This is a genomic window from Pseudomonas sp. NBRC 111133 (genome assembly GCF_001320605.1).
Lineage (GTDB): Bacteria > Pseudomonadota > Gammaproteobacteria > Pseudomonadales > Pseudomonadaceae > Aquipseudomonas > Aquipseudomonas monteilii.
The window spans coordinates 1-56,609 of sequence record NZ_BCBJ01000002.1; the positions used below are offsets into that span (position 1 = coordinate 1).

Annotated in this window: 53 protein-coding genes and 2 pseudogenes (1 of these 55 running past the window's edge); 18 read left to right on the forward strand and 37 right to left on the reverse strand. The window is 63.2% G+C overall.

Going from position 1 to position 56,609, the window contains the following annotated elements; translation table 11 throughout:
- Positions 1-56: 56 nt before the first annotated feature.
- The 5 genes from APH36_RS01230 to APH36_RS01250 form a co-directional block, all read right to left on the reverse strand.
- The gene (locus APH36_RS01230; RefSeq protein ID WP_060497140.1) at positions 57-1,463 is read right to left on the reverse strand and encodes an amino acid permease; all 1,407 of its coding nucleotides are present in this window, start codon (positions 1,461-1,463) and stop codon (positions 57-59) included.
- 196 nt (positions 1,464-1,659) lie between these two features.
- On the reverse strand, positions 1,660-3,912 hold the full coding sequence (locus APH36_RS01235; protein WP_060497141.1) for a hybrid sensor histidine kinase/response regulator: 2,253 nt from the start codon (positions 3,910-3,912) through the stop codon (positions 1,660-1,662).
- Positions 3,909-4,685 carry an ABC transporter substrate-binding protein gene (locus APH36_RS01240; RefSeq protein WP_060497142.1) on the reverse strand — a complete coding sequence of 259 codons (777 nt, stop codon included), beginning with the start codon at positions 4,683-4,685 and terminating at the stop codon, positions 3,909-3,911. The genes APH36_RS01235 and APH36_RS01240 overlap by 4 nt, the downstream gene beginning before the upstream one ends.
- Entirely contained in the window at positions 4,682-5,398 is a 717-nt protein-coding gene (locus tag APH36_RS01245) for a response regulator (RefSeq protein ID WP_016715658.1), read from the reverse strand. Before APH36_RS01245 ends, APH36_RS01240 begins: the two co-directional genes overlap by 4 nt.
- Before the next feature lie 73 nt (positions 5,399-5,471).
- Positions 5,472-6,116, reverse strand: coding sequence for a TetR family transcriptional regulator C-terminal domain-containing protein (locus tag APH36_RS01250; RefSeq protein ID WP_060497143.1), 645 nt, complete (start codon positions 6,114-6,116; stop codon positions 5,472-5,474).
- Positions 6,117-6,218: 102 nt separating this feature from the next.
- On the opposite strand from APH36_RS01250, the gene APH36_RS01255 reads away from it, so the two are divergent.
- Positions 6,219-6,965: an enoyl-CoA hydratase-related protein gene (locus APH36_RS01255; protein WP_060497144.1), complete on the forward strand. Its 747-nt coding sequence runs from the start codon at positions 6,219-6,221 to the stop codon at positions 6,963-6,965.
- An 11-nt stretch (positions 6,966-6,976) separates the two neighbouring features.
- Here APH36_RS01255 and APH36_RS01260 read toward each other — a convergent pair whose 3' ends face one another.
- Positions 6,977-7,990, reverse strand: a complete 1,014-nt coding sequence (locus tag APH36_RS01260; protein WP_306303025.1) for a lipocalin-like domain-containing protein — start codon at positions 7,988-7,990, stop codon at positions 6,977-6,979.
- Positions 7,991-8,142: 152 nt separating this feature from the next.
- Between APH36_RS01260 and APH36_RS01265 the strand changes: the two genes are divergently transcribed.
- Together APH36_RS01265 and APH36_RS01270 are read left to right on the forward strand one after the other, a co-directional pair.
- Positions 8,143-9,210, forward strand: coding sequence for an aromatic ring-hydroxylating dioxygenase subunit alpha (locus tag APH36_RS01265; protein ID WP_060497145.1), 1,068 nt, complete (start codon positions 8,143-8,145; stop codon positions 9,208-9,210).
- 12 nt (positions 9,211-9,222) lie between these two features.
- Positions 9,223-10,173, forward strand: a complete 951-nt coding sequence (locus tag APH36_RS01270; protein ID WP_060497146.1) for a PDR/VanB family oxidoreductase — start codon at positions 9,223-9,225, stop codon at positions 10,171-10,173.
- Positions 10,174-10,179: 6 nt separating this feature from the next.
- Here APH36_RS01270 and APH36_RS01275 read toward each other — a convergent pair whose 3' ends face one another.
- From APH36_RS01275 to APH36_RS01285, 3 genes are all read right to left on the reverse strand, one after another.
- Complete coding sequence (locus APH36_RS01275; RefSeq protein WP_060497147.1) at positions 10,180-10,893, reverse strand: GntR family transcriptional regulator; 714 nt, start codon at positions 10,891-10,893, stop codon at positions 10,180-10,182.
- A gap of 147 nt (positions 10,894-11,040) precedes the next feature.
- A complete protein-coding gene (locus tag APH36_RS01280) occupies positions 11,041-12,294 on the reverse strand; it encodes an OprD family porin (protein WP_177337065.1) in 1,254 nt (417 codons plus the stop codon).
- Positions 12,295-12,397: 103 nt separating this feature from the next.
- Positions 12,398-13,738 carry an MFS transporter gene (locus tag APH36_RS01285; protein WP_060497148.1) on the reverse strand — a complete coding sequence of 447 codons (1,341 nt, stop codon included), beginning with the start codon at positions 13,736-13,738 and terminating at the stop codon, positions 12,398-12,400.
- A gap of 562 nt (positions 13,739-14,300) precedes the next feature.
- Here APH36_RS01285 and mrdA point away from each other — a divergent pair.
- Positions 14,301-16,196 (forward strand): penicillin-binding protein 2, encoded by a 1,896-nt coding sequence (mrdA, locus tag APH36_RS01290; protein WP_060497149.1) that lies wholly within the window; start codon positions 14,301-14,303, stop codon positions 16,194-16,196.
- A gap of 131 nt (positions 16,197-16,327) precedes the next feature.
- Here mrdA and APH36_RS01295 read toward each other — a convergent pair whose 3' ends face one another.
- The 5 genes from APH36_RS01295 to APH36_RS01315 form a co-directional block, all read right to left on the reverse strand.
- The gene (locus APH36_RS01295; protein ID WP_060497150.1) at positions 16,328-17,044 is read right to left on the reverse strand and encodes an ABC transporter ATP-binding protein; all 717 of its coding nucleotides are present in this window, start codon (positions 17,042-17,044) and stop codon (positions 16,328-16,330) included.
- Positions 17,041-17,814: an ABC transporter ATP-binding protein gene (locus tag APH36_RS01300; RefSeq protein WP_060497151.1), complete on the reverse strand. Its 774-nt coding sequence runs from the start codon at positions 17,812-17,814 to the stop codon at positions 17,041-17,043. The genes APH36_RS01295 and APH36_RS01300 overlap by 4 nt, the downstream gene beginning before the upstream one ends.
- Entirely contained in the window at positions 17,811-19,040 is a 1,230-nt protein-coding gene (locus tag APH36_RS01305) for an ABC transporter ATP-binding protein (protein WP_060497152.1), read from the reverse strand. Before APH36_RS01305 ends, APH36_RS01300 begins: the two co-directional genes overlap by 4 nt.
- 10 nt (positions 19,041-19,050) lie before the next feature.
- Positions 19,051-19,989 (reverse strand): branched-chain amino acid ABC transporter permease, encoded by a 939-nt coding sequence (locus APH36_RS01310; RefSeq protein WP_060497153.1) that lies wholly within the window; start codon positions 19,987-19,989, stop codon positions 19,051-19,053.
- Between the two features lie 130 nt (positions 19,990-20,119).
- On the reverse strand, positions 20,120-21,268 hold the full coding sequence (locus APH36_RS01315; RefSeq protein WP_225521840.1) for a branched-chain amino acid ABC transporter substrate-binding protein: 1,149 nt from the start codon (positions 21,266-21,268) through the stop codon (positions 20,120-20,122).
- A 331-nt stretch (positions 21,269-21,599) separates the two neighbouring features.
- Between APH36_RS01315 and APH36_RS01320 the strand changes: the two genes are divergently transcribed.
- The gene (locus APH36_RS01320; protein ID WP_060497155.1) at positions 21,600-22,325 is read left to right on the forward strand and encodes a FadR/GntR family transcriptional regulator; all 726 of its coding nucleotides are present in this window, start codon (positions 21,600-21,602) and stop codon (positions 22,323-22,325) included.
- Positions 22,326-22,394: 69 nt separating this feature from the next.
- Here the strand turns inward: APH36_RS01320 and APH36_RS01325 are convergent, their stop codons facing one another.
- From APH36_RS01325 to APH36_RS01335, 3 genes are all read right to left on the reverse strand, one after another.
- Positions 22,395-23,888, reverse strand: coding sequence for an aldehyde dehydrogenase (locus tag APH36_RS01325; protein ID WP_060497156.1), 1,494 nt, complete (start codon positions 23,886-23,888; stop codon positions 22,395-22,397).
- 165 nt (positions 23,889-24,053) lie between these two features.
- On the reverse strand, positions 24,054-25,436 hold the full coding sequence (locus APH36_RS01330) for an aspartate aminotransferase family protein (RefSeq protein ID WP_060497157.1): 1,383 nt from the start codon (positions 25,434-25,436) through the stop codon (positions 24,054-24,056).
- A 42-nt stretch (positions 25,437-25,478) separates the two neighbouring features.
- Positions 25,479-26,321: a helix-turn-helix transcriptional regulator gene (locus APH36_RS01335; RefSeq protein WP_060497158.1), complete on the reverse strand. Its 843-nt coding sequence runs from the start codon at positions 26,319-26,321 to the stop codon at positions 25,479-25,481.
- Positions 26,322-26,601: 280 nt separating this feature from the next.
- Between APH36_RS01335 and APH36_RS01340 the strand changes: the two genes are divergently transcribed.
- The 3 genes from APH36_RS01340 to APH36_RS01350 all read left to right on the forward strand — a co-directional run bounded on the left by APH36_RS01340 (position 26,602) and on the right by APH36_RS01350 (position 30,769).
- Entirely contained in the window at positions 26,602-27,984 is a 1,383-nt protein-coding gene (locus APH36_RS01340) for an APC family permease (protein WP_060497159.1), read from the forward strand.
- 118 nt (positions 27,985-28,102) lie between these two features.
- Positions 28,103-29,683: an aldehyde dehydrogenase (NADP(+)) gene (locus APH36_RS01345; RefSeq protein WP_060497160.1), complete on the forward strand. Its 1,581-nt coding sequence runs from the start codon at positions 28,103-28,105 to the stop codon at positions 29,681-29,683.
- Between the two features lie 150 nt (positions 29,684-29,833).
- Positions 29,834-30,769 carry a LysR family transcriptional regulator gene (locus tag APH36_RS01350; protein ID WP_060497161.1) on the forward strand — a complete coding sequence of 312 codons (936 nt, stop codon included), beginning with the start codon at positions 29,834-29,836 and terminating at the stop codon, positions 30,767-30,769.
- Here APH36_RS01350 and APH36_RS01355 read toward each other — a convergent pair.
- Complete coding sequence (locus APH36_RS01355) at positions 30,739-31,950, reverse strand: MFS transporter (protein ID WP_060497162.1); 1,212 nt, start codon at positions 31,948-31,950, stop codon at positions 30,739-30,741. The two genes, APH36_RS01350 and APH36_RS01355, sit on opposite strands and share 31 nt — an antisense overlap.
- Positions 31,951-32,144: 194 nt before the next feature.
- On the opposite strand from APH36_RS01355, the gene APH36_RS01360 reads away from it, so the two are divergent.
- The gene (locus APH36_RS01360; RefSeq protein WP_060497163.1) at positions 32,145-33,518 is read left to right on the forward strand and encodes an 8-oxoguanine deaminase; all 1,374 of its coding nucleotides are present in this window, start codon (positions 32,145-32,147) and stop codon (positions 33,516-33,518) included.
- 18 nt (positions 33,519-33,536) lie between these two features.
- On the opposite strand, the gene APH36_RS01365 is transcribed toward APH36_RS01360, so the two are convergent.
- Positions 33,537-34,268, reverse strand: a complete 732-nt coding sequence (locus tag APH36_RS01365; protein ID WP_060497164.1) for an SDR family oxidoreductase — start codon at positions 34,266-34,268, stop codon at positions 33,537-33,539.
- A 122-nt stretch (positions 34,269-34,390) separates the two neighbouring features.
- Between APH36_RS01365 and APH36_RS01370 the strand changes: the two genes are divergently transcribed.
- Positions 34,391-35,158, forward strand: coding sequence for a LysR family transcriptional regulator (locus tag APH36_RS01370; protein WP_060497165.1), 768 nt, complete (start codon positions 34,391-34,393; stop codon positions 35,156-35,158).
- A 16-nt stretch (positions 35,159-35,174) separates the two neighbouring features.
- On the opposite strand, the gene APH36_RS01375 is transcribed toward APH36_RS01370, so the two are convergent.
- The 7 genes from APH36_RS01375 to APH36_RS01405 form a co-directional block, all read right to left on the reverse strand.
- Positions 35,175-36,587 carry an MFS transporter gene (locus APH36_RS01375; RefSeq protein WP_060497166.1) on the reverse strand — a complete coding sequence of 471 codons (1,413 nt, stop codon included), beginning with the start codon at positions 36,585-36,587 and terminating at the stop codon, positions 35,175-35,177.
- Positions 36,588-36,653: 66 nt separating this feature from the next.
- On the reverse strand, positions 36,654-37,091 hold the full coding sequence (gene aroQ / locus APH36_RS01380; protein ID WP_060497167.1) for a type II 3-dehydroquinate dehydratase: 438 nt from the start codon (positions 37,089-37,091) through the stop codon (positions 36,654-36,656).
- Positions 37,092-37,094: 3 nt separating this feature from the next.
- On the reverse strand, positions 37,095-37,913 hold the full coding sequence (gene aroE, locus APH36_RS01385; RefSeq protein ID WP_060497168.1) for a shikimate dehydrogenase: 819 nt from the start codon (positions 37,911-37,913) through the stop codon (positions 37,095-37,097).
- On the reverse strand, positions 37,910-39,142 hold the full coding sequence (locus APH36_RS01390) for a CaiB/BaiF CoA-transferase family protein (RefSeq protein WP_060497169.1): 1,233 nt from the start codon (positions 39,140-39,142) through the stop codon (positions 37,910-37,912). Before APH36_RS01390 ends, aroE begins: the two co-directional genes overlap by 4 nt.
- Positions 39,139-39,594, reverse strand: coding sequence for a MaoC family dehydratase (locus APH36_RS01395; RefSeq protein ID WP_060497170.1), 456 nt, complete (start codon positions 39,592-39,594; stop codon positions 39,139-39,141). Before APH36_RS01395 ends, APH36_RS01390 begins: the two co-directional genes overlap by 4 nt.
- Positions 39,591-39,989 (reverse strand): VOC family protein, encoded by a 399-nt coding sequence (locus tag APH36_RS01400; RefSeq protein ID WP_016714609.1) that lies wholly within the window; start codon positions 39,987-39,989, stop codon positions 39,591-39,593. The genes APH36_RS01395 and APH36_RS01400 overlap by 4 nt, the downstream gene beginning before the upstream one ends.
- Positions 39,986-40,933 (reverse strand): ketopantoate reductase family protein, encoded by a 948-nt coding sequence (locus APH36_RS01405; RefSeq protein WP_060497171.1) that lies wholly within the window; start codon positions 40,931-40,933, stop codon positions 39,986-39,988. Before APH36_RS01405 ends, APH36_RS01400 begins: the two co-directional genes overlap by 4 nt.
- 93 nt (positions 40,934-41,026) lie before the next feature.
- Here APH36_RS01405 and APH36_RS01410 point away from each other — a divergent pair, with 93 nt between their 5' ends.
- Positions 41,027-41,935 (forward strand): LysR family transcriptional regulator, encoded by a 909-nt coding sequence (locus tag APH36_RS01410; RefSeq protein WP_060497172.1) that lies wholly within the window; start codon positions 41,027-41,029, stop codon positions 41,933-41,935.
- 13 nt (positions 41,936-41,948) lie between these two features.
- Here APH36_RS01410 and APH36_RS01415 read toward each other — a convergent pair whose 3' ends face one another.
- Complete coding sequence (locus APH36_RS01415) at positions 41,949-42,440, reverse strand: GNAT family N-acetyltransferase (protein ID WP_060497173.1); 492 nt, start codon at positions 42,438-42,440, stop codon at positions 41,949-41,951.
- A 163-nt stretch (positions 42,441-42,603) separates the two neighbouring features.
- On the opposite strand from APH36_RS01415, the gene APH36_RS01420 reads away from it, so the two are divergent.
- Together APH36_RS01420 and APH36_RS01425 are read left to right on the forward strand one after the other, a co-directional pair.
- Complete coding sequence (locus APH36_RS01420) at positions 42,604-43,194, forward strand: biliverdin-producing heme oxygenase (protein WP_060497174.1); 591 nt, start codon at positions 42,604-42,606, stop codon at positions 43,192-43,194.
- Between the two features lie 211 nt (positions 43,195-43,405).
- A complete protein-coding gene (locus APH36_RS01425) occupies positions 43,406-43,756 on the forward strand; it encodes a hypothetical protein (RefSeq protein ID WP_060497175.1) in 351 nt (116 codons plus the stop codon).
- A gap of 171 nt (positions 43,757-43,927) precedes the next feature.
- Here APH36_RS01425 and APH36_RS30460 read toward each other — a convergent pair whose 3' ends face one another.
- Positions 43,928-44,086: a DUF2986 domain-containing protein gene (locus tag APH36_RS30460; protein WP_082426317.1), complete on the reverse strand. Its 159-nt coding sequence runs from the start codon at positions 44,084-44,086 to the stop codon at positions 43,928-43,930.
- Positions 44,087-44,244: 158 nt separating this feature from the next.
- On the opposite strand from APH36_RS30460, the gene APH36_RS01430 reads away from it, so the two are divergent.
- Complete coding sequence (locus tag APH36_RS01430; RefSeq protein ID WP_082426318.1) at positions 44,245-45,999, forward strand: phosphoethanolamine transferase CptA; 1,755 nt, start codon at positions 44,245-44,247, stop codon at positions 45,997-45,999.
- Between the two features lie 245 nt (positions 46,000-46,244).
- Here the strand turns inward: APH36_RS01430 and APH36_RS01435 are convergent, their stop codons facing one another.
- The 5 genes and pseudogenes from APH36_RS01435 to APH36_RS01455 form a co-directional block, all read right to left on the reverse strand.
- On the reverse strand, positions 46,245-46,781 hold the full coding sequence (locus tag APH36_RS01435; protein ID WP_060497177.1) for a membrane integrity-associated transporter subunit PqiC: 537 nt from the start codon (positions 46,779-46,781) through the stop codon (positions 46,245-46,247).
- 11 nt (positions 46,782-46,792) lie between these two features.
- Positions 46,793-48,433, reverse strand: a complete 1,641-nt coding sequence (locus APH36_RS01440) for an intermembrane transport protein PqiB (RefSeq protein ID WP_060497178.1) — start codon at positions 48,431-48,433, stop codon at positions 46,793-46,795.
- Positions 48,433-49,062 carry a paraquat-inducible protein A gene (locus tag APH36_RS01445; protein ID WP_060497179.1) on the reverse strand — a complete coding sequence of 210 codons (630 nt, stop codon included), beginning with the start codon at positions 49,060-49,062 and terminating at the stop codon, positions 48,433-48,435. The genes APH36_RS01440 and APH36_RS01445 overlap by 1 nt, the downstream gene beginning before the upstream one ends.
- Positions 49,059-49,655 carry a paraquat-inducible protein A gene (locus APH36_RS01450; RefSeq protein WP_060497180.1) on the reverse strand — a complete coding sequence of 199 codons (597 nt, stop codon included), beginning with the start codon at positions 49,653-49,655 and terminating at the stop codon, positions 49,059-49,061. The genes APH36_RS01445 and APH36_RS01450 overlap by 4 nt, the downstream gene beginning before the upstream one ends.
- A gap of 134 nt (positions 49,656-49,789) precedes the next feature.
- A pseudogene (locus tag APH36_RS01455) lies at positions 49,790-51,138 on the reverse strand (hypothetical protein).
- 92 nt (positions 51,139-51,230) lie between these two features.
- Here APH36_RS01455 and APH36_RS01460 point away from each other — a divergent pair.
- Positions 51,231-51,494, forward strand: a pseudogene (locus APH36_RS01460) (hypothetical protein); the annotation flags it as partial.
- Positions 51,495-51,543: 49 nt separating this feature from the next.
- Here the strand turns inward: APH36_RS01460 and APH36_RS01465 are convergent.
- Positions 51,544-52,449 (reverse strand): LysR family transcriptional regulator, encoded by a 906-nt coding sequence (locus APH36_RS01465; protein ID WP_013972086.1) that lies wholly within the window; start codon positions 52,447-52,449, stop codon positions 51,544-51,546.
- Positions 52,450-52,596: 147 nt separating this feature from the next.
- Positions 52,597-52,782: a hypothetical protein gene (locus APH36_RS01470; RefSeq protein WP_060497181.1), complete on the reverse strand. Its 186-nt coding sequence runs from the start codon at positions 52,780-52,782 to the stop codon at positions 52,597-52,599.
- Positions 52,783-52,928: 146 nt separating this feature from the next.
- Here APH36_RS01470 and APH36_RS01475 point away from each other — a divergent pair, with 146 nt between their 5' ends.
- Positions 52,929-53,315 carry a VOC family protein gene (locus APH36_RS01475; protein ID WP_060497182.1) on the forward strand — a complete coding sequence of 129 codons (387 nt, stop codon included), beginning with the start codon at positions 52,929-52,931 and terminating at the stop codon, positions 53,313-53,315.
- A 35-nt stretch (positions 53,316-53,350) separates the two neighbouring features.
- Entirely contained in the window at positions 53,351-53,920 is a 570-nt protein-coding gene (locus APH36_RS01480) for a hypothetical protein (RefSeq protein WP_060497183.1), read from the forward strand.
- Between the two features lie 128 nt (positions 53,921-54,048).
- On the opposite strand, the gene APH36_RS01485 is transcribed toward APH36_RS01480, so the two are convergent.
- Positions 54,049-55,728 (reverse strand): MFS transporter, encoded by a 1,680-nt coding sequence (locus APH36_RS01485; RefSeq protein WP_060497184.1) that lies wholly within the window; start codon positions 55,726-55,728, stop codon positions 54,049-54,051.
- A 193-nt stretch (positions 55,729-55,921) separates the two neighbouring features.
- On the opposite strand from APH36_RS01485, the gene APH36_RS01490 reads away from it, so the two are divergent.
- Positions 55,922-56,608 (forward strand): helix-turn-helix domain-containing protein, encoded by a 687-nt coding sequence (locus APH36_RS01490; protein ID WP_060497185.1) that lies wholly within the window; start codon positions 55,922-55,924, stop codon positions 56,606-56,608.
- Here APH36_RS01490 and APH36_RS01495 read toward each other — a convergent pair.
- Positions 56,591-56,609, reverse strand: partial view of a sterol desaturase family protein gene (locus APH36_RS01495; protein ID WP_060497186.1) — the 3' portion only. It continues 863 nt past the right edge of the window; 19 of the gene's 882 nt are visible here — the last part of the coding sequence; the start codon falls outside the window, past its right edge — the gene reads right to left on this strand; it ends in the stop codon at positions 56,591-56,593. The genes APH36_RS01490 and APH36_RS01495 overlap by 18 nt on opposite strands.

Sequence of the window (56,609 nt, forward strand, 5' to 3'; positions counted from 1 at the left end):
ATCTCACGGGCAACAAACATGCTGCGACGAACACCAGCAACCAACGGACTACGGCATCAAATCCCCGGTGCACTTGCCTCCAAGGCCCCCTGCCGACGGCGATTGACAAAGAAGTACGCCGCATAGCACAGGGCAATGAAGCCAAAGCCCCAGTACAGCGACGGCCGCTGGGTTTCATCCAGCGCCAGGAACACAAACAGCGAACTGCACAAGGTGATGCACAGCAGCGGCACCAACGGGTACAGCGGCGCCCTGTACTTCAACCCTTGCAGTTGCCCACCTTCACGCAGGTAGGCTTTGCGGAAGCGGTATTGCGCCAGGGCAATGACGATCCAGGTCACGGTGCCGGACATGCCGCTCACCGCCATCAGCACCATGAACAGGGTGTCGGCGGCAATGAAGCTGGTCATCAACGAGATCAACGCAAAGCACAGGGTGATGCTCAGCGCCCGCAGCGGCACACCACGCTTGCTCAGCGGCGACAGGCTTTTCGGCGCCATGCCGCTCTTGGACATGGCCCACAGAATGCGCGTGGACGCATACAGCCCGGAGTTGCCCACTGACAGGATGGCGGTAAGGATGACGAAGTTCATCAGGTCGGCGGCGTAAGGGATGCCGACCATGTCGAACACCTGTACGAACGGGCTTTCCATCAAGCCGGCCTGCTCGTACGGCACGATGGCCGACAGCACGGCAATCGCTAGCACATAAAAGATCAGCACACGGAACACCACGTTGCGCACGGCCCGCGGGATGCTCTTTTCCGGGTGCTCGGTCTCACCGGCTGCCACCCCCATGATTTCACACCCCTGGAAGGCATAGACCACGGTCATCATCACGGCGAAGACTGCCGACAGGCCGTGTGGGAACAGCGACTCGCCCACCAGGTTGTCCAGCATCGGTGCCGGTGCCCCGCTGCTCAGCGGGATGGCGCCAAAAATCACCAACAAGCCAATGACAATGAAACCAAGGATGGTCGCCACCTTGATGCCCGAGAACCAGTACTCCGCCTCGCCAAAAGCGCGGGTGGCCAAGGCGTTGAGGCCGAACAGCACGACCACGAACAGCGCCGACCAGTACCAGATCGGCACCTCGGGAAACCAGCGGGTCATCAGCATGCCGGCGGCGGTGAACTCCAGGCCCACCGTAGTGGCCCAGCTCATCCAGTACACCCAGCCGATCATGAAGCCGGTGGCGGGGCCGATGAACTTGGTGGCGTGGGCCTGGAACGAGCCGGACACCGGCATCTGCACCGACAGCTCACCCAGGCAGACCATCACCAGATACATCAGCAAGCCTGCCACCAGGTAGGCCAGGATCGCGCCCACCGGGCCACCCTGGTTGATGGTCACGCCCGAGCCCATGAACAGGCCGGTGCCGATCACGCCGCCCAGCGACAACATGAAGATGTGGCGGCTTTTCAGTGCGCGGGTGAGCTGGATCTTCTCGTGGGTGTCAGTCATGGTGCACCTCGCCATTACGGCCGGTGCGCGGGGTGGTACGAAGGAAGGGCTGAGCACTAGGGCATGTCATTGTTCTTGTCTCCAGTAAGCCTCATGGACCGCGTACAGCACGGTTGCCATGGATTATTGGAAACAGATGTAAGGCGCCGTTGTACGAACGGATCGAAGATGTAAAAAGTCGTAAGTTTTTTGTACGTCAGCCCTGGATCAGCTGCTCCAGGGTGGCGCGGGCCTGACCGAGCTGGCTTGCCAATGGCTCGCCAAGCGCCTTCAACGCCTGTTCGTCGTGCTGCCGGGCCGCCTCTTCAAGGCAGCGCAATAGCACCGCCAGGCCAGAAAAGCCCAGGGAGTCGCAACTGCCGGCCAAACGATGGGCCAGGTGCAGCACTTCGGTATCGTCCTGGGCCAGCAGCGCCTCGGTCAGTGCCGTGGCGTGCTGCTCCAGTGACTGGCGCAGCACCTTCAGCAAGCCCTGCAGTTTCTGCTCACCCAGCAGCGAACGGTGGGTCTCCAGCAGCGACCAGTCCATGTCTGCGTCAGTGCCGCCCCCTTCGCTGGGCGCCACTTCGGCCAACGCCTTGCGCAGGGTCTCCAACCGCAACGGCTTGGCCAATACCCCCTGCATGCCGGCCGCCAGATAACCCGATACCTGCCCCGGTTGCACCCCGGCCGTCAGCGCCAGAATCCGGCTGGCGCGGTTCGGTCCGGGCGAGGCACGCAGCCTCTGGCACAGTTCCACCCCACTCATGCCCGGCAAGTGTACGTCCAGCAGGATCAGGTCGAAGCGAAGCTGCGCGCAAACCTGCAGGGCCTGCCCGGCGTCTTCGGCAAAGCTCACCCGATGGCCATCGCGCAGCAGCAACCCACTCGCCACCTCGCGGTTCAGTGCCACGTCTTCGACCACCAGGATATCCAGGCTGGGCATGGGCGGCATGGCGGGTGACCGGCCCGGCACGGGTTGCCCGTGGGCCATTTCGAGCTCGAACCAGAAGCAACTGCCCTGCCCCGGCACGCTGTCCAGGCCGATGCTGCCGCCCAGTTTTTCCACCAGGTGCTTGCAGATCGCCAGGCCCAGGCCGGTGCCGCCATAGCGACGGGCCACGGCCTCGCTGGCCTGGACGAAGCGGTCGAAGATTTTCGCCTGCACGGCGGGCTCGATGCCGATGCCATTGTCACTGACCGACAGCCGCAAGCGCTGCGCGTGTTCGCTACTGGCAAGCACCCGCACCCCAAGCTGCACCTGGCCGTGCTCGGTGAACTTGATGGCATTGGCCAGCAGGTTGCTGAGCACCTGACGCAGGTACTGCTCGGCACCGTGCTGGTACTCGCCCAGCTGCTCATCGATATGCAGGTGCAACGTGTCGCCGTTGTCCTTGGCCATGGGCTCAAGCAGCGTCAACACTTCCTGGCACAGTTGGCGCAAGGAAAAATCCACCCGCTCGGCCCGGCTCTCGCCTTCTTCGAGCCGGGCGAAATACAGCACCTCGTTGAGAATCGCCAGCAGCCCCTCGCCGGCCTTGTACAAGGCCTCGACGCGCTGACGGTCAGGCAACTCCAACCGCCCGCCACGCAACAATTCGGCCATGCCCAGAATGCCGTTAAGCGGCGTACGCAGCTCATGGCTCATGGTCGCCAGAAAGCGCGACTTGGCCAGGTTGGCAGCCTCGGCCTCGTCCTTGGCCCGGGCCAGGCTGGCGGTACGCCGCTCGACCATGGCCTGCAGTTCGTCGCGCTTGTCCTGCAGTTCAAGCCGATCACGCTCGCGGCGCTCGATGTCGCTGAGGATGGCGCGGCGCATATCGTCCAAGGCATTGGCCACCGTGTCGATTTCATCCGGGCGCGATGAAGGGCGACGGCCCAGCCGCAACGGCTCCTGCCACTGGCCGGCGCCAATACGGCGAGCGAACTCGGCCATCACTTGCAGATGGCGGGTGACCAGTCGGTAGAAAAGCCCCGACAGCGCCACCGCCAACCCGCACAAAAACACGCCCATCCACAGCAGGCTGGTCAAGCCGGTGGCATACAGCCGCTGATGCACGGCCCCCAGGTCAATGGTCACTTCCAGCTCACCCAGGTGCCTGGCAGGCCCCGAAGGGGGCTGAAAGTCGAGCGGGAAGCGCTCGACGCGCAGCGGCCCTTTGGGCTCGGCCGCCCCTCGCTGCAGTTGGAAGTCGTCGCTGACCAGGCGCACCCGGGCCACATCGGAAAAGTCCACCAGGCCGCGCAGTTGGGTGTCCAGCTGCGCCTCGTCCAGGTCCCACAAGCTGCGCTCCAGGCTGGCCAGATAGCCGGCACGGATCAGCGCCATACGCGCGTCAATGTCGCGCATCTCGCGGCGGTACTCGAAGTACAGCTGCACCCCGCTGGCCAGCACGGTGAAGCACAAGCTGAACAACAGGATGAACAACAGCAGGCGGCGCAGCAGGCCGTCAGCGCGCAGCGGGATCATCGGGCATCCACCGGCAGGTTGATCATGTCCCTGTAGGTGACTTCACTCTGCTCCAGCCAGCGCGCGATCTCTCCGGCCTGGTTCATACGCTGCAACTGCGCGTCGATTTCGTCCATGTGCCGGTTCAGGGGTGATCGCCGCGACACCGCAACGCGCAGGTAGTCCACGCTCAGGGCGCTGGGCAATACGCGGATATCCTGCGCCCCGGGCAGGTGCTCGATGAACAGTTGGCCGGTGCGCCGCTCCTGGATCACATAATCGATGCGCCCACGGATCAGCTTGCCGAAGTTCTGCTGGCTGGAAGACACACGCTCGATGTTCTGGTGGCGGGCCACGAAGCGGTCGAATTCGGCGCCGTAGCTTTCACCGTACAGCAGGCCGCCACGGTAGCCCGCAAGGTCCTCCACGCGCTGGAACCGAACCGGCCGAAGGCGGTTGTAGAACACCGCCACCTCTTCGCGTACCACCGGCTCGGTGGAAAAACGCATGCGCTGGTCACGCTGGTCGCTGTTGTAGGCCAATACCACGTCCACTCGCCCGGCGGCGGCGTCCATCAGGCAGCGCTTCCAGTTGCCCAGCACTACCGTCTGCACGTCGTAGCCCATGCGGGTGAACAGCTCGCGCACTACGGTCGGCGCCAGGCCGCGCACCTGGTGGCCATCGCTCCAGGAGATCGGCGGGTACACCGGGTAGTCGCAATAGCGCACCGTCTCGGCCGCACCGGCCTGCGCGGCGAGCAGCACCAGCGCCACCCCCAAGGCGCGGGGGGTCATGCTGCCACGCTGGCAGTGAACAGGTAGCCGGTACCGTGGATGGTGATGATCAGTTGCGGCTCGGCCGGGTCATCGTGCAGCTTGCGCCGCAGGCGGCCGACCAGCACGTCGATGGAACGGTCGTTGGGCACCCACTCACGGTTGCGAATCTGGTCCATCAACTGATCACGGCTGAGGGTATGGCCGCTGTTGCGCAGAAACACGCTGAGCAACTGGAATTCACCGTGGGTGAGCAGGGTTTGCCCCCCGCGCGCGTCAATCAGGCGGCGGCGGTCGGTGTCCAGCGCCCAGTCGGCAAACTGCTTCAGCGACTGCGCACAGGCCGGCACGGGGTGCACTTCGCGAGCATGGCGCACGCGGCGGATCAGGTTTTTGGCGCGCGACACCAGCTCACGGGGGTTGAGCGGTTTGATCACGTAGTCATCGGCGCCGCATTCCAGGCCAACGATACGGTCGATGTCGTCGTTGCGCCCTGTGATGAGGATGATGCCCACCTCCGAGCGCACCCGCAGCTCGCGGGTCAGGGTGAGGCCGTCCTTGCCGGGCAGGCGGATATCCAGCAGCACCAGGTCGACATCCTGGCTGCCGAGCAAGGCTTCGGCTTTTTCTGCCGTATCAGCGCAGTGTACGTCGTAGCCTTCCTGGGAAAGATAGGCCTGCAGCAAGTCACGAATAAGCGGATCGTCATCGACGATCAATACCCGAGGCGTCATTGCGTGTCGTCTCTTTTTATTGGTGTTGTTCTACACACTCGCGCCAGCAGCGTACTCGTTACTGAACAGGCGATCAACAGCCCTCGGGCAGGCTGAAACGGCGCCGACCACCGGCTTGCAGGCCATCGACCCAGGCTTCGCAGATAGTCACGCCCTGCTCGGGCGTGAAGGTGCCGGGGTTGAGCCCCGACTCCAGCCACAGGCCGTCGAGCAAGGCGCTGAGGCTAATGGCGGCGAGGTCGGCATCGAAGCCCTGCCAGCCCTCATCCCCGGCGAGCGAGGCCAGCAGCTGGCTCAGCTCCTTGCGGTACTCGCCATAGGAATGGTCGTGCACCTGGTTGATTGCATCAGCTGTCTTGACCGCGCCCCAGAACGCCAGCCAGGCGTCAAGCAGTTGCGGGTCGAGCAACTCTGCGCAGAACGAAGCGCGGAAAAACGCCGACAACCGCTCGCGGGCATTGGGCGCGGCCTGGGCCATGGCTTCACGCAACAGGCCCATCACCCGCCCGGTAACCGCCAGGTAGGCCTCGGCCACCAGTTCGTCCTTGCCGGCGTAGTGGTGGCTGATCAGCCCTACCGAAACCCCCGCCTCGGCCGAGATCTTGCGGATCGAAGCCCCCTGGAAGCCATGGCGCTTGAGGCACACCAGGGTCGCTTCGACCAGGTTGGCTTTGCGCAATTCCGGCAGCATGCGGTGGTAGCGGGCTTCCTGGTTCATGGGCGGCTCTCGGTTCGGGGGCTGGACTGAACGACTGTACAACAAGCCGGCGTGCGTGATAAACCCTTGGCTCTCCTGCCCACAACAACAAAAGCGGCTGCCATGAACGACCTGATCACACGCGACCTGGACCAGGGCCTGCTGACCCTGGCCTTCAACCGCCCCGACAAGCTCAACGCACTGAACACGGCCATGTACCAGCGGCTGGGTGACCTGCTGTTGGCGGCCAGTGAAGACCCGGGTGTGGAGGCAATCATCATCACCGGTGGGCCGCAGTGCTTCACCGCGGGCAACGACCTGCGCGATTTTCTCGACAACCCGCCCGGTGATCTGGACAGCCCGGTATTTCGCCTGATGCGGGTGGTGATGGGCCTGGACAAGCCGCTGATCGCGGCAGTCAGTGGCGCGGCCATCGGCATTGGTGCCACCTTGCTGTTGCATTGCGACCAGGTGCTTGTCAGCCGTTCGACCAAGCTGCGCATGCCGTTCGCGCCACTGGGTGTGTGCCCGGAGTTTGGCTCCAGCCTGCTGCTGCCTCGCTTGCTTGGCCAGGCCCGTGCGGCCCGCTTGCTGCTGGGCAATGAACTGCTCAATGGCGAACAGATGGTGGCCTGGGGGCTGGCCAACGAGCTGCATGAGGATGGCGAACAGTGCCTGGCCGCCGCCCGGCGGCTTGCGCAGCAGCTGCAAGGCTACCCGCAGGCGGCGCTGCGTATCAGCAAGCGGCTGCTCAAGGACAGCCAGCGGGCCGAGCTGGAGGCGACGGTGGCGCGGGAGAGCCGGCTGTTTATCGACTGTTTGCGTACCGAGGAAGCACGGACCGTGTTAAGGGGCCTGATCAAGGATTGAATGGGCTGAGGCTAGTATCCGGTCATCTCCAGATACCCGCGCCCACCCGCACTCCCCGTCAACCGCACCGGCCCTCCCCAATACGGAAACCGCGTATCCATCCATGCCTGCGGTTCCACTGCATCCACGTGTATATCTACCCCATGCGCTGGTACCTGCACCCGCCAGCGCGTTGGCACCTGCTTGTCATTTTTCTGAGTCACCAAAGCAAGCGCCTGCATCTGGATCTGCTCCCCATGAAGCGCCTCCACCTCTCCTTGCGGGCCTACCCAAGTGCCGGCGCGATACGCTTCACCCTGCGCCTCGCGCACCTGGAACAGCATCAGCTTGGCGCCACTGTCCAGATGCAGGGAAAACCAGTCCCATCCCGTCTGCCCGGCAGCCAGCGGCTGGCTGCTCCATTCCCGGTCCAGCCAGGCCTGACCAGTGACAGCAATGCACAGGCCATCACGCTCCACCTCCCCGTGCACGCGGTAAAAAGGCTGGCTGTAATAATAGGAAGCCTGCCCCTTGCCAGATTTTTCGCTGTAACCCTGGTCGCCGTGCAGCACCAAGGGCCGCTCACTGCGTAAGCGCAAGTCGTAGCGGAACGCTTCACCACTGGCGCTCATCCGCAGGCTTTCGATGCCATCGTTGCCCTGCAATACCCAGTCATTAATCCACGCCCGAAACGGCTGGGCGTGCACGCCGGCCTGGCCGATACCACCGCGCGCCAGGCTTTCGCCAGACTGATGCCCACCCGGGCCGGTCAAAGCCGCATGCCCCATCCACAGGTTCGGGCTGTTCCAGTCAGCGGTTTCTGGGCCGGGGCGCAGTGCCGAGCGGAACAGCGTCCACTGCGCGCCCCAGTCGCGCCCCTGGGCGTCCTTGAGGTTGGCGGTGACATACCACCACTCGATGCGAAATCCGTCGTGAGGGCCGTGGTCATCGCCACCACCCGAATGGCGATACGCGACTACCTGCGAAGGCGCAACGCGGTGTATGGCACCGGCTACGCCGGTGTTCGCGGGTGAACCCGCTCCCACAGGGAACGCGGTACGCCATCAATTATGGATCCATTATAGATCCGATAATCGCCCATAACATCGTTATTCATAGATTTTTGTGTTGACCAAGGAAGGCAGGCCTGGCTCTAATGGATCCATTAAATAAAAACAAAACCCGGAGAGCCTCCCCCATGTACCCCAAAAACACCTGGTACGTAGCCTGCACCCCCGACGAAATCGCCACCAAACCCTTGGGCCGACAGATCTGCGGCGAGAAGATCGTGTTCTACCGCGCCCAGGAAAACCGCGTGGCCGCCGTGGAGGACTTCTGCCCGCACCGTGGTGCGCCGTTGTCGCTGGGTTACGTTGAAGACGGCAACCTGGTGTGTGGTTACCACGGCCTGGTGATGGGCTGCGATGGCAAGACCGTGTCGATGCCGGGCCAGCGGGTACGGGGCTTTCCCTGCAACAAAACCTTCGCCGCCGTCGAGCGCTATGGCTTCATCTGGGTCTGGCCCGGCGACCAGGCGCTGGCCGACCCGGCGCTGATCCCGCACCTGGAATGGGCCGTCAATGAAGAGTGGGCCTATGGCGGTGGGCTGTTCCATATCGGTTGCGACTACCGCCTGATGATTGACAACCTGATGGACCTCACCCACGAAACCTACGTGCACGCCTCCAGCATCGGCCAGAAAGAAATCGACGAGGCACCGCCCGTCACCACCGTCATCGGCGACGAAGTGGTCACCGCCCGGCACATGGAAAACATCATGGCCCCGCCCTTCTGGCGCATGGCCCTGCGTGGCAACGGGCTGGCAGACGATGTGCCGGTGGACCGCTGGCAGATCTGCCGCTTCACCCCGCCCAGCCATGTGCTGATCGAAGTGGGCGTGGCGCATGCCGGCAAAGGGGGCTACCACGCGCAGGCGCAGCATAAGGCGTCGAGCATCGTGGTGGACTTCATCACGCCAGAGAGCGACACCTCGATCTGGTACTTCTGGGGCATGGCGCGCAATTTTGCGGCGCAGGACCAGGCGCTGACCGACAACATCCGGGAAGGCCAGGGCAAGATCTTCAGCGAAGACCTGGAGATGCTGGAGCGCCAGCAACAGAACCTGTTGGCCTACCCGGAACGCAACCTGCTGAAGCTGAACATCGATGCCGGTGGCGTGCAGTCGCGCAAGATCCTGGAGCGGCTGATTGCCAAAGAGCGCATGCCGCAACCACAACTGATTGCCACCAGCGCTAGCCCTGCCTGAGGAGAAGCCAAGATGATCGATGCCATAGTGGTTTCCCGCAACGATGAAGCGCAGGGCATTTGCAGCTTCGAGCTGGCAGCAGCGGATGGCAGCCTGCTGCCCGCGTTCAGCGCGGGCTCACATATAGATGTGCACTTGCCCGATGGGCTGGTGCGCCAGTATTCCTTGTGCAACCACCCCGAAGAGCGCCACCGCTACCTGATCGGTGTGCTCAACGACCCGGCCTCGCGGGGTGGTTCACGCCGCCTGCACGAGCAGGTACAGGCCGGCGCACGCCTGCGCATCAGCGAACCCCGCAACCTGTTCCCGCTGGCGGAAGGGGCTCGGCGCAGTGTGCTGTTTGCCGGAGGTATCGGGATTACCCCTATCCTATGCATGGCCGAGCAGCTGGCGCAAAGCGGTGGGGATTTCGAACTGCACTACTGCGCCCGCTCGAGTGAGCGTGCCGCCTTTGTTGAACGCATTCGTAAAGCGCCTTTCGCCGACCGCCTGTTCGTGCATTTTGACGAGCAGCCGGAAACGGCACTGGACATCGCCCGGGTGCTGGATAACCCGCAGCCGGATGTACACCTGTATGTGTGTGGGCCAGGTGGTTTCATGCAGCATGTGCTGGACAGCGCCAGGGGCCTGGGCTGGCAGGAGGCTTGCCTGCATCGGGAATATTTTGCCGCAGCGCCGGTGGATGCCAGCAACGACGGCAGCTTCTCGGTACAGGTCGGCAGCACCGGCCGGGTGTTCGAGGTGCCTGCCGACCAGACGGTGGTGCAGGTACTGGAACAGCACGGCATCGAGGTTGCGGTGTCGTGCGAACAGGGCATTTGCGGCACCTGCCTGACGCGCGTGCTGCAAGGCACGCCAGACCATCGCGACATGTTCCTGACCGACGAAGAGCAGGCGCTGAACGACCAGTTCACGCCCTGCTGCTCGCGCTCGAAGACACCCCTGCTGGTGCTGGATATCTGAACCGGCCTACGACGAGGGCAGAATCACCTTCATGCCCTCTTCCACCGTTGCCCCGCCGAAGGTTTCGGCGTAGCGCAAGGTGGCGTTGGCGTGCTCGCGCATGATGGCTTCGGCGCGGGCGCCCTGGCGATTGACCAAGGCATCGAACGCCGCATGGTGTTGCATGTGCGCGAAGTTGAAGCGCCGGTATTCGCGGGGCAGGTCGTGGCGGTCCACGGCCAGCGCTGTGACGGAGGCAAACGGCAGGTGATCGTTGCGCGCCAGGGCATCGGCGATGGCCGGGTTGTGGCTGGCTTCGATGATAACCTGGTGAAAGCGCATGTTGAGGTCGTGGTAGGCCTGCAGGTCTTCCTCGGTGACGAAGCCCTTGTCGAACAACTGGTCGCCTTCGACCAGGCAACGTTGCAGCGCTTCGCGGGCCTGGGCTGACAGGCCACGTTCCGCAGCCTGGCGGGCAGCCAGGCCTTCCAGTACGCCGCGTACCTCGACGGCGCCGGCGATGTCATCGGCACTGACCGAACGCACCTGAAAACCCCGACCGCCAAAACGCACCAGCAGACCTTCCTGCTCAAGGGTGCGAAACGCCATGCGCACCGGCATGCGTGACACGCCGAACAGTTCGGCGGTGGGGACTTCCATCAAGCGCTCGCCAGCTGCAAGCTCGCCCGAGGCGATCATCTTGCGCAACGCGACCAGCACCATTTGACCAGGCTTGCTCATCTGGGCTACTTCCAGGGACATGAGCGGGCATCTTAGCGTATGGCGGGGAGGTGCTGTTGGTTTGTTCGGGCAATACGAGAGACGGTGCGGCGTGTCATTGGGGCTGCTGCGCAGCCCCAATGCCTTAAAGGCGGCGCGGTAAAAGCTTTATAGCGACAGCGGATAGCTGACAATCAGGCGGGTCTGATCGAAATCACTGTTGAAGCTACGCCGGTTGGTCGCGTTGTTCAGCCGGATGTTAAGGTTTTTCAACGCCCCGCTCTGGAAGGTGTAGTTCACTTCGGTATCGCGCTCCCACTCCTTGCCATTGCGGCCGGCCGCCGTGGTCGCGTTCTCACCATGCCCGTAACGCACCATGGCCAACAGCCCTGGCACCCCCAATGCGGCAAAGTTGTAGTCATAACGCACTTGCCACGAGCGCTCGTCGGCGTTGCTGAAGTTGCCGTTGAACATGTCGTTGCCCAAGGTACGGCCACTGCTGCCATACACCGACATCCACTGGCTGTCGCCACTGACCTTCTGCAACCCCAGGTACAGCGTGTGGCCACTGTGCGAGGCCGACAGCAAGGCGTAACCCGTACGGCTCTGGATGTCGCCGATGCGCGCCTGGCCGTCATCCCGGTCGATGAAATAGCCAAGATTGGCCCCCAACGTCCACTCCCCCACCCGTTGGTTGTGCAGCAGGTTGAAGTAGCTTTGCTGGAAGATGTCCTCCAGCTGCGAATGCCAGGCACCGATCAGTGTGCGCTGCTGGTTGAAGCGGTACTCGGCACCGGCGTAGTTGAAGCCGTCCGAGGTGACCCCGGGCGCGGCCCAGGCAGAAAGGTCTTGCATGTCGGACGAGTTGCGCAGGCTTACTTCACGGTACTGGCCGACCTGCAGACTCAAGCCTTCGATCTCTCGCGAATCAAGCATCGCCCCACGGAATGTCTGCGGCAGCAGGCGGCCATCGTCGTAGCGCAGCAGAGGGATGTCGGGCAGCAGCTCACCAACCTTCAGTTCGGTCGCGGAAATACGCAGCTTCGCCGCCAACCCTGCCCGGCCATAATCGTCGGTTGCACGCCCGTCATCGTGCACCGGCAGCAATTCGGAACCGCTGGTGCCACCGCCGCTGTCCAGCTTCACACCGAACATGGCGATACCGTCCAGGCCAACACCGATCACCCCCGGGGTGTAGCCAGAGCTGAACTTGAAGATGAAGCCCTGGGCCCATTCTTCGACCTTGCTCTTGGCCGCCCCCGGGTCGCGGAAATCGCGGTTGAAGTAATAGTTGCGCAGGGTCAGCCCGGCCTTGGCATCGTCAAGGAAGCCTCCCTCCTCGCCCCAGGCCGGCAAACCCAGGCCAAGCGCCAGCGATACCGCCAGGACCGAACGGGCCAGCGTGCAAGTTGTGTGCATCATTATTATTGTTCTCCGCTTTACTTGGGCGCAGCCGCCAGCCCCAGACCAACAGACACCTGGGGCGATAAGCTGCATTCAGGTGCCCGGCCAGGCCGGGCGGCACTTAGTGGCTCAATGCATCGGTAGGTAGAGCAGGTGCCGGCTTGGCCACCGGTCGCAGCAACAGCAAGCACCCTGCCGCCAGCACGAACACGCTGGCGAACACCCCGTACAGGTGCAGCGGTTGCCAGCCACCATCGAGCAACACACCGGCCACGGTGGGCGACAGGATCGCCCCCATGCGCCCGATGCCGATGCCCCAACCCACGCCTGTCGCACGTACCGAAGCGTCATAGACCACCGGCGACAACGCATACAGCCCGGCCACGCAGCCATTGGAAAACAGCCCGATCAGCAGCCCCAGCGCCAGCGCCGCACTGACCGACTCGCCATTGGCCACGAACAACACCAGCAGCGCTGCGGTGATAAGCATGAACAACGCCAGCACCCGCGTCAGCGGCCAACGCGAAGCCAGGCCGCCGATCAGCGCCGCACCGAGGATGCCGCCGACGCTCAGCAGCACCCCGCCGGTAATGCCCTGCTGTGCCGACAGGCCAGCGGCGACCAGCAGTTTCGGCGTCCAGCTCATGACGAAGTAGAAGCCGAACATGACCAGGAAAAACAGCAGCCAGATCACCAGCGTGGTGCGGCGCATGGCAGGCGCCAGCAGTTGCCGGAAGCCGCTGGCGGCGCCCTGTTCCCTTGCAGTGGGTGTTGGCAGTTGTGCCAGCGCCGGCTGGCCGAGGCGAACGGCCAGGCGATTGACCCGTGCCAGCGCATTGGCCGGGCGACGTGCCAGCAGAAAGTCCAGCGACTCCGGCAACCACAGCAGCACCAGCGGGATCACCAGCACGGTGACAATGCCGCCAAACAGGAACACCGAGCGCCAGCCCCATTGCCCCAGCAGCCACACCGCCAGCAAGCCGCCCAACGTCGCGCCCAGGGCGTAGCCGGTGGACTGCAGGCTCACCGCCAGCCCGCGCCAGCGTTTGCTGGCGTACTCACTGGCAATCACGTTGCTGCTGGCCAGGATGCCGCCGATGCCCAGCCCGGTCAGGCCACGCAGCAACGCCAGTTGCAACGGGGTTTGGCTCATCGCCGAAAGCAGCATGCCGACACCAGACAGCGCCAAACACAGCAGGATCAGCGGGCGGCGACCAAAGCGGTCGGCCCACGGCGCAATGAACAACGAGCCGGCCGCCATGCCGAACAGGCCGGCGCTGAGCAGCAGCCCTACCTGTGCCCCGTTCAGGCCCCACTCGGCAGACACCGAGGCAGCCGTGAAGGCCATCACCAGTACGTCGAAGCCATCGATCATGTTGAGGATGATGCAAATACCAATGGCCAGGCACTGGAAGCGGCCCATCGGGTCGTTGTCCAGGCGTTGCTTGAGATCGGCATTCATAAGGTCACCTGCCGGTTCACAGGTGGGAGAACAGATACGCACACGCAGGCAAAGCGCAAGGAACCCTGACGGTTCCGTAGCCCTGGAAAACCACTCATGACTGGACCCTTTTTGTAATTGTTGTCGCATACGGCTGGAGGGCTCCGGCCGTTGTCAGGCGCTAATCAACCAGATAGTGGATCCACAAACAATCACTTCGAAGGTGGAGGCTCGGGGTGAAACGCGGTTAACAAAGAAATAAAACGACTAAAATAAAATTTTATTACGTATTTTCAACAGCTTATACATTTATTCTATAAATGATTTCTTGTTCGTTTATCGCACAAATTTTATCTATGGATCCACAAATACACCAGAATCGCCCCCAATCCCCTTCACCCAGGGTTAGCCATGAACAAATCTTCATGATGTGCGCCAGCGCCCTGATCACGGGGCACACAGCCCCTACGCGCTTTCTGATGGGCTCCACTCACCTTGAGGCTGCGGGGCGTGTTGCGTAGCATCCCCCGCCCGTTCGCGCGCCCGCACGGCCAACGCGATACCCGTAGAAAGAAGAGCCCTGATGCCACAGCCCATCCCCCTCAAGGACCACGAAAAGGAAAAGCACCTGGTCAACCGCCGGCTTCTGGCCTGCGCCGCCCTGGTGTTCAGCCTGTGTGCCGTTCTGGTGGGACGGCTGTACGTATTGCAGGTGCTGCAGCACGACCAGCAGACAGCCGTGTCGGAAAACAACCGCGTGCACGTACTGCCCATCGCCCCCGAACGCGGGCTGATTTACGACCGCAACGGCGTGGTATTGGCAGACAACAAACCCAGCTTCGACCTGACCATGACCCGCGAGCGGGCCGGTGGCGACTCGGCCAAGGTGCTCGATGCCCTGACCCAGGTACTGGGCCTGACCGACGACGACCGCAAGCAGTTCGACAAGGACCTGCGCCGGGGCCGCAAACCGTTCGAGCCCGTCACCTTGATGGTGGGCCTGAGCGAAGAGCAGATCGCCCTGGTGGCCGTGAACCAGTTCCGCCTGCCAGGCCTGGAGGTTGAGCCGCAGTTCATCCGCGAGTACCCGCTGGCCGAACATTTCGCCCATTCGGTAGGCTATGTGGGGCGTATCAACGAGAAAGAGGCCAAGGTCCTCGACAGTACCGAGTACCGAGGCACCCAATCGATCGGCAAGACCGGCATCGAACACTTCTACGAAAGCCAGCTGCACGGCCACGTGGGCTACGAAGAGGTCGAGACCAACGCCCAGGGCCGGGTGATGCGCGTGCTCAACCACAAGGACCCGACCCCGGGCCAGGACATCGTCCTGACCCTGGACGCCCACCTGCAGATAGCCGCAGAAAAAGCGCTGGGCGACCGCCGCGGCTCGGTGGTGGTGCTGGACCCGGCCAATGGCGATGTACTGGCAATGGTCAGCAACCCCAGCTTCGACCCCAACCTGTTCGTCAAAGGCATCAGCTTCAAGCAGTACGCCGAACTGCGCGATTCCATCGACCGCCCGCTGTTCAACCGCGTGCTGCGCGGCCTGTATGCCCCAGGCTCGACGGTGAAGCCGGAGGTAGCCATCGCAGGCCTCGACAGCGGCGTGATCACCCCGGGTAGCCGTGTATTCGACCCGGGCTACTACGAGCTGCCCAACTACGACCACAAGTACCGCAACTGGAACCGCAGCGGCGACGGCTGGGTGGACATGTACACCGCCATCATGCGCTCCAACGACACTTACTTCTACGACCTGGCGCACAAGCTGGGCATCGACCGCCTGCACGACTACATGGCCGAATTCGGGCTGGGCCAGAAGGTGTCACTGGACATGTTCGAGGAAGCCTCCGGGCTGATGCCGTCGGCCGAGTGGAAGCGCGCCACGCGCCGCCAGGCATGGTTCCCGGGCGAAACGCTGATCCTGGGCATTGGCCAGGGCTACATGCAGGTCACCCCGCTGCAACTGGCCCAGGCCACCAGCCTGCTGGCGAGCAAAGGGGTGTGGCACCGCCCCCACCTGGCGATGACCGTGGGCGGCGATGCGCCAGTCGACCCTAACCCGATGCCCAACATCGTGCTGCACGACAAACATGCCTGGGACCAGGTCAGCCAGGGCATGCAGATGGTCATGCACGACCCGCGTGGCATCGCCCGTGCGGCGGCAGCGGGGGCACAGTACCGGATTGCCGGCAAGAGTGGTACCGCGCAGGTGGTGGCGATCAAGCAAGGTGAGCGCTACAACCGCAACAAGACCCTGGAGCGGCACCGTGACAACGCCTTGTTTGTCGGCTTTGCACCGGCCGACCACCCGAGTGTGGTGGTGGCGGTGATGATCGAGAACGGTGAGGCTGGGGGCCGGGTGGCAGGGCCGGTGGTGCGGGAGGTGATGGATGCTTATCTGCTGGATGAGCAGGGGCATCTGAAACCTGAGTTTGCGGCAGGAGTGACGGCTCACAGCGCGCCACACATTTAAGCATTTTGGTGTGCCTCGCCAGGGCGAAAATCAGGCATGGGCTTACCGGCCTCTTCGCGGGCAAGCCCGCGAAGAGGCCAGCGATACAAACGCTCACCCCCAGGACAGACGCTCTTGTCATTGTGAGTGAATCATTCGCCCAGGTAGGCCTTCTTCACCTGGTCGTCATGCAGCAAGGTCTTGGCGCAGCCTTCCAGGCTGATGCGCCCACCATCAATCACGTAAGCGCGCTGGCAGGTCTGCAATGCCAGCCGGGCGTTCTGCTCCACCAGCAGCAACGTCACCCCACCCTTGACCACCTCGACGATGGTTTCGAAAATCTTCTGCACGATGATCGGCGCCAACCCCATGGACGGCTCGTCCAGCAACAGCAGCTTGGGCCGCCCCATCAATGCCCGGGAAATCGCCAACATCTGCTGCTCGCCACCCGACATGGTGCCGGCCAGCTGGAAGGCGCGTTCCTTCAGGCGCGGGAAGATACCGTACATGCGCTCGATGTCGGCAGCGATGGCGTCCTTGCCGTCGCGCCGGCTGAAGGCGCCCATTTCGAGGTTTTCGTGCACCGTCAGCTTGGGAAAGATCCCTCGCCCCTCCGGCACCAGCGCCAGCCCTTCGCGGATCAGGTCGTGGCCCTTGATCGCCGCGTGCGCCTTGCCATCGAAGGTGATGCTGCCGGCACTCGGTTTCAGTAGTCCGGCCAGGGTTTTCAAGGTGGTGGTCTTGCCCGCGCCGTTGGCGCCGATCAGCGCCACCATCTCACCCTCGCCCACCCTCAGGTCGATGCCCTTGATGGCCTGGATGGCGCCATAACTGACCTTCAGGTCGCTCACCTGCAGAATGTTCTTCATGCCACTGCCTCTGCACCCAGATAAGCCTCGATCACACGTGGATCCTTGCGCACGTCGGCCGGCAAGCCGTCGGCGATCTTGCGACCGAATTCAAGTACGGTGATGTGGTCGCACAGGCCCATCACCAGTTTCACGTCGTGCTCGATCAACAACACGGTTTTGCCATCCGCCTGCATCTTGCACATCAGTTGGCGCAGGCCTTCGGTTTCCGAGGCGTTCATGCCTGCAGCCGGCTCGTCGAGCGCAATCAGCTTGGGTTCGGTGGCCAGTGCCCGGGCGATTTCCAGGCGACGCTGGTCGCCGTAGGACAGGCTCTTGGCCAACTCGCCGGCCAGGTGGCCGATGCCCACGTAATTCAGCCAGTAACGGGCGGCCTGGCGGATTTCGCGCTCTTCACGCACGCAGGCCGGGGTACGCAGGATGGCGCCGAACACACCGCTGCGGGTGCGCACATGGCGGCCAATCATCACGTTTTCCAGGGCGGTCATGTTGTGGAACAGGCGAATGTTCTGGAAGGTGCGGGAAATACCCGCCTCCACCACCTTGTGCGGCTTGCTGATGCGCAGCGGCTTGCCGTCGAACATCACACGACCCTGTTCGGCCCGGTACAGGCCGGTAAGCACGTTGAACAGGGTGGTCTTGCCAGCACCGTTAGGGCCCAAAAGCCCGCGAATCTCGCCACGGCGAATATTCAGGTCGATGCCGTGCAGGGCCTGCAGGCCACCGAAGAATTTACTGACCTGATGCAGTTCGAGAAGGATATCGCTCATGCCTTGTCAGCCTCTTTGATCGGGAGTTCGAAGGGTGCCTGTTGAGGTACTGCAACGACCGGCGGGGGCTCTGCTTGCGCTTCACCCTCGTGCAGCTCGGCACGGCGGCGGTCGGATGGCCACAGCCCTTCGGGCCGGAAACGCATGACCAGGATCAGCGCCAGGCCGAACACCAGCATGCGCAGGGTCGAGGCATCCAGCACGTTGCGCAGGATGTCGCGGCTGATGAAGGTAACGTTGTCCATCACCCATGGCTGGATCCAGTTGACCAGGTCGCGGAACAGCTCGGGCATCACTGACAGGATCAGCGCCCCCAGCACCACGCCACGGATCGAGCCCATGCCGCCGAGCACTACCATGGCCAGCACCATGATCGACTCCATCAGGGTGAACGATTCGGGGCTGACAAAGCCCTGGTAGCTGGAGAACAGCACGCCAGACACCCCGCCAAAGGTCGCGCCCATGGCGAACGCCAGCAACTTGAGGTTGCGCTTGTTCAGGCCCATGGCCTCGGCGGCCACTTCGTCTTCACGCAGGGCCATCCAGGCACGGCCGATGCGCGACACCTCCAGGCGCTTGGACAGCACGATGCAGAGGATGACGATGAACAGGAAGAACAGGTAGTAGCTGATCACCGGCGAAACCTGCAGGCCGAGCAAGCTCCAGCTTTGCTGCAACGACAGCACCGGTGCCGCACCTGCATCCGGCGCATGGGCCCATGGCCCGAAATCGACGTGCAGCGGGGCAATGTTGCTGATGCCCTGGGGGCCGTTGGTGAGGTTCACCGGCTGGTCCAGGTTGTTCATGAAAATGCGGATGATCTCGCCGAAACCCAGGGTGACGATAGCCAGGTAATCGCCGCGCAACTTGAGCACCGGCGCCCCGATCAGCACACCGCAAATGGCTGCGGCCACGGCTGCCAGCGGGATGATCACCCACACCGGCCAGTCCAGCACAGCCTCGATCAGGCCGGCCATTTGCAAGTGCGGCGAGGCCAGCAGTGCGTACAGGTAGGCACCAATGGCGTAGAAGCCGATGTAGCCCATGTCGAGCAGCCCGGCGTAACCGATGACGATGTTCAGGCCCAACGCCAGCAGCACGTAGAGCATGGCAAAGCCAAGGATGCGCACCCAGGTGGGGCCGAGCATGGGGATGGCCTCGATCAGGAACGGCAAGGCAATGAAGCCGAGGATCAACAGCAGGTACTGGGTCTTGAGGTTTTTCATGACCGCCTCCTCACGCCCGGTCGGCCTGGCGTTCGCCAAGCAGGCCGTTTGGCCGGAACAGCAACACCAGAATCAGTACCGCGAAGGCGAAGATGTCTTGGTAGTTGGCGCCCAGGAAACCGCCGGTGATCTGGCCGGTGTAGCCCGCTGCCAGCGACTCGATCAGCCCCAGCAACAGGCCGCCGGCCATGGCGCCGAACAGGTTGCCGATACCGCCCAGCACCGCCGCCGAGAACGCCTTCAGGCCCAGCAGCAAGCCCATGTAGGCATCGGCCTGGCCATAGTTGATCGCACGCATTACCCCGGCGATGGCACCCAGGCTGGCGCCGATCAGGAAGGTGGCGCTGATCACGCGGTTGATGTTGATGCCCATCAACCCGGCCACTTCCTGGTTTTGCGCGGTGGCGCGCATGGCCTTGCCCAGGCGGGTTTTGTCCACCAGCAGCCACAGGCCAAGCATGATCACCACGGCTATCAGCATGATCGACAGCTGCACGTTGGTGATGGTGGCGCCGAACACGTCGACCGGCTGCGTCTCGACCACTTCAGGGAAGGTCTTGTAGCCGCGCCCCCAGATCATCATCGCCAGATTCTGCAGGGCGATGGAGATGCCAATGGCGAGAATCAGCGGGGTTAACCGCGGGGCTTTGCGCAAGGGCCGATAAGCGTACTTTTCCATTCCCTGGGCCAGCAGCATGCACACCACCGCGGCGGCCATGATCGCCAGAAGCAAGGTAATGAGCCCGGGGGCAAAGCCTGCGCCAGCGAGCATTGTCAGTACCGAAATGGTCACCATGGCGCCAACCATCACCACCTCGCCGTGGGCGAAGTTGATCAGGCCGATGATGCCGTAGACCATGGTGTAGCCCAGGGCTACCAGGGCATAGATGCTGCCCAGCACTAGGCCGTTGAGGACCTGTTGCAACAAGATATCGAAATTACCGTCCACGCGCTGAATCCTCGAAACTGCGTTGTCGTCGGCGCGCGGCGGCTCAGCGCCACACGCCAACAGGCCTGGCAGGTGGGAAAAGTCTTCTTGTTATGTCGCAGGCCGGCGCCTGCTTGTTATGAGGTGCTGCTTAGTCGCGCTCGACCGACAGGGTTTTCCAGCCGCCGTCAGCGAACTGGAACACGGTGGCCGCCGGATTCTTCAGGTTGCCCTGGTCGTCGAAGGCGATGGTGCCGGTGACGCCTTCGTAGCTCTGGCTCTTGAGCACAGGCAGGTACACTTTGGGGTCGTCGGAACCGGCCTTGACCATGGCGTTGATTGCCGCCCAGGTGGCGTCATAGGCGGCGGGCGACGACTGCACCACGCCCACGCCGAACTTGTCCTTGAGCTTCTGCTCGAAAGCCGCGCCCTTGGGCATGTCCTGCAACGGCGTGCCGTAGTTCCAGGCGTAGGTGCCTTCGGCGGCGCTGCCGGCCATCTGCCTGAACGAATCGTTGGGCAGGTTGCCGATGTTCATGAAGCGCGCCTTCAGGCCCAGGTTCTTCATCTGCTTGGCCATCGGGGCGGCCTGGTAGTCGAGGGCGGCAAAGAACACTGCATCGGCCTTTTGCGCCTTGGCCGTGGTGAGGATGGCATTGAAGTCGGTCGACTTGTCATTGGTGTACTCGCGCACCACCACGTTGCCACCCGCCGCCTTGACCGCCTTGGTCACCTCATCGGCCAGGCCTTGGCCATACGCAGTGCGGTCATCGAAGATGGCAATGCGCTGGGCCTTGAGCTGGCTGACCAGGTAATTGCCGGCATAACGGCCGAGGGTGGCGTCGTCATTGACGGTGCGAAACACCGAGGGGATACCCTGGCGGGTCAAGGTGGGGTTGGTGGCCGAAGGCGAGATTTGCGGAATGCCGGCGGCGGCGTAGATTTTCGAAGCGGGAATACTGGTGCCAGAGTTGTAGTGACCAATCACCACCGCCACTTTCGAGTCCACCAGCCGCTGCGCCACCGCAGTGCCTGTGCGCGGGTCGGCGACATCGTCTTCGGAAACCAGCTTGAACCGGGCCACCTTGTCACCGATTTTCAGCTGCTGCTGGTTGGCCTCTTCCACCGCGATCTGGATGCCATGCTCGACGTCCTGTCCCTGGTGCGCCGAAGGCCCGGTCAGGGGGCCGGCGAAGCCGATCCTGACGATTTCACTGTCTGCTGCGTGTGCCGTCCCCATGGCCATCAGCAATGTTACCGCGGTCGCGAGGGCTGTACGCCCTCCTTTGTTGTTATTCATGCTCAGCTCCCAGTAGTGGTTGGACGAACCTCGACATCGCTTACCGCATGCGAATTGGCCGGAACGCCATCGCACTTGTAAGATAACAGTCAGCAGGCAACTGTCAATGGGTGTATGCTACGGGAGAAGGTAAAATAATCTTTCCGGCGACAAGCGATGCACGCAATCAAAAAGCAGGGCGTGAGCCTGACTAGTAAGATGTTTGATAACATATGCCGACAACATCACCGCTGGTTGGCTACGGATCCAGCCGCAAGGGGCATCAGGGCTGCGCGCAACCTGCCGGAGAATCAACCGTGATGAGCCAATCAGTTTCAGGAGCAACCCTTCTATGAATGCGTCGTTAGGCACGCGCCGCGCCAACCTGGCGGAAACCGTGATCCAGGAGCTTTCCAGCCGGATCGACAACGGCACCTACGGCCCGGGCGACAAACTGCCGTCCGAACAGGAGCTGTGCAAAGAGTTCAACGTCAGCCGCCCGGTCATCCGCGAGGCGGTGGCCTCGCTGCGCCTTGGCGGGCGCCTGATCGCTCGCCAGGGTGTGGGCGTATTCGTGGTCGAGCAGGATGTAAAGCGCATCGGCTTCGCCATCGACAGCGTTGTCGATGATGTACGCGCTGCAGCGCAGATCCTTGAACTGCGTCTGGGCATCGAGACCGAATCGGTCGCCCGCGCCGCCGAGCGCCGCAGCCCTGCGAGCATGGCGGCGATCACCGAGGCGTTCGACCGCTTCAACTCGCTGGACGGCGCCACGCAAGAGGAAGAAGCCAAGGCCGACTTCGAGTTCCACCTGGCGATTGCCCGCGCCACTAGCAACCCGCACTTCACCCAACTGCTGGAGGCGCTGGGGCCGGACATCATCCTCGACCTGAACCTCAAGCATGGGCAGGTCACCGGCAAGAACCGCCTGGCGCATATCAAGAAAATCGCCCGTGAACACGGGGCAATCCTGTCGGCAATCAGCATGGGCGACGTAGCCAGTGCGCGCACGGCGCTGCGCAAACACCTGGAAGAGAGCCTGTCGCGGTATCAGCGCTTGCTCGACAGCAAGGCCTGATCGCTGCCCTGCGCTGGCCTCTTCGCGGGTGAACCCGCGAAGCAGGCGACGCAGTTCATGAACAACGCATCAGGCGCGCAGCTGGTACCAGGTGGTCTTGAGCTGCGAATATTTGTCGAACGAATGCAGCGACAAGTCGCGGCCAAACCCCGACTGCTTGCCCCCGCCGAACGGCACCGTCACATCCAGCGCATCTACCGTGTTCACCGACACCGTGCCGGCCTTCAACGCCCGCGCCACCCGGTGCACCTGATTGAAATCATCGCTCCACACCGAGGCAGCCAGGCCATACAGGCTGTCGTTAGCCAGGCGCACCGCCTCTTCTTCCGTGTCGAAGGTGCTGACCGCCAGCACCGGCCCGAACACTTCCTCCCGCGCCAGGCGCATGCGCCCCTCGACACCGGCAAAAATGGTCGGCTCGATGTAGTTGTCCGAGCCTTCGACAGTCAAACGCCGACCGCCACACACCAACCTGGCGCCCTCTTGCCCGGCGCGGGTAATGGCGGCCTCGATGCGGCCGGTCTGCTCGGCATCGACAATGGCACCGGCGCGGCTTGCCGGGTTCAGCGGGTTACCCGGCATCCACTGGCGTGCCTTGGCCTGCAGGCGCTCGACGAATTCGTCATGGATCGAGCGCTGCACATACAGCCGCGAGTTGGCGGAGCATACCTCGCCCTGGTTGAAGAAAATGCCGAAGGCGGCCTTTTCCGCCGCCAGGTCCAGGTCTTGGCAGTTATCGAACACCAGGTTGGGGCTTTTGCCACCGCATTCCAGCCACACTTGCTTGAGGTTGGACTGCGCCGAGTACTGCATGAAGTACTTGCCAACCTGGGTAGAGCCGGTGAATACCAGGCAGTCTACGTCGGGGTGCAGGCCCAGCGCCTGCCCCGCCTGCTCACCCAGGCCCGGTATCACGTTCAACACACCTTCCGGCAAGCCCGCTTCCAGGGCCAGCTGGGCCAGACGCAGGGCCGAGAACGGGGATTGCTCGGCGGGTTTGAGTACCACGCTGTTGCCGGCCGCAAGCGCCGGGGCCAGCTTCCAGGCGGCCATGTCGAGCGGGAAGTTCCAGGGCACCACGGCGGCGACCACACCGAGCGCTTCCCGGGTAATGGTGGCAAGCGCGTTGGGTGCAGTGGGTGCCACTTGGTCGTAGAGTTTGTCCAGCGCCTCGCCGTACCAGGCGAACACCTGGGCCGAGCCCGGCACATCGATGGTGTAGGCATCCATGACGGGCTTGCCCATGTTCAGCGAGTCCAGCAAGGCCAGTTCTTCGCGATGGGCCATGATCAGCTCGGCCAGGCGCAGCAGCACCTTCTTGCGCTCGCCGGGGGCCATGCGTGGCCACGGGCCTTGCTCGAAGGCCCGGCGGGCGCTGGCCACTGCAAGGTCGACTTCAGCCTGGCCGCAGGCAGTGACCTGGGCCAGTACGGCGTTGGTGGCGGGGTTGATGGCGGCGAAGGTGGCGCCATCCTGGGCGTGGACGGCTTTGCCGCTGATAAGTGCCTGCGACGGGAGGTACAGGTCCGAGGCGCGTTGTTGCCAGAATTCGAGGGTGTACATTTGTACTCCTTAAACCTTTGGAGCAGTCTTTTGGTGAAGGGCTGCGCGTCTCCTGTAGGAGCGGGTTTACCCGCGAACACCGGCGAAGCCGGTGCCATGCACTGCGGCGGCTGATTCGCGGGCTCGGCCGCTCCCACAGAGAAATGTGTCGGGCTTGCGAGCGGGTTAGAGTTTGCCGACCAACCGGGCCGTGCGGTCCACGGCAATCCGCGTCTTCTCCACCAGCTCATCCAGCTCGCTGTGGTTGGCGATCAAGGCAGGGGCCATGATCATCCGGCCCAGGGTCGAGCGAATGATCACCCCTTCCTCGAAACCGAACGTACGGCACTGCCAGGCCAGGTCGTTCTCGTTGGCAAAACGCTTGCGCGTTGGCTTGTGCTCGGCAAACTGCAACGCCGCCACCAGTCCGGCACCCTGCACCTGGCCGATCAACGGGTGGTCAGCGAACACCTCGCGCAGGATGCGTTGCAGGTAGGGCCCGGTGTCGTCCTTCACCTGGTGCACGATGCCTTCGTCGCGCAGCGCCTTCAGGTTGGCAATGGCCACCGCCGCCGCCACCGGGTGGCCGGAATAGGTCAGGCCATGGGCAAACACCCCACCGCGCTCTACCAACGCCTCGGCAATGCGCTTGCTCAGCACCAGGCCGCCCATGGGCACGTAGCCACTGGTCAGGCCCTTGGCGATCGACAGGGTGTCGGGCTCGAAGCCGAAGTATTCGTGGGCAAACCACTCGCCGGTGCGGCCAAAGCCGCCAATCACCTCATCGGCGCACAGCAGCACGTCGTACTGGCGGCAAATGCGCTGAATTTCCGGCCAGTAGCTTTCCGGCGGGAAGATCATGCCGCCCGCGCCCTGGAACGGCTCGGCAATAAAGCCGGCAACGTTCTCGGCGCCAAGCTCAAGGATTTTTTCCTCCAGCTGCAAGGCGCAACGGCGGCCAAACTCGGCCGGGGTCAGCTCGCCACCCTCTGCGTACCAGTACGGCTCATCGATGTGCGCAACGTCCGGAATCAACCCGCCCATTTCGTGCATGAACTTCATGCCGCCCAGTGCAGTGGCCGCCAGGGTCGAACCGTGGTAACCGTTCCAGCGGCCGATCATGATTTTCTTGCTTGGCTGACCCACCACCTGCCAGTAGCGGCGCACGGTGCGGATCAGCACCTCGTTGGCCTCGGAGCCCGAGTTGGTGTAGATCGCGTGGCTGTAGTGCCCCGGCAGCAGGCTGAACAGCAACTCGGACAGCTCGATCACCGCCGGGTGGGTGGTGTGGAAGAACATGTTGTAGTACGCCAGCTGGTCCATCTGCGTGGCAGCGGCGGCCGTCAGGTCACGGCGGCCATAACCGAGCTGGGTGCACCACAGGCCAGACATGCCATCCAGGTAGCGCTTGCCCTCGCTGTCCCACAGGTGCATGCGTTCGCCCCCCACGATCACCCGCGGCCCTTCGGCGTTCAGCGCCTTCTGATCGAGGAAGGCATGGATATGGTGTGCGGCGTCGGCTGCCTGGTAGTCACGGGTCTGGCGTTGCGGGGCGAAAGGCGCGTTCATTGTTGGTTTTCCTTTGCGGTGGGGTTGCAGGGCAGCCGTCGCTCAGCGCAGCTTGCCCATGTAGCTTTCAAGCGGGTCCTTGCCCAGCACACCCTGGGCATTGGCCAGCGCGTCGATGAACAGGGAAAACAGCTCGGACTGGGTACCGATGTCGAGCTTGGCGTAGACGTTCTTGCGGTGCGATTTGATGGTGTCTTCCGAAACACCCAGGCGCTCGGCCAGCGACTTGGTCGAGTGGCCACGCAGGATCAGCTGGGCAATACGGCATTCACGCTCGGTCAGCAACGAGCTGCCGAAGTTGTTCAGCGCAGCGTGGATGCGCTGTTCGAGGATGTTCTCGAAACGCCCGGCGCGGCTGTCCAGCCCGGCGAAGTGCTTGCCGAGTACCGCCAGCACCCAGGGCGTGACGCGCCCGAACAGCTCGCGGGTCTGTGTATCGAGCTTGTCGGTAAACGCCAGCGACACCGCCAGGCTTTGCCCGGGCGCCACCTGCAGGATGTAGTTGAGCTCATCTTCCAGGTGCGAGTGGCGGTAGAACGACTGGTAGTACTCGCTGACCTCGAAGTGGTCGGGGGCCACTTCGAACAGGCCATAGCAACCGGACGCGACCTGCTCCACGCAAGCACCGTAAAACGGGTCGAGCAGGTAGAAGCCCGACAGGTAGCGGCTGACATTGCCCTCGGGCTGCCAGGGCGCCTTGTCGTCCTGCTCGAACAGCGCGCAAGGCATGCCGTCGTGCGGGTAGAGGTACACCGTGGTCGCCTGGATCGACCGGATCACGCCAAGTGCAGCAAACAGGTTGTCGGCGAAGCCCGGGCGGCCGATGGCCTCGGTGACCTTGGCCAGGTGCTCGAACCACTGTTCTGAAAGCAATTGATTAGTCACTGTGGGCCTGCCGTTTCTATTCAGTGGCACCGCCGCCAGTGCGGTGCGTTGTTGACCAGATACTCCCACGCCGCTGCAGGTACCGAAATCACCCGTTGGGGTGAGTCGGCCAAGGGGCGCCCCCTCACCCCAAAGGGTGATTCCGGGCACCCACAGGGTGTGGGAGCATCAAACCGCCCCAGCGCTGCGAGCCTTGCGCTCGACCTCCTTGCACACCCCCCACCGGTAGCGAGCCTGCTCGCGTACTGCGGTGCCCTGCATCCCTTTCCAGGAGTTAGCAATGCATACAACAACAAGTACAGCCCATTCGCCTGCTTCGCATGCACCGTCACACCCCGGCTTCAGCACCGGCCGCTTCCGTAAGTCCATGGGCATGACCGCCCTGGTGCTGTTCGGCCTGGCCTACATGGTGCCCCTGGCCGTCTTCACCACCTACGGGCTGGTCACCCAGATGACCAAAGGGCACCTGCCCACCGCCTACCTGCTCACCCTCGCCGCCATGCTGCTCACCGCCTACAGCTACGGCCGCATGGTCCAGGCCCACCCCTACTCCGGCTCGGTCTACACCTACACGCGCAAAGCCTTCGGCAGCCACATCGGCTTCATCACCGGCTGGACGCTGCTGCTCGACTACATCTTCCTGCCGCTGCTCAGCTACCTGCTGATCGGCATCTACATGTCGGAATACTTTCCGGCGATCCACGCCTGGGTGTGGGTGGCGGGCTCCATTGCCCTGGTCACGTTCCTCAACCTGATCGGCATCGAGTCGATCACCCGCGTCAACTGGATCCTGGTGGTAGCGCAGTTGGTGTTCATCATCGTCTTCGTCGCCCTGTCCGTGCTCAAGCTCAACGGACAGGCGGAGCCGGTGTCGCTGCTGGCCCCCTTCCATCACGAAGGCTTCAACGTGCCGTTGATCATGACGGGCGCCGCCGTGCTGTGCCTGTCGTTTCTCGGCTTTGACGCGGTGTCGACCATGGCTGAGGAAACCAACAACCCGACCTACCGCATTCCCGTGGCGATCCTGGCCGTGTCGCTGATCGGCGGCTTGCTGTTCCTGGTAGTGTCGTACTGCGCACAAATGGTGTTCCCCGACTGGGGCAGCTTTGCCGACCCGGACTCGGCCTCGGTGGATGTCATGCGCCGTGTGGGCGGCGAATGGCTGGTAACTGCGTTCACCGCCACCTACGTGGCCGGCTGCTTCGCCTCGGCCATGGTGTCCCAAGCCAGCGTCTCACGCGTGCTGTTCGCCATGGGCCGCGACGGCGCATTGCCGCGTGCGTTCGGCCAGCTGGTGACGAAAAAGCGCGTACCGGCGACTGCCATTCTGGTGGTCAGCCTGCTGTCCCTCATCGCCCTGGTCATCACCCTCGACACCGTGGCCAACATGATCAGCTTTGGCGCCCTGTTCGCCTTTTCGGCGGTAAACCTGGCGGTGGTCAAGCACTACCTGGTCGATCAGAAGCTACGCGGTGGCCGCAACTACCTGCTGTATGGCGCCATTCCCGGCCTGGGTTTCCTTAGCACCCTGTGGCTGTGGAGCAGCCTGACCAGCCTGTCGTTCACCATCGGCCTGTGCTGGATGGGCATGGGGTTGGTGGTGCTGATGGGGCTGACCAAGGCGTTCCGGGTGAAGCTGCCGGAGTTGCAGATGGCCGAGTGACGCTGAGCACCGGGTGATAACCGTTCGTTATCACCCGATCCGCATTAATCATTATTCAGCCTCCCGTTAGCCGCCTACAGTCCCAGCGCAACGACTGTCATTGCCAACGGGAACCGAAATGTCCATCGAACATCGCCTGAACCACATCGCCGGCCAACTCAGCGGCAACGGGGACGTGCTGCTGAACAGCTTCGACGCCCACAGCGGCGAGCCGCTGCCGTACGCCTTCCACCAGGCAACCGGCGACGAAATCGAGGCTGCCGTGCAGGCTGCCGAGGTTGCCTACCCGGCCTACCGCAGTACCCGCCCGGCACAGCGCGCCGCCTTCCTCGACGCCATCGCCAACGAACTGGACGCCCTGGGCGACGACTTCATCCAGCATGTCACCCGCGAAACCGCACTGCCCGAAGCCCGCATCCGTGGCGAACGCAGCCGTACTAGCAACCAGTTGCGCCTGTTTGCCGAGGTGGTACGCCGTGGCGACTTCTACGCCGCCCGAATCGACCGCGCCCTGCCCCAGCGTTCCCCGCTGCCACGCCCGGACCTGCGCCAGTACCGCATCGGCGTGGGCCCGGTGGCCGTGTTCGGCGCCAGCAACTTCCCACTGGCCTTCTCCACCGCAGGGGGTGACACCGCCTCGGCGCTGGCAGCGGGCTGCCCCGTGGTGTTCAAGGCGCACAGCGGGCACATGCTCACGGCCGCTTATGTCGCCGCAGCCATCGACCGCGCCGTGGCCAGCAGCGGCATGCCGGCAGGGGTGTTCAACATGATCTACGGTGCCGGCGTGGGCGAAGCGCTGGTCAAGCACCCGGCCATTCAGGCAGTGGGGTTCACCGGCTCGCTGCGGGGTGGCCGCGCCCTGTGCGACATGGCTGCCGCGCGCCCGCAGCCAATCCCGGTGTTCGCCGAAATGAGCAGCATCAACCCGGTCATCGTGCTGCCCCAGGCGCTGCTGGCCCGTGGCGAGCAAGTGGCTGCAGAGCTGGCCGCCTCGGTGGTGCTGGGTTGCGGGCAGTTCTGCACCAACCCGGGCCTGGTCATCGGTATTCGGTCGCCGCAGTTCGAGCACTTCGTGCACACGCTGGTGGCGCGGATGGCCGACCAGGGTCCACAGACCATGCTCAATGCCGGAACCCTGCGCAGCTACCAGAACGATGTGCAGCACCTGCTGGCACACCCAGGCATCCAGCATCTGGCCGGGCAGCCGCAAACCGGTAACCAGGCCCGGCCACAGCTGTTCAAGGCTGACGTAAGCCTGCTGCTGAACGGCGACCCACTGCTACAGGAAGAAGTATTCGGCCCGACCACCGTCGTAGTGGAAGTGGCCGATGCCCAGCAACTGGCCGAGGCGTTGCGCCACCTGCAGGGCCAGCTGACGGCCACCCTGATTGCCGAGCCTGACGACCTGCACGCCTTTGCCGGACTGGTGCCACTGCTGGAACGCAAGGCCGGGCGCCTGCTGCTGAACGGCTACCCGACCGGCGTAGAGGTATCGGACGCGATGGTGCATGGCGGGCCTTACCCGGCCACGTCCGATGCCCGAGGCACCTCGGTCGGCACCCTGGCCATCGACCGCTTCCTGCGCCCGGTGTGCTTCCAGAACTACCCGGAGGCACTGCTGCCGGATGCGCTGAAAAGCGCCAACCCGCTGGGGATTGCGCGGTTGGTGGATGGTGTGGCCACCCGGGAGACGGTTTGATCGGGCACTGAGGTAGCCTGTGCCGTCCTCTTCGAGGCGCCTAATCGCCGCGAAGAGGACGTTACAGGCTCACACCATTGATGAATTTTGGTTGTCAGCATTGAATAATGCAGCACCGACAATCAAACCCAATTCATCAAAAGGCCGGCCATGTACTCCTCCGAACGCCTCAAAGGCATCGATGTTTTCGTCGCCGTCGCCGATATGGGCAGCTTCACCGCAGCCGCCGAGCGGCTCAACCTCACCAGCTCGGCCATCAGCAAGAGCGTGGCCCGGCTGGAGGCTCGCCTGGGCGCACGCCTGTTCAATCGCACCACCCGCAGCCTGTCGCTCAGCGAGGCGGGCGTGGTGTTCTACCGCACTTGCACCTCGGTGCTGACTGACCTGGAAGAGGTCGAGCACGCACTGGTCGCCAGCGATAGTCAACCCCACGGCAAAGTCCGAATAGAGCTGCCCGCCTCCTACGGTCGCTTGCATGTGCTGCCACTGATCCTCGACTTCATCCGCCTGCACCCTCTGCTGCAGCCGCATGTGTCGTTTTCCGATCGTTTTGTCGACCCGGTGCACGAAGGCATCGATATCGTCGTGCGCATCGGAGGCCCGGATGCATGGCCGGCCGCGCTCGGCCACCAGTACTTCGGTGCCCAGCGCCTGATGTTCTGTGCCGCCCCCTCCTACCTGGAAAAGCACGGCGTGCCGCAAGACGAGCGCGACCTGGAACACCATCACTGCATCGGTTATGGCCACACCGACGGCATGGTCAGCCCATGGTTCTTCAAGGGCCGCCAACCTGGCGAGATGGAGCGACGCACCGTGCAGCCGCGCATCGCGGTGGGCGACGGCGAGGGGGAAGTTGCAGCCGTGCTGGCCGGACATGGCATCGGCCAGCTGCCCACCTGGCTGACCCAGCAACACCTCGATCAAGGGCGCCTGGTGGAGGTGTTGCCGGCCCTGGCCACCGACGGCCTGCCGATGAACCTGGTGTGGCTGAAAAGCCGCGAAGGGTTACCCAAGGTGCGCGCCTTGCGTGACTATCTGCTGCCCCGGTTGTCGCCTCACGGCACCCGTGCCAGCACAGCGGGCTGACGCGAAAGGCTGCTCACCAGCGGCACCAGGCCCAGCGCCAACAGCGCGACACCGGCGGCCATGTAGCCCAGGTACTCGATACCCAAACCAGGGATGGTCATGCCACCGAGCACGGCGCCCAGGCCGATCCCAGCGTTGGCCGCCGACACATTGGTGGTACCGGCCAAGGCTTGGGCATGCGTCACCGAACCCATCACCCGCACCTGGCTGACGGGGTACAGCGCCGTGTTGGCAATGCCCCACACCGCCAGTGCCAGGCAGAATGCCAGGCCGGAACCTGCCAGCGGCACCAGCGCCGCCATACCTATGGCCAGCAGCAGCAGGAACAGCGCCGTCGCCCAGAGCGGTGAACGGTCCACTGCGCGCCCGCCGATCCAGTTGCCAAACAGGCCGACTGCGCCAAAGCCCATCAGCCACCAGCCGGTATGTGCCGGTGCGACGCCGACAACCCGCTGCAGCAGATCGGCTAGGTAGGTGTAGCCGGTGAACATCGCAGTGAACACCACCACCGACAGCAGCACATTGGCGAGAAAATAGCGCTCCTTGAAAATGCGCGCCTGCTGCATGAAATCGATTTTCGCCGTGCGGGCGACTCGCGGCATCCACAACCCCATGGCCAACGCCATCAGCAGCGACAGCGCGGCCAGTATCCAGAACGCGCCACGCCAGCCCACGGCATTGGCCGCCACGGTACCCAGCGGAATGCCCAGCAACATCGCCGCCGAGATGCCCAGATAAACCTTGGCGATGGCCTGCCCCGCGCGATCACGCCCGGCCAGGTGCCCGGCCGTTTCGCTGGCCGTGCCCCAGAACACCGGCAATGCCAAAGCCGGAATCACCCGCGCGATAGCCAGCACCCAGAAACTGTTCGATGCCGCAGCCAGCGCATTGGCTGCGGCAAACACCAGCAGGATGGTGATGAACAACCGCTTGCGGTCCAGATGGGCCAGTGCGGCTGTCAAGACCGGGCCGGTAAGCATGACGGTAAAGGCAAACAGCGTGACCAACTGGCCCGCCATCGAGATCGATATCCCCAGGTCCTGGCTGAGCGCGGGCAGCAACCCGACAATGAGGAACTCAGTGGTGACGATCAGGAATGCCGAGAAGGCCAGGATGGCGATGCTGATAGCAACGTTTCGGCCGGCAGTGGCAGCCCCAAGGCTGGATTCATGAACAGACATCAAGACAGGCTCCAGAAAAGAGGCTGTCAGTCTATTGGCAAAATGAATTCCTATTTCTGGTCATATTTCACAAATTAAATGATCCATATTCATCAATAACCGGTCAATGTATACAACTTTCAGGAATTCTGATTACATAACCGTTCGCCTACGACATCGGTAAACGCCGATGCGTATTGCGACGGGCCTTAGCCATGTCATCTGCAACCCGCAAGAAAACCCTCCTCGTCAAAAACGCTGCACTCCTGGTCACCATGGACGGCGAACGCCGCGAAATCAAACACGGCGGCCTGTTCATCGAAGGCAACCTGATCAAGCAGGTCGGCTCCAGCGACACCTTGCCAAAACAGGCCGATGTCATCCTGGACATGGCCGGCAAAGTGGTGATCCCGGGCCTGGTCAACACCCACCACCACATGTACCAGAGCCTCACCCGCGTGGTGCCTGCTGCCCAGGACGGTGAGCTGTTCAACTGGCTGACCAACCTGTACCCGATCTGGGCACGCCTTACCCCCGAAATGATCGCGGTGTCGACCCAGACCGCGATGGCCGAACTGATCCTGTCCGGCTGCACCACCTCCAGCGACCACCTGTACATCTACCCCAACGGCTGCAAGCTCGACGACAGCATCCATGCCGCCGCCGAAATCGGCATGCGCTTCCACGCCGCGCGCGGCAGCATGAGCGTGGGCCAGAGCCAGGGCGGCCTGCCGCCTGACGCGGTGGTGGAAAAGGAGGCCGACATCCTCAAGGAGTCCCAGCGCCTGATCGAGGACTACCACGATGCCAGCCATGGCGCGATGCGCCGTATCGTGGTGGCGCCCTGCTCGCCCTTCTCGGTCAGCCGCGACTTGATGCGCGAAGCCGCCGCCCTGGCGCGCCAATACGGGGTGTCGCTACACACCCACCTGGCCGAAAACGTCAACGATATCGCCTACAGCCGCGAGAAATTCGGCATGACCCCCGCCGAATACGCCGAAGACCTCGGCTGGGTCGGTCATGATGTCTGGCATGCACACTGTGTGCAGCTCGACCAGCACGGCATCGAGCTGTTCGCCCGCACCGGCACCGGGGTCGCCCACTGCCCTTGCTCGAACATGCGCCTGGCCTCGGGCATCGCCCCGGTGCGCAAGATGCGCGACCACGGCGTGCCGGTGGGCCTGGGGGTCGATGGTTCGGCGTCCAACGATGGCGCCAGCATGATCGGTGAAGTGCGCCAGGCCCTGCTGCTGCAACGGGTAGGCTTCGGCCCCGACGCCATGACCGCACGCGAAGCCCTGGAAATCGCCACCCTGGGCGGTGCCAAGGTGCTCAACCGCAATGACATCGGCGCCCTGGCGCCCGGCATGGTCGCCGACTTCGTCGCCTTCGACCTGGGCCACGTGGCCTATGCCGGCGGCCATCACGACCCGCTGGCGGCACTGGTGTTCTGCACCCCGACCCAGGTGCACACCAGCGTGATCAACGGCCGTGTGGTGGTCCAGGACGGCCAGTTGACCACCGTCGACCTGCCCCGCGTGCTGGAGCGCCACAACCAGCTGGCGCACCAACTGGTCAGCGGTGCGTGATGCACCCCGCGTTACCCGTCACGCCTGCTGGCGGGTAGCGCACACCACGATTTCCCGAATGCACACCGATTGAGGCTGGCCGTAGGCAAAGCCGATGGTCTCGGCAATGGTCTCGGCCGTGAGTACCCCGCCCATTTCCTGCTTCCAGTCGTTGTAGCCGGCCTTGATGGCATCATCGGTCGTGTGGCTGAGCAGCTCGGTATCGACCGCGCCTGGCTCGATGGTGATCACCCGCACGTTGCTCGGCGCCAGTTCTTCACGCAGGTTTTCCGAAAGGCCAGTGACGGCGAACTTGGTACCGACGTAGGCGACATGGTTGGGGAATGCCTTGCGACCGGCCACGGAGCTGACGTTGATGAGGGTGCCGTGCTTGCGCTCGACCATACCGCTGGCCACGGCATGGATGCCGTTGAGCAGCCCACGCACGTTGACGTCGAGCATGCGGTCCCACTGCTCCGGGTCCTGGGTGGTGATGTTGCCCAACAGCATCACCCCCGCATTGTTGATGATCGCGTCTACCGGCCCAAAGCGCGTTTCGGCTTCGGCGACGGCGGCCTGCACCGCAGTGCGGTCGGTGATATCAACCGACAGTGCCAGCGTGTTTGGCAACTGCAGTTGCTGCATCGGCGCCAGGCGACGCGAAAGCAGCAGCAAGGCGTGGCCACGGCTGGACAGTAGCCTGGCGGTGGCCAGGCCGATGCCGGAGCTGGCGCCGGTAATGACTACCAAGGGTTTATGGGTGTTGGTCATGGTCACCATCCTGTTATCCGATTTGCCTATGGGTAAGAAGTAGAGCCAGTATAGAAACCTGTTTTTCTTGCGAAAAATGGGAAATTCCTTTCACAGCCATCGGCATCACTTATGGGTACCCTATGGACTATCGCCAGCTTCGTGCCTTCATCGCCGTGTTCGAAGAGCGCAACATCACCGCCGCCGCGCGCTCGATTCACCTTAGCCAACCGGCGCTTTCCGGCAGCATCAAGGCACTGGAAGAAGCGCTGGGCACCACGCTGTTCGTTCGCCAGGCCCGCGGCGTTGAGGTAACAGAGGATGCCCGGGCGCTGTACCCCGAGGCGCAGCGCATGGTCGCCGATGCCAACCGCCTGCTTGGGCGCTTCAAAGGGGATCGTGAACGCACGCCGTTGCAGATCGGTGTCGAGCAGGATGTGAGCGCGGCGGTGCTGGGCAAGGTGGTGCTGGCAGCGGCAGCCCTCCAGCCTCCGGTGCGCCTGCAACTGGTGACCGGCTGCATGGGCGCAGTGCGGCTCGCCAGCGAGGAACTGCGTTGTGAGGATGAACTGTTTCTGCCGCTGCACAGCGACCGGTTCGTCCTGGCGACCGCACCGCAGGCCCCCACCAAGGCCCAGTGGATCACCTGCCCTGCACAGCCCAGCCATCAGCGCCTGCAACCGTTTTACAGCGGCACGCCTGTGGCAGAGGCCGATAGCTTTGCCCTGGCCCTGGAGCTGGTCGCCGCAGGCCTGGGCACCGCGATCGTGCCGGAGTCACTGGCGGCCGAGCACCGTGGCGTACACAGCGAGCCTATGCCACAACTGGACCTGCGCCGACGCATCGGCCTGTGCTACTCGGCCCAGGCGCTGGCGCTCGACGGTGTCATCCAGCTGCGTGATGCCTTGTAGCCGGACCCTTCAACGATCAAGTGCGCAGCACGTGCTCCCCGGCGTTGCTCGGCAAGCGGATGGCATCCACCAACGCGACACAGGCGATCAATGCAACGCCGATCAACGCCCAGTGAAAGTCGCTGACTGACATCTCACTCTCGCCCCCCCGCACCATCATCGCTACGCGTAGCAGCAGCGCCACCACCGCCACCCCCAAGGCCATCGCCAGCTGGAAGCACATGCTGAACAACGTCGAAGCCTCGCCCATCTGCTGCTTGGGCACTTCGGCAAAGCCGACAGCGTTGTAGGTGGTGAATTGCATCGAGCGCGAAAGCCCGCCCACGAACAGCACCACCGCCATCCAGTACCACGGCATGTCTGGCTGCAAGCCCAGGCAAGCCAGAATGCATCCAACGCCAATCACGCCATTGACCAGCAACACCCGGCGAAAGCCATAACGGCGCAGCAAGCGGGTGGTGAACGGCTTCATCGCCAGGTTGCCCGCGAAGATCGCCAGCACCAGCAGCCCGGCATCCACTGGCGACAGGCCAAAACCGATCTGCAACAGCAGAGGGATCAAAAACGGCAAGGCGCTGATCGACAGGCGGAACAAGGTACCGCCCACGATGCTGACCCTGAACGTGGGGATAGCCAAGGTCTCCAGTGGCAACAGCGGTGCAGGATGGCGCTTGCAGTGACGGATCGCCAACCCGCTCAACCCCCCACCCAGCAACACCAGCGTCAGCCCGCCCTCCAGGCTGCCCCCCGCCAGTGAACCAAGCATTTCCAGGCCGACCAGCCACGCCGCACAAGCCGAAGCCAGAAACACGAAGCCCAGCATGTCGAAACGGCGCGTTTCATCTAAACGGGCATTCGGAACCAGTAACCAGGCCGCCGCGATCGCCACCAACCCGAGGGGGATGTTCAGGTAGAAGATCCAGGGCCACGACCAATGGGTGACGATCAGGCCACCGAGCGGTGGCCCCAGGACTGGTGCCACCAGCCCGGGCCAGGTGATCACCGCAAGCATTTTCACCAGGTCTTTCTTTTCGGTGGTACGCAGCACCACCAGCCGGCCTACCGGCACCATCAAGGCACCGCCAATACCCTGTAATACCCGCGCGGCGATGAAGGTTTGCAGGTTGGTGGCCATCCCACACAGCAGCGACGCCACGGTAAACAGGCCAATGGCCCCGGCGAACACCTGTCGCGCGCCGAAGCGGTCGGCCACCCAGCCGCTCAGCGGAATGAACACCGCCACCGCCAGCAGATAGGCACTGATGCCGATGTTCAGGCTGACCGCATTTTCGCCGAAATCACTGGCCATCTGCGGCAGCGCCGTGGCAATGACAGTGGCGTCGAGGTTTTCCATGAAGAAGGTGATGGCGACCAGCAAGGCGATGCAGGTGGCTTGGCGCGAGGTATAGGGGGCTGCCGGATTGGCCAAGGTACGCGTCCTTCTGGTTGGCAATGAATCCATGGGGCCGTGAGCGGCCCCTGTGGGAGCCGGGACCTAGAGCATGCGCATGACTGCACGCAACGCCAGCAGGTAAGTCTCGACACCAAACCCGCAGATCTGCCCACGCACCACCTCGGCAAACACCGAATGGTGCCGAAACGGTTCCCTAGCATGGATGTTCGACATATGCACTTCAACCACCGGCACCTCAAGAATGGCCAGTGCATCACGAATACCGTAGCTGTAATGCGTCCACGCCCCGGCATTGATCAGCACTGCATCCACCCGGTCGTCAAAGGCCCGATGGATACGCTCGCACAGGGCACCTTCGAAGTTGCTCTGGAAGCTCTCGACCCTTGCCCCCAGCTCCGCGCCCAGCGCCTCCAAGGCCTGGTCGATATCGGCCAGGGTTGCCGTGCCATACTGGCGCGGGTCGCGCTTGCCAAACATGTTGTGGTTGATACCGTGCAGCATCAGGACATTGGCAACCATGGCTTATTCCAGCGCAATCGTCAGGCGGTCGATCACGGCACGGGTTTCAGGCCGTACGCCTCGCCACCAGGCAAACGCCTCTGCGGCCTGCTCGACCAGCATACCCACGCCATCCGCCAGGCGTGCCACACCGGCCTCGCGCGCCAGGCGCAGGAACGGCGTGAGGCCTTTGCCGTAGGCCAGTTCATACGCCAGTCGCGCGTCGCCCAGCACCCCGCCAGGCAGCGGCGGCAGTTCACCGACAAGGCTGGCGGAAGTGGCGTTGACCACAATGTCGAAGGTTTGCCCTTCCAGCGCTTCGTAACGGCTGATACGCAGCCTTGGGTGATCCAGTTCGTTACGCAGTGCCAAGGCCTTGGTCATGTCGCGGTTTGCAATCACCAGCTCGCTGGGCTGCGCGTGCAAGAACGGCAATAGCGCGCCGCGCACTGCACCACCGGCGCCAAGCATCAGCACGCGGCGGTTGCGCAGCGGCTCACCGAGGTTGGCTTCGATATCGCGCAGCAAGCCGATGCCGTCGAAGTTTTCAGCTGTGATATGGCCATCCTCGAACTTCAGCGCATTGGCGGCCCGGGCCAACTGCGCGCGCTCGCTGCGCCGGTCGGCCAGCTCGAAGGCACGCAGTTTGAACGGGGCGGTGATGTTCATGCCCAGCCCACCGTCAGTGCGAAACTGCAACACCTGGGCCTCAAAACCGTCCAGCGAGCCTTCAATAGCCCCGTATTCCAGTTGCTGGCCGCAGGCCTGAGCGAACAGGCCATGAATCAACGGTGACTTGGTGTGGTTGATCGGTCGGCCGATCACTGCGTAGCGGTCGCTCATCGTGTATCTCCGTGGGTAAACAACACACCGTCTGCCTGCAGGGCGGTGATTTCTTCAGGGCTGAAGCCAAGCGCTGCGGCCACTTCGGCGTTGTGCTGGCCGAGGTCCGGGGCTACCTGATGGATCGTGGTGTCACAGTCGGAAAACCGGAACGGCAGATTGGGCAGGCGCAGGGTACCGTAGCGAGGGTGCAGCTGTTCGATGACCATGTTGCGCGCCTGGATTTGCGGGTCGGCCAACACCTCATCGATACGCTGTACCTTGGCACTGGGAATGTCGACGGTGTCGAGCAAGGCAAGGATCTCCGCCACCGAGCGCGCACCCGCCCATTCACGCACCACCGCCAGAATCGCCTCGCGGTGGGCATTGCGGCCATTCAGGTCGTGGTAGCGGTTATCGCTGCCAAAACCTGCCGGGCCGCCGTTGGCTTCGAGCATGGCGGCGAAGCGCCGCCAGGCATCATCGACCTGGGCTGCAATCACCAGATCGCCATCAGCGGCGCGGAACACGCCGTACAAGGTAGACGTGGGCATGTCGTGGCCGGTCTGCTCGGGCAGCACGGTGCCATCGGACAGCGTGTAGCACTGCACGGCGTACTCGTGCATCGACACCAAGGTGTCGTACAGCGCCATGTCAATGTGCTGGCCGCGCCCACTGCTCACGCGCCCCAACAGTGCCGCGTTGATCGCTGCTACGGCGTGAATACCGGTGTACATGTCGCCCAGCGAAATGCGCAGCAATGGCGGCGCCTCACCCGGCACACCGACCATCTGCATGATCCCGCTCTTGGCCTCGGCAATCAGCCCGAAACCGGCGCGGTGGGCATCCGGCCCGGTGTGGCCATAGGCGGAGATCGAGCAGTACACCAGGCGCGGGTTACGCACCGACAGCTCGGCATAGCCCAGCCCCAGCTTGTCCAGCGCGCCGGGGCGGTAGTTTTCAATGAATACATCGGCCGAGTCGGCCAGGCGCTGCATGAAGGCTTTTCCGCGTGGGTCCTTCATGTTCACGCTGACGCCCTGCTTGCCCATGTTCATCTGCAGGAAGTAGCCGCTCTGCTGATCATCCAGGGTAAAGGCGTGCTGGCGGCCAGCATCGCCGCTGCCCGGCCGCTCGACTTTGATCACTTCAGCGCCCAGCGCCGCCAGGCAGCGCCCCACATAGGGCCCGGCAAGGAAGTGGCTGTAATCGATGACGCGGATACCCGCCAATGGCAATGCCTGGCTCATGCCTGCCCCCTCCGTGGCACCATCAACCGGTGCTCGCCGCGCTGCACCACCTGGCCATGCTGGTTGACCAGCTCTGACGGCAGTACCACGATGCCCCAGCCTGGCCGGCTGTTGCTCGGCCGCATCGCCCCCACCCGCATGCGTACATGCAACACATCGTTGACCTTGATCGGCAACACGAAATCCCAGGTCCAGCCCAGCGACATGCCCGGCAAGAAGCGGTACTCGCACTGGGTCTTCAGGCCATCGGCGATCGACAGCCCGAACAGACCGTGCGCAACCAGGCAGCCGAAGTGGCTGGCGTTGGCGTAGGCCTCGTCAACGTGCACCGGGGTGTGATCACCCGTGAGATCGGCGTAGGCCAGGATGCGCTCACGGGTTACGGTATAGGTGGGGCTGATGCACTCATCGCCTTCGCGGGCATCATCCCAGTACCTTTCCACCACGCTCATGCCTGCACCTGCGCACGCGGGTCGATGGCCAGTGCCTGGGCAACACACTTCGCCGGCAACGCCTGAATGAACTCCACCGCCAGACCGTCCGGCAAGCGCAGCCAGTTGCGGCCCTGGGGCATTTCGCTGACGCCATAGCGTTGGGCGGCTGCCAGGACGCTCTCCAGGTCTTCGCACATGATGCCCAGGTGTGCCATGCGCCCCTCAGGGCCGGCAAAGTCGGGCTGGTGAATGAACTGCAGGCCGCCCAGCGTCCAGTACTGCGCCGGTTGCTCGACGCTGCCCTGCACCTCACGCATGGTCATGCCACACACTTCGCTGAAAAAACGGATATGCCACTGGATGTCCTGCACCCAGAACGCCACGTGTTCAAGGTAGGCTTTTGGCTGGCTCATGGGTTGTCCCTTTTCTGATGATCGGCCATCGCGCGTTCGATGCCCTTGATACAGGCCACCAACGTGGCGTTTACCGGTGTGGCGACGCCGTGGCGCTGGCCCCAGCGCACGACAGCGCCATTGATGAAGTCGATTTCGGTGAACGAGCCTTTTTCCAGGCTTTGCAGCATCGAGGTGCGGAAGCTCGATGGCAGGCCCTCGGCGGCCAAGGCCCACGCGGCGTCGGGGCTGGTCAGGCTCAGGCTTATATCGGCACGCTCGGCCACCGCAATCGCCTCGGCCACCGCCGCTTTGGCAGTGCTGGCCAGCAGCGGCTCGCTGTACAACTGGCCGTAGCTGAGCTTGGTGATACCGCTGAGTGCGCCCGTGGCGACATTGACCAACAGCTTGTCCCACATGGTACCGAGGATGTTGTCACTGACCGTGGTGGCCAGCCCGGCAGCGTTGAAGGCCTCGGCGATGGCCTGGACACGCGCTGAAAGCTGCCCGTCGAGTTCACCGATGTAAGTGTGTTTGCCCGCCACACCAGCGCGAATCGAACCGGGTGCAAGTAGCACGCCGCCCACATAGGTCTTACCCGCCAGCACCCGTTCCCGTCCGACCACCTCAGCCAGAATGTCCTCGTGCCCCAAGCCGTTCTGCAGCGACAGCACCAGCGTCTGCGGCCCCAGCAGCGCGGTGGCCCCGGCCATCGCTTCGGCGGTGTGGAATGACTTCACCAGCACCACGACCAGCTCGGCCACACCCACGTCGTTGGCATCAGTGGTGGCGTTGACGCGCACCTGGCGCTCACCGCGCTCATCCTGCACCTGCAACCCGTGCAGGTTCATCGCTTCGACATGCTCGCGGCCACGGTTTAGTAGCCAGGTTTCATGCCCGGCCTCGCTCAGCGCCGCACCAATGGCGCAGCCCAAGGCGCCGGCACCCAGAATGCAGACTTTCAAATCGCAGACCTCCTGTGGTTTGCGATTACCTTATGCAGCGGGCTTTATTCGCGCTATACAATGACCGCAATATGCTGATTGAGATTTACAATAATGCCTGCTGCCGACGCCCTGCCCGAGCCCAAGCTGCTGCAATTGTTCGATGTGCTCTACCACTGCCGTAGCGTTACGCGTGCCGCCGAACAGCTGGGCCAGAGCCAGCCGACCATCAGCATCTGGCTGGCCCGCCTGCGCCAGCAACTGAACGACCCTCTGTTCGTGCGCACCCCCGGCGGCATGGCCCCTACCCCGCGCGCCGACCAGTTGATCGGGCCTTGCCGCGAAGTCCTTGAGTCGCTGCGCAGGCTCACCGCCTGGGAGCCGCAGTTCATCCCCGCCACGGCACAACGGCGCTTTCGCCTGTGTGTCAGCGATGCCAGCCATATCACCCTGCTGCCAAGCATCCTCAACCACCTGCGCACGCATGCGCCGGGCATCCGCCTGGAGGCTGTGCGCATCGATGGCAATAGTGAAAGCGCGCTGGAGTCGGGTGAGGCCGACCTCGCCATCGGCTTTGTCCCTTGGCTGGGTGGCGGGATGTACCAGCAGGTCCTGTTCGAACAGGACTGGGTATGTTTGAGCAACCGCCAGCACCCGCGGCTGGAAGGCGGCATGAACCTGGCCCGCTACCACGCTGAGGGCCATGTGCAGATCAGCGCGGGGACCGGCCAGAAGTTGCTGGAAGCGGGGCTGGCGCGCGCCAGCATCGAACGTCGCATCGTGCTGGAGCTACCCGCGTTTCTCGGGCTGGGGATGATCGTCGGCACTACGGACCTGGTCGCAACCCTGCCTCGGCACATCGGGCAGACGCTAGCCGATATGCATGACCTGCAAGTGCACGACTGCCCGTTTGCAGTTGAGGGTTTCACGGTGAAGCAACACTGGCACGCTCGCTACCACCAGGACAGTGGCAACCGCTGGCTGAGGGAGGTGATCCACAACCTGTTCGGCCGCCCGGCCTGAAGCACGTCCTCGCTTACAGGCCCATGATCATCTCGTGCCAGGCCATGCCGCCATGGTCCGACGGTGACGGCTTCACATACCGGTAGCCCAGCTTCTGGTACAGGGCCACATGCTGCTCTTTGCACATCAGGTGAATGGTCTGCTTGCCCGACGCTTTCATACGGGCGATGAATGCTTCCATCAGCCGTTTGGCGTAGCCTTTGCCCTGATGTGCCGGGTCCACCACCACCGACATGATCACCACGTTCGGTGCTACCGGGTCGTGGCCGACCAGTTCCTTGAAGTTTTCATCAGACATGACAACTTCGTGGGCGCAGCCGCTGTTGATGAAACCGACGATCTCACCCGCGTTTTCCAGAATGAGAAAACCCTGTGGGTACTGTGCGATGCGGGTGCGGATCTTCTCCAGGGTGGCCGCCTCATCCCCTTCATAGGCGCCGATTTCAATGGCGTAGCAGCGCTCGGCGTCTGCGGCGGTGGGGGTGCGGAACTGGGGAGTACTCATGGCTGATTCCTTGGAAACGTGAAAGCGTCTGCCATGGTAAATCAGGCGTGTGTTCTGGCGATATCGGGCCACCACCCTCGGCCAAGCCAGCCACGTGGTGCTTGATGCTGGCCAAGGATGGCAAGCATGATGGGCGTATACCCCTCACACCACGGATACGCCTATGACCGCTGCACCCTCCCCCCTCGTGGAGCCCGGCCGCTGCAAACGCTTGAAAGCAGCCAGCAGTAGGGACCATGACAGCGTCGATCAACTGGTGATGGCGGCACGCCCTTTCGAAAACCGCGAGCGCTATGGCCGCTTCCTGCAGGTACAGCACCGCTTTCACGGCAGCCTGTTGACGTTGTACAACGATGCGCAGCTCAACCAGCACCTGCCGGGGCTGGTTGGGCTGTCGCGCTTCGCTGCGGTCGAAACCGACCTGCGTGATCTCGGCCTGCCATTGCCCACGCACCCTCAACAAGTCTGCGTCGACCCAGTCGAGGCCCTGGGCTGGCTATATTGCAGCGAAGGTTCGAATCTGGGTGCGGCGTTTCTGTTCAAGCAAACCCAGCGCCTGGGGCTCGATGGCGACCAAGGCGCCCGCCACCTGGCGCCACACCCGGACGGCCGGGCGCTGCATTGGCGCGAGTTCGTTGCCCGGCTCGACGGCCTGGTGCTGGACGAGCAGGACGAAGCCGCAGTGGTCGCTGGCGCGATTGCCGCGTTCGACAGTTACCGGGCGCACCTGCGAGAGGTGTTCGCAGAAGAATGACTGGGTGCCTATCAACGGCCGCCGCCGGGTGATAGGCCATCGAAGTTCTACAAGTTGTTGCTGCAGCGAACTTTTTCTTGATTGCGTGTCTATGAGGGAGGCACAGAAAGGTAGCGTAACGTGAGACACGCCGCGCCCCCACCTGCTGGCCAGATGGCTCAATTGTTATCAGAGGTTGGCTTCGCTCATGAAAATACATGTCGCAAGGTTGATGCTGCTCGGCCTGTTCTCGTTCGCGGCAATGGGTTCGGCATCGGCAACACAAATGAAAGCCCCGGTGGCCCAGGCCCCCGCCGTTCAGTCACCGTTGCAGCCTGCCGGCAACCCTTGGTCGAGCGTGGCGTCCATGGCCGTCGAACAGCCGGCCACGCTGTTGGCGCATGATGACGACCGCTGGCATGACCACAGAAGCGACTGGCGCCGTGAGCAATGGCGGCGCGAGCAAGCCCGACGGGACTGGGAGCGGCGGCGGGACTGGGAACGCCGCCGTGACTGGGAGCGCCGCCATGAGCGGGCAATGCACCAGCGTCACTATGACGACCACCGCTACTACCGCCGCTGACCGGCGAGCCCCGGCAGGCGCCTCTCTACCCTGTGGGAGCGGGCTTGCCCGCGAAGAAGACGACGCGGTGTATGGCACCGGCTTCGCCGGTGTTCGCGGGCAAGCACGCTCTCACAGGATCGCTGCTTAATCAGAGCTTTATGCATTGATCCATGGCAGGCGTTTCTGGCATCAGCTCTCAGTAAGGTTAGCGGCATCCCCCGCTGCCTCGGCTTCCATCTTCAAACGGTCAGCCTTGCAAATGTATTTGGGCTTGCGCGGTGCCAGCTTGGCACTGGCCTTTTTGGCATGCGCCTGCAATAGCTGCTTGATCTTCTTACGACGGTTCATATCCACAGGGCCTGTCAGTACGTTTTAGCGGCTGCCATCATACCCGTGCGGCCTGCGCATTTCGCCACGTTGACGTTATTTTCACAGCCCACAGATTAGCGTCACACCCTTTCTGGCCGCAGCAATCCTGCTGGCTACCAAGGTACGACGAGGCATACGTGTCACACACTACATCCCCCGCCGCGCACAAGCGCGTGGACTGGGCCGGCCTGGGCTGGCTTTTGCTGTTCTTCTGGTACTTTTCCGGTGTAACCCAGGCGTTGCTGCTGTTCAGCGGAACGACCGGGTTTGCCGGTTTTCGTGATGCGCTCTTCCTCAGTAGCCTGTGGCTGGCCCCGGTGCTGCTGGTGCCGCGCTTCACCCGCGCGACTGCAGCGGTCATCGGCTTGGTGCTGTGGGGGGCATCGCTGGTGGGTTTGAGCTACTTCGGCATCTATCGCCAGGAGTTCTCGCAAAGCGTGATCTTCGTAATGTTCGAGTCCAACACCGCCGAAGCCGGTGAGTACTTCAGCCAGTACTTCAGCATCTGGCTGGGCCTGGCATTGCTGCTGTACACGCTGGTGGCGGTGCTGCTGTGGAAACGCGTACGCCCGGTCAGCCTGCCCCTGCGCAGCCGCCTGCCGGTGGTCGCCTTGTTGCTGGTAGCCAACCTTGTGTACCCGTTCTACAAGCAGATGGTCACCCAGGAGCGCAATTTCGCCGATGCCGCCGAGAAGGTGCAGCAGCGCATGGAACCCGCCGTGCCCTGGCAGTTGCTGGTCGGCTACCGGCAGTACCGCCAGCAACTGGACAACATGCAGGAACTGCTGGCCCAGAACGCCGCATTGCCGCCGCTGCAAAACCTGCGTGACAGCAGCGGAACGGCGCCCCGCACCCTGGTGCTGGTACTGGGCGAGTCCACCACCCGCGAGCACATGCACCTGTACGGGTATAACCGCGACACCACGCCCAACCTCGACGCCCTGGCCGCCAGCGACAAAGGCCTGACGGTGTTTCGCGATGTGGTATCGCCACGCCCGTACACCATCGAAGTGATGCAGCAGATACTCACCTTCGGCGATGAGCAGAACCCGGACCGCTTCCTCACCGACCCGTCGCTGATCAACCTGATGAAACAGGCAGGCTACAAGACCTTCTGGATCACCAACCAGCAGACCATGACCAAGCGCAACACCATGCTCACCACCTTCTCGCAGCAGACGGACGCGCCGGTGTACCTGAACAACCAGCGCAACCAGAATGCCAGCCAGTACGATGACGTGGTGCTGGCGCCGTTCGAGAAGGCCCTGCAGGACCCTGCACCGAACAAGTTCATCATCGTGCACCTGCTGGGCACGCACATGGACTACCGCTACCGCTACCCGGACGACTACACGCACTTCACCGACAACCAGGGTGTGCCAGGCAAACTGACGCCGGACCAGGTCAAAACCTACAACTTCTACGACAATGCGGTGCGTTACAACGACTACGTGGTCTCGAGCCTGATCAAGCGCTACTCGGCCGGTAACCCCAATGGCTTCCTGGTGTACCTGTCCGACCACGGTGAAGACGTTTACAGCTCCGGCGACCACGACCGCCTCGGGCGCAACGAGGGCGCGCCGACCCGGCCGATGTACACCATTCCGTTCCTGCTGTGGACCTCGCCCAGCTGGCAGGCCGAGCACCCTCGTGACTTGCAGGCGATGGCCAACCGCCCGTACAGCAGCTCGCACCTGATTCATACCCTGTCCGACCTGGCCGGGCTGAGCTATGACCGCTTCGAGCCGGCCAAGAGCCTGGTAAGCCCGCAGTTCGTGGCAACACAGCGCTGGATCGGCGACCCCTACCGCAAGGATGGCTTGCGCGAGTTCGACCACCTGCCGCTGGACAAGCCTGAGCAGGCACAGGAAACAGCCAGCACCCGGCAGTAAGCCGACACCTGCAGGAGCAGCCTTGTGCTGCTCCTGCAGGGTTTGCGATATCCCGTCCGCTTCGTGCTCGCCGGGCAGATCGGTTTCATCGTTGGTGTGTCGCTGTTGCGATGCACGGTGTATTCCTGCTGGCCGGGCTGATCACCAGCGTGGCCTTTGCACTGTCCTGGCTGCTGCGCGAAGTGCCGCTGCGCCGCGCCACACAGTCCTGAAGCCAGGATGCCAGCGCGCCGCCCGCGTGGGACTCATACCGATGCAGCGCAACTGCCTTTCCGGGCACTCCCCCGCACCGCCTCGGCCAGCTTGCGCAGGTTGGCCTGGTGCGCATTCACCAGGCTGGTGATGCTGTTGTCCGCGGCCGTCTGCACCGACGTGCGGCAGGTCAGTTCGGCCTGCCCTGCCTGCTTCAGGCGCCACACGGCCTCCAGCGAGGCATAGCGCCCCGGCACCGTATCGAAGCGCTGCACATCCACCCGCAGTGCCGCCTTGCTGCCTGCCGCCGGCCCGCCCAACTGGTCCTGCAAGGCGCTGCGAAATTCATCCACCAGGTTGGCGCCCCACCATTCCGTTTCAAGAATGGCCAGGCCGCTCTGGCCCTGCCGCACCACCAGTTGCGGGCGGTCCACCTGCGGCGGCACCACCACCCGGGTCACCTGGATGCGCTGCCCGCTGTCGCGCACCGGCTCGCTCGCCATCAGCGTGTGGTAGTTGTTCGGCGTACTGCTGCAGCCCCCGAGCCACACCAGCAGGCTGGCCACACACACATTGCGCAGTCGTTGCATCGGCTGTCTCCTCAGGGTTCAAGCGCTTCGGCGCCGGCCGCCTTTGGCCGCCCGCGAATCAGCGACTCGGGGTGCCGGCCCAGGTAATCGGCGAGGTCACGCAGCGAACGCGACATGCGCTCCAGCTCATCCAGTGTTTCGCCCATCCGCTCGCGCTGTGGCGAACCTTCGGAAATGGCCGAGTTGGCCGTGCGCAGGGTCTTGTGCACTTCATCGAGCGCGACCTTCACGTCCGGCAGCGTCTGGCCATTGAACTGTTTGAGGCTGGCGCGCAATTCTCGAAGGCTGCCGTCCAGGTTGCCGGCGATGCTTTCCAGCGGCAGCTTGGCAATGCGCTCGACCACCCGCTGCAACTGCTCCTGCAACTGTTCCAGGCTACCCGGCAGTGTGGGGATGGTGATGGGGTTGGCGGCCATGTCGAAGGCGACCTTGGGGGCATCCGGGTAGAAATCCAGGGAAATGAACATCTGCCCGGTGATCAGGTTGCCGCTGCGCGCCTGGGCCCGCAGGCCATGTTCGACGAAGGTGCCGATCAACCGCCTGGCCCCATCCATATCGCCCTCGGCGTGCTTGAACACCGACAGCATCTTGCGGTGCACCGGCCCCAGCCGTTGCGGGTAGATCACCGCATCGACCACCACCGGAAAGCTCTGGCGGGCGGCATCGTAGTCAAGCTGGACCGAGGTAACCCGGCCAAACTCCACGCCCTTGAACTCCACCGGCGCACCCACCGAAAGGCCGCGCATGGCCTGGTCGAAGCGCAAACGCAAATACTGCGCCTGGCCATTAGGGGGTGCCAACGCGGTGTCGCGGTCGGCAAACAGCTGGAAGCGGGCCTGGTCGGCAGCAGCCTCGGCCTGGGGGGAAAAATCAGGCGAGCCGAAAGCCAGCCCACCCACCAGGATCGATGACAGCGATTCGGTATCCACCTTCAGGCCGTTGGCGCCAATCTGCATGTCGATGCCGCTGGCGTTCCAGAAGCGGCTATCCGTGGTGACGAAGCTGTCATAGGGTGCCTGCACGAACACGCCAATCTCTACCCCCTTGCCATCGTCCTGCAGGGCAAACGACACCACCTCACCCACTGGAATCTTGCGGTAGTAGATCGATGAGCCCACGTCCAGCGAGCCAAGGTCGCTGGCAGTCAGGGTAAAACGCTTGCCCTTTTCGTCGAATGTGATCGGGGGCGGCAGTTCAAGGCCGACAAAGGCCTTTTCCGGCACGTTCGACTCGCCGGAGTCAGCCCCGATGAAACTGCCCGAAAGCAGCGTGTCCACCCCGGACACCCCACCCACGCCGATGCGCGGGCGCACCACCCAGAAGCGCGCGCCCTGTGTGGCGAACGAACGGGCATCGTCCGACAACTGCACCTTGGCCACCACGCTCTTCCTGTCGTCGGCCAGTTCCACCGTGGTCACTTCACCAATCACCACGCTGCGGTACTTCACCTGGGTCTTGTGCGCCACCAGCCCTTCCCCTGTGTGGAAGGAAATGGCAATGACCGGCCCTTGCTGCATCCAGTTGCGCACCACCAGCGAAGCGCCGATCAGGATGGCCAGTATCGGCACGATCCACACCAGCGATACGCTCCAGCGTCGGGTGCGCACTTCAACCTGCCCCACCCCCTCACGTTCGTCAGTCTGTTGCCCCATCAGTGCGGCCTCCCCTCGTTGGCATGGCTATCCCAGATCAGGCGTGGATCGAAGCTCATTGCAGACAACATGGTCAGCACCACCACCATGCCGAAAAACAGGATGCCCACCCGTGGCTCGATGGTGCCCAGCCCGCGCAACTGCACCAGTGCCGCCACCAGCGCCACCACCATGACATCGAGCATCGACCAGTAGCCGATCAGCTCGACGAAGCGGTACAGCTGCGACCGTTGCCGGCAGGCCCAGGTGGAACCACGCTGGGCGGTATACAGCAGCAGGCCGAGCGAAAAGAACTTGATGGCAGGCACACCCACGCTGGCAATGAAGATGATCAGTGCGATGTCCCAGGCCCCCGCCTCCCAGAACTCCAGCACCCCACCGCCGATGGTGCTTTCACTGCCACTGCCGAGCATTTCGGTGTGCATGACAGGCAGCAGGTTCGCCGGGATGTAAAACACCAGCGCGGCCAGCAGAAACGCCCAGCCGCGGCTGATGGCATTGGCCTTGCGCCGATGGATGGCAGCGCCACAGCGGTTGCACGTTTGCGCGCCGCTGCTCAGGTCACACGCCTGGCCGCAGCCATGGCACAGGCACAGGCCGAGGTCGTCAGCGCTGGCCGGGGCAGTCATACCTGCTCCCATAAATCGCGGATGTCCTTGCCGGCGATATGAATGATCAGCATGCTCAGCGCGGCCAGGGCCAGCAAACCGATGCCCGGGATCACATCGAGCAACCCGGCCAGCTTGATCACCGCCACCATCGCCCCCAGCAGGCACACCTCCAGCATGCTCCAGGGCCGCAGGCTCTCCAGCCCGCGCATGCACAAGGCAAAGCCGGGGGCACGCTGACCAGCCAGGGCAAAGCTCAGCACCCAGCACAACACGGCAATCTGCAGCACCGGCGCAACGATGATCGACAGCGCCATGACCAGGGCGATGAAGGTAATACTGCCGTGGCTGAGGATCTGCACCGAGTCCCACAACGTCGCCGAATGGGTAAGCCCCTGCATGCCGATGGTCATCACCGGGTAGGCATTGGCGAACACCAGCAGGATGCCACCGGTCACACTCAGTGCCAGCCTCTGCTGAAGGGTCAAGGACGTATGCCGGTACAGCACGCCGCCACACCGCTGGCACAGGGCGCGCTGATGCTTGCGCAGCGTCGCACGGTGATACACCGTGTCGCAGTACTCGCAAATGATCAGACCTTGGGGCTGGGTCATGTTGGCTCCCACGGGTAGGCCTGCAGGGCACAGCTACGTCAGCAAGCCTAGACGGGAAAACCGTAATGCGTTCGGTGCATGCGCACCTTGTCGTGAAACCTCCGGGCACGTGCTACCCGGAGGTTTGCACAGGGTTACTCCAGCAACTGTTCCAGGCTCGGGTCACGTATCACACGCTGCACCGGCTGCTGCTGCGCGGCGCTACCCGGGGTGGCCATCTTCAACTTCATGCTGGCAACTTTGGCGCAGGCATTCCTGCCGTCCGCATAGATACCGCTCATGTCGCACTTCCACTGGTAGAAGTTAACCATGCCACCGGACATCTGCAGGCTGTAGTCGGTACTTTGCGTACCCGGGGTGAAGGCATGCCCTGCCGGTATGTTCTGGAACCACTTCATCCACTCGTCCGAACCCGGAGATGGCGGGTTGGACTGGAACAGCGGATTCATGATCGCCACTTGCGGCGCCTCGGCGGTGGCATGGCAGCTCAGGCAGGAGCTGTTGGGGTTGTCCACCGGCCCGTTGAGGCGGCCGTTCCACCCCAGGTGGGTGGGCGGCAGCTCTCGGGTATTGGCGTTGATGGCCGTCTGTTGCAGCGCCTTGTTGATCCGGGTCTGGGTGGGCTCAGGGTTGGTGTGGTCATTACCGGTGACCTGCGGGTCGTTGCCCCACATGACACCCACCGGTACTAGGTTGTCCCAGCTGGCTTTGCCGCTCATGGCCCCGTTGTACTGGAACGTACCGAAAATCCACCCGGTTTCGGCAATGCGCGTGTCGCGCACGGCAACGTCCATCTGGATCAGCGCCACGTCCTTGAGCTTGCGGTTGGCCGAGGTGAACGTGTCCGTGATATAGCCCTGCCACAGTACCGGGTTGGCCAGGAACGGCACCATGCTGCGGTCGATGTCGGCGAACAGCGCCTTGCACACCACCGTACCGTTGGTAAAGCTGTTGGGTTGGGCGGTATGGCTGGGGTCCGGGTTGTTCGGGTCTTTCCAGACTTGCCCAAGGGTGTAGGCGCCAATGTCGTTGTAGATACCCACGGCATAGGTCTGGCCGGTCGCTGTCTGCGTGCTGGCCAGTTGCTTGACCTGGATCTGCGCCTCCTTGGTCAGCCCGTGTATGCCCTCACGCCCCAGCGGCCCGTAATGCTGCCAGGGCATGTGGTACCACTGCCGAATCCTGTTGTGCTGCACATACCAGTCAGCCTCGACGTTACCCTCCAGGCAATAGCGCTTCGCCGCCTCCATGTACGGGCGCCATGTCTCGAAGTTGTTGTCGCGCTTGTCAGGCAGCTTTGCAAAGAACGCCGGCACGCCATTGGGTGGTGACGTCGGGTAGCTTTGGCTGAGGGAAATGTCGGCCCTTTGTAGCTGTCGGGTGGTGCATAGCCATAGTCCGGATAGGTACCGGCCTGGGCAGCGAGGCTGAACAGCGTGGCCGTCATGGCCAGTGTGGCGAGTGTTCCATGGGGCTGGTTCATCGATGATCTCCTTGATCGGCTGCACACCTGGTATCGTGCCGGGCATTTATCCACGGCGGATACAGAGACTCCTTTATTGTTTTCAGGTACGCGGCGCGGCTGCCGGTGCAGTGGGCGCGCAAGTGCGCGGCAACCAGCATGAAGCGTTGTATGACCGGGCCAGTGACGATGCCAAGCAGCAATACCGGCAAAACCGCGCTGGCGAAGTGGCTGCCGCCGGTGCCGCAGTCGGTGGCATGCGTCAGCGTCAGGATCGGTGCCAGGACAGGCGCGACCAGGACGAAGCAAAAACCCAGGCCCATGCCAGTGCCTACAGCGGCTGCCTGCAAGGCCGCGGCTATCAGGTCAATCCTTGACCACCCTGGCACGTCATGCCGTTGAATCAGGCGGCATGGCGTGCCGGCCTCAGAACTTCGCCAGCTCTTCCCTACAGAACTCCACGAATAGCTGTGCAGGCTTGGTCAGCTGCACCCGCTTCAACCACGCCGCCGCCAACCCTGACAGCGCCACCGGCTCGGCAATGTCCAGCATGGCCAGGCGCTGGCCGTCGTAGGTGTATTCCGAATGCGGACGTGTCACCAGCAGCGAAAAGCCAAAGCCCTGTCCGACCATGCCACGCACCATCTCGATCGACGGCGAGCTGAAAACGATGTTCGGCGTCAGCCCCATCTCGTTGAACAGGCTGACGAAGTAGGTGCGGCTGGGGGCTACGTCCAGCAGAATCATCGGCTCCGGGCACAGGTCGCGCAGCGAGACCTGGGCCTGGCCGGCAAAACGGTGGTTTTCCGGCAGCAGCACATAGGGCTTTTGCGGCGGCATCAGCGGCTCGGCTTCGATGGTACCGTCCAGGTCGTGATCGTAGAGAAATGCCAGGTCGAAGGTGCCGGCCGTCAGGCCCTGGATCAGGTCCTGCTGCTCGCCGTCGCGCAGCCGGATATCCACGCCCGGGTAACGCTGACGAAAGCCGGCAATCAGCCGCGGCAGGTACAACGGTGCCACGGTTTCGAAGCAGCCGATGTCGATCTGCCCGGCCACGGTGTCGTTGTCGGCCAGGGCGTTCTGCTCAAACTCATGGGCCATCTGCAGCAGCGACTTGGTCTTGGCGTAGAAGCGCTTGCCACTGGGCGTCAGCGACACACCCTGGGCATGGTGACGGATGAACAGCTGCACACCAAAACTTTCCTCCAGGCTTTTGATGGCCGTGGAGATGGACGGCTGGGCGATGTACAGCTGGCGCGAAGCCTCGGCAACGCTGCCGGCCTCCACGGTGGTGACGAAGTACTTGAGTTGTCGCAGGGTATAGGCAGCCACGGGTACCTCTTTGGTGCCCGATGGGCACGCAGGGATCATGGCTGACACTTTAACCCTGGGCGCTGGCGAATGGGGGCTGGGTGATAAAGGATTTACCTATGGCTTGAGCAGGTTTTTTGAGGGGGGCCACCTGAAGCCCCCACCGGATCACTCGAAGTCTATATTCGCCATCGCACAGTCATCCCCAACAAGTTTGTACCCTGATTCACATGGCATCCCCACGACAGGGGCCACGCCACGCTTGCGCCTGGAGAGTTTCACTTCAGACTCCACATGTTCCAGCGTCTGTTGTTCAGCGTTACCTGGCAATTCGGCTTTCGGTTCATCTTGCATGTACGTTACTCCTGGGTTGGGTGAACTTGCCAGATAGACTCTATCGTCCGCTCACCCGGTACCCCATCTGGAAACCCGGCCACTGGCCAATAATCTCTGAACGTCTTTACTGATACCCAACGGCCTCAGCGATACGGAGTGCGCCAATGAAGATCGTGGTTACCAGCATTTTCGTCGACGACCAGGCCAAGGCCCTGGCCTTCTATCACTATGTACTCGGTTTCGAGCCCAAGCATGACATCCCCATGGGCCGGCACCGCTGGCTGACCCTCACTTCGCCCAACGACCCCAACGGTGTCGAGCTGCTGTTGGAACCCGACGCGCACCCGGCGTCCAAGGTGTACAAGGCCGCGCTGAAGCAAGACGGCATTCCTGCCACTTCGTTCGGCGTGCGCGATATCCAGGCCGAATACACCCGGCTGTGCGCGGCGGGCGTGCAGTTTACCCAGACCCCCACCGACATGGGCCCCGTCACGGTGGCCGTGTTCGATGACACGTGTGGCAACCTGATCCAGATTGCCCAGAAGCACTGATAATCCACCCTCACGCGCAACAACAAGGAAAACAGATGCGCCACGAATTCAGCGAAGTGCTCAACGACCTGGTCGATTACTTTCTGCTTGGCGATATCCAGCTGCTCGAACGCTTCAAACAGGAACATGAGCTGCCCGACGACCTTGCCTATGCATTCACCCATGACGACAGTGGCGACCAGGCCGTACGCGAAGGCATCGTGCTGCCGCTGGCCGGGGTCGACAACCTGCCTTATCGCATCCTCTTCACCCTCGATGGCTACACCCCGGTCCTGCGCGAACCCGGCAGCCGCCTGAAGCACCGGCGCAATGGCTACGTGCTGCGGGTGGAGCACGGTGCGCTGATGCTGTACACCTGGCGCATCCTGCAGCATTTCACGCCCAAGACCTTGGGCGACCTGATGGCTCGCTACCAGGTGCCGGGGCGGCCGATCATCGAGCTGGACAATGGCTGGTATGACGTGGAGGTGCTGGCGGGGGCACTGGTGCGGGACGGTGTGTACGAGCCGGCGTTCGAGTTTGTTTTGAAGAAGCGCTGGAGTCGGGGTCAGGCTGCTGATGTGGATACCGGATATGCCTTTGGCTTGCGTGGCTATTTCGATTGATTGATAGCCTGTTCCGGCCCTTTCACGGGCAAGCCCGCTCCCACAGGTACAGCCCAGGACTTGAAAGCTGTACTGTACCTGTGTGCGGGCTTGCCCGCGAAAGGGCCCGCGCAGGCGACCCATTAATCTCAGGTATGGCTGATATCCCGATCCTTGGTCTCTGGCATGAAGAAGATCCCCAGTACCGCCGTCATCACGGCAATCACGATCGGGTACCACAAGCCGTAATAGATATCCCCGGTCGCCGCCACCATGGCAAACGCAACCGTCGGCAGGAAGCCGCCGAACCAACCGTTGCCGATGTGGTAAGGCAGCGACATCGAGGTGTAGCGGATACGCGCCGGGAACAGCTCTACCAGCCAGGCGGCAATCGGGCCGTAGACCATGGTCACGTAGATCACCAGAAGGGTCAGCAGCAACAGCACCATCGGGTAGTGGATCTTCGCCGGGTCAGCCTTTTCCGGGTAGCCCGCCTCTTTCAATGCACCACTCAAGGTTGCCGTAAACGCCTCGCTCTGCACTTTGAAGTCCGCTGCGGCCATGCTCCTGCCTTCAAAGCTCGGCAGTAACCGCTCACCAATACGGATCTGCGCCACGCTGCCAGGTTCGGCCGCCTCGTTGGTGTAGGGAATGGCGCGCTTGGCCAGCAGGCTCTTGGCGATGTCGCAGGAACTGGTGAATCTGGCCTTGCCCACCGGGTCGAACTGGAACGCGCACTGGCCAGGGTCTGCCACCACCACCACCGGGTTCTGCTCCTGGGCAACGAACACGTCCGGGTTGCCGTATTCGGTCAGCGCCTTGAAGATCGGGAAATAAGTCAGCGCAGCGATAATGCAGCCGGCCATGATGATCTTCTTGCGGCCAATGCGGTCAGACAAGCTGCCGAAGAAGATGAAGAACGGCGTGCCGATCAGCAGCGAGCCGGCAATCAGCAGGTTGGCCGTCTGTGGCTCGATCTTGAGCATCTGCAACAGGAAGAACAGCGCATAGAATTGCCCGGTGTACCACACCACGGCCTGGCCAGCAGTGCCGCCCAACAACGCCATGATCACCACCTTGAGGTTGTCCCAACGGGCGAACGACTCCGTCAGAGGTGCCTTGGAGGCTTTGCCTTCGGCCTTCATCTTCATGAACACCGGTGACTCGTTGAGCTGCATGCGGATGTACACCGAAATCGCCAGCAGCAGGATCGACAGCAGGAATGGCACCCGCCAGCCCCAGGCCTCGAAGGCCTCGGTCCCCATGGCCGTGCGGCACGCCATGATTACCAGCAGCGACAGAAACAGCCCCAAGGTGGCTGTGGTCTGGATCCAGGCGGTGAAAAAGCCGCGCCGCCCCTTCGGTGCATGCTCGGCCACGTAGGTGGCCGCGCCGCCGTACTCGCCACCCAGTGCCAGGCCCTGCAGCAGGCGCAGGGTGATCAGGATGATCGGCGCGGCCACACCGATTGCGGCGTAGCCAGGTAGCAGGCCGACGACAGCGGTGGACAGGCCCATGATCACGATGGTAATGAGGAAGGTGTACTTGCGCCCGATCATGTCGCCCAGGCGGCCGAATACGATGGCACCGAATGGCCGTACGGCGAACCCGGCAGCAAAGGCGAGCAAGGCGAAGATGAACGAGGTGGTTTCATTGACCCCGGCAAAGAAGTGCTTGGCGATGATCGCCGCCAGGGAACCGTACAGGTAGAAGTCGTACCATTCGAACACCGTGCCCAGGGAAGAGGCGAAGATGACCTTGCGCTCCTCCCGGGAGATACCGCGTTGGGGCGCGCTACTGCCCGTGGATGTGCTGTCGAAAACCGCCATGGGTTGCCTCCGTCATGTCTTCATGCAGGCCGGAGCACCTCACAACCACTTCACCGTCGCACCCAGGCCCTGGGGCTTGCTTTGGTTGCGCGAAGCACGACGAGGCAGGCCGCCTCGGATCGCAGCAAGGTAACTGAAGCATAATCGGGTTTGGCGGGATATCCACCCGCCTGGCCGCACTGCGGAGGGCAGCATGAACAATACGGCTACACCGGGCTGGCTAGGCGATATCTGGTTGGCTGACGATCACTGCCTGCTGCTTTCTACACTCGGCACGACCGACCGTCATGTGCACTACGCGCATCAGGTGCTTGTCGGCCTCGGCGCCGATATCGAGGTGCGCGTGGGCGAGCAGATCTGCAGCGGCCCGCAGGTGCTGATTGCCTCGCAGCAACCTCATGCCATCCTCAGTCATGGCTTACCGTGCCTTACCCTGTTCGCCGAGCCGCTGGCATTCGACCTGGCAGAACTTGCCTTGGCCTGCGAGCACGCGGGCAACCGTGCAGAACACCTGGCAGAAAGCCTTGGGCATTGGCCGCGCCGCCGGCTCGACCCCCGCCTGGGAAAAGCCCTGCAGCGCATCCGCGCGCTCGATGAGCAAGCCTTGCCGGCCCGGGAACTGGCCAGTACCGCGACGCTGTCGATCAGCCAGCTGGAGCGCCTGTTCAGCGGTTCACTGAAGCTGTCGGTGCGGCGGCTGGTGTTGTGGCAGCGCTTGCGTGTGGCCATGCAAAGGGCGCTGAGCGGCGCCAGCCTGACCGAAGCGGCATTGGCGGCAGGGTTTGCCGACTCGGCCCACTTCACCCGCAGCGTTCGCCGGCAGTTCGGCCTCAGCCCCCGGGCCGCCTTGTGCGGATTGCGTCTACGTACGGTCGGCTAAC

Bases quoted from the DNA above. Each gene is read 5' to 3' on its own strand.
- APH36_RS01245 (WP_016715658.1), bottom strand. From the start codon at position 5,398: ATGACGCCTCGGGTATTGATCGTCGATGACGATCCGCTTATTCGTGAC.
- APH36_RS01270 (WP_060497146.1), top strand. From the start codon at position 9,223: ATGATCGATGCCATAGTGGTTTCCCGCAACGATGAAGCGCAGGGCATT.
- APH36_RS01250 (WP_060497143.1), bottom strand. From the start codon at position 6,116: ATGAACCAGGAAGCCCGCTACCACCGCATGCTGCCGGAATTGCGCAAA.
- APH36_RS01320 (WP_060497155.1), top strand. From the start codon at position 21,600: ATGAATGCGTCGTTAGGCACGCGCCGCGCCAACCTGGCGGAAACCGTG.
- APH36_RS01240 (WP_060497142.1), bottom strand. From the start codon at position 4,685: ATGACCCCCCGCGCCTTGGGGGTGGCGCTGGTGCTGCTCGCCGCGCAG.
- APH36_RS01490 (WP_060497185.1), top strand. From the start codon at position 55,922: ATGAACAATACGGCTACACCGGGCTGGCTAGGCGATATCTGGTTGGCT.
- APH36_RS01390 (WP_060497169.1), bottom strand. From the start codon at position 39,142: ATGAGCCAGGCATTGCCATTGGCGGGTATCCGCGTCATCGATTACAGC.
- APH36_RS01305 (WP_060497152.1), bottom strand. From the start codon at position 19,040: ATGAAAAACCTCAAGACCCAGTACCTGCTGTTGATCCTCGGCTTCATT.
- APH36_RS01295 (WP_060497150.1), bottom strand. From the start codon at position 17,044: ATGAAGAACATTCTGCAGGTGAGCGACCTGAAGGTCAGTTATGGCGCC.
- APH36_RS30460 (WP_082426317.1), bottom strand. From the start codon at position 44,086: ATGAACCGTCGTAAGAAGATCAAGCAGCTATTGCAGGCGCATGCCAAA.
- APH36_RS01420 (WP_060497174.1), top strand. From the start codon at position 42,604: ATGACCGCTGCACCCTCCCCCCTCGTGGAGCCCGGCCGCTGCAAACGC.
- APH36_RS01280 (WP_177337065.1), bottom strand. From the start codon at position 12,294: ATGATGCACACAACTTGCACGCTGGCCCGTTCGGTCCTGGCGGTATCG.
- APH36_RS01425 (WP_060497175.1), top strand. From the start codon at position 43,406: ATGCTGCTCGGCCTGTTCTCGTTCGCGGCAATGGGTTCGGCATCGGCA.
- APH36_RS01400 (WP_016714609.1), bottom strand. From the start codon at position 39,989: ATGAGCCAGCCAAAAGCCTACCTTGAACACGTGGCGTTCTGGGTGCAG.
- APH36_RS01440 (WP_060497178.1), bottom strand. From the start codon at position 48,433: ATGGGGCAACAGACTGACGAACGTGAGGGGGTGGGGCAGGTTGAAGTG.
- APH36_RS01370 (WP_060497165.1), top strand. From the start codon at position 34,391: ATGGACTATCGCCAGCTTCGTGCCTTCATCGCCGTGTTCGAAGAGCGC.
- aroE (WP_060497168.1), bottom strand. From the start codon at position 37,913: ATGAGCGACCGCTACGCAGTGATCGGCCGACCGATCAACCACACCAAG.
- APH36_RS01450 (WP_060497180.1), bottom strand. From the start codon at position 49,655: ATGACCCAGCCCCAAGGTCTGATCATTTGCGAGTACTGCGACACGGTG.
- APH36_RS01360 (WP_060497163.1), top strand. From the start codon at position 32,145: ATGTCATCTGCAACCCGCAAGAAAACCCTCCTCGTCAAAAACGCTGCA.
- APH36_RS01395 (WP_060497170.1), bottom strand. From the start codon at position 39,594: ATGAGCGTGGTGGAAAGGTACTGGGATGATGCCCGCGAAGGCGATGAG.
- APH36_RS01330 (WP_060497157.1), bottom strand. From the start codon at position 25,436: ATGAACGCGCCTTTCGCCCCGCAACGCCAGACCCGTGACTACCAGGCA.
- APH36_RS01435 (WP_060497177.1), bottom strand. From the start codon at position 46,781: ATGCAACGACTGCGCAATGTGTGTGTGGCCAGCCTGCTGGTGTGGCTC.
- APH36_RS01475 (WP_060497182.1), top strand. From the start codon at position 52,929: ATGAAGATCGTGGTTACCAGCATTTTCGTCGACGACCAGGCCAAGGCC.
- APH36_RS01340 (WP_060497159.1), top strand. From the start codon at position 26,602: ATGCATACAACAACAAGTACAGCCCATTCGCCTGCTTCGCATGCACCG.
- APH36_RS01230 (WP_060497140.1), bottom strand. From the start codon at position 1,463: ATGACTGACACCCACGAGAAGATCCAGCTCACCCGCGCACTGAAAAGC.
- aroQ (WP_060497167.1), bottom strand. From the start codon at position 37,091: ATGGTTGCCAATGTCCTGATGCTGCACGGTATCAACCACAACATGTTT.
- APH36_RS01350 (WP_060497161.1), top strand. From the start codon at position 29,834: ATGTACTCCTCCGAACGCCTCAAAGGCATCGATGTTTTCGTCGCCGTC.
- APH36_RS01355 (WP_060497162.1), bottom strand. From the start codon at position 31,950: ATGTCTGTTCATGAATCCAGCCTTGGGGCTGCCACTGCCGGCCGAAAC.
- APH36_RS01315 (WP_225521840.1), bottom strand. From the start codon at position 21,268: ATGAATAACAACAAAGGAGGGCGTACAGCCCTCGCGACCGCGGTAACA.
- APH36_RS01485 (WP_060497184.1), bottom strand. From the start codon at position 55,728: ATGGCGGTTTTCGACAGCACATCCACGGGCAGTAGCGCGCCCCAACGC.
- APH36_RS01470 (WP_060497181.1), bottom strand. From the start codon at position 52,782: ATGCAAGATGAACCGAAAGCCGAATTGCCAGGTAACGCTGAACAACAG.
- mrdA (WP_060497149.1), top strand. From the start codon at position 14,301: ATGCCACAGCCCATCCCCCTCAAGGACCACGAAAAGGAAAAGCACCTG.
- APH36_RS01415 (WP_060497173.1), bottom strand. From the start codon at position 42,440: ATGAGTACTCCCCAGTTCCGCACCCCCACCGCCGCAGACGCCGAGCGC.
- APH36_RS01275 (WP_060497147.1), bottom strand. From the start codon at position 10,893: ATGAGCAAGCCTGGTCAAATGGTGCTGGTCGCGTTGCGCAAGATGATC.
- APH36_RS01480 (WP_060497183.1), top strand. From the start codon at position 53,351: ATGCGCCACGAATTCAGCGAAGTGCTCAACGACCTGGTCGATTACTTT.
- APH36_RS01365 (WP_060497164.1), bottom strand. From the start codon at position 34,268: ATGACCAACACCCATAAACCCTTGGTAGTCATTACCGGCGCCAGCTCC.
- APH36_RS01300 (WP_060497151.1), bottom strand. From the start codon at position 17,814: ATGAGCGATATCCTTCTCGAACTGCATCAGGTCAGTAAATTCTTCGGT.
- APH36_RS01345 (WP_060497160.1), top strand. From the start codon at position 28,103: ATGTCCATCGAACATCGCCTGAACCACATCGCCGGCCAACTCAGCGGC.
- APH36_RS01445 (WP_060497179.1), bottom strand. From the start codon at position 49,062: ATGACTGCCCCGGCCAGCGCTGACGACCTCGGCCTGTGCCTGTGCCAT.
- APH36_RS01325 (WP_060497156.1), bottom strand. From the start codon at position 23,888: ATGTACACCCTCGAATTCTGGCAACAACGCGCCTCGGACCTGTACCTC.
- APH36_RS01235 (WP_060497141.1), bottom strand. From the start codon at position 3,912: ATGATCCCGCTGCGCGCTGACGGCCTGCTGCGCCGCCTGCTGTTGTTC.
- APH36_RS01410 (WP_060497172.1), top strand. From the start codon at position 41,027: ATGCCTGCTGCCGACGCCCTGCCCGAGCCCAAGCTGCTGCAATTGTTC.
- APH36_RS01255 (WP_060497144.1), top strand. From the start codon at position 6,219: ATGAACGACCTGATCACACGCGACCTGGACCAGGGCCTGCTGACCCTG.
- APH36_RS01285 (WP_060497148.1), bottom strand. From the start codon at position 13,738: ATGAATGCCGATCTCAAGCAACGCCTGGACAACGACCCGATGGGCCGC.
- APH36_RS01265 (WP_060497145.1), top strand. From the start codon at position 8,143: ATGTACCCCAAAAACACCTGGTACGTAGCCTGCACCCCCGACGAAATC.